The sequence below is a fragment of the Streptomyces angustmyceticus genome (genome assembly GCF_040701845.1).
Classification (GTDB): Bacteria; Actinomycetota; Actinomycetes; order Streptomycetales; family Streptomycetaceae; genus Streptomyces; species Streptomyces angustmyceticus_A.
In genome coordinates, this window is the sequence record NZ_JBFBHQ010000041.1 from 1 (window position 1) to 41026 (window position 41026).

Here is a 41026-nt window from a genome sequence, read left to right on the forward strand (position 1 = left end):
GGATGCCCAGAGACAGTGACGCAAGGGCGATGCGATACGCACACGCGCGAGGCAGAGCAGCAGCGAGGCAGCAGCACACAGCGTGGATACGGCAGCAGATGGCAGCGCACAGCCAGCAGCTACATCTACAGACACCCATGGTGCGTACTGTGCGGCAAGCCATCCAAGGTGCCTGACCACTTCCCCGTGTCACGCAAGGACCTGATCGCCCAAGGCGAGACAGACCCTGACGCTGACCGACACCTACGTCCGCTCTGCGTGCCATGCCACAACAGCGAGACGGCCAAGCATCAACCAGGAGGATGGAACCAGTGACCGCGTTCACCCCGCGTCAACTGCGAGTCATCGCCGACCAGATCGAACGGCTCACCAAGGCCCGCAGGGTCAACGAGCAGTCCGGCGTAGCCACCACACCCGACGTGATGGCCCTGGAGCTCCCCGGGCACGTCCTGGGCGTCCTCCGATGGACCGAGATCACCATGCCGGAGCACATCAGCCAGCGCCGGCTACGCCAGTACGGCTCATCCGAGGCATGGCGCTACGAGCTCCACCTCAACGTCCAGAGCCCCACCGGGGCCTCAACGGGCCCTGACTCCGAGCCGACCCCACCCACGCCTGGGGGGTGCCTCCCCTCCCCCCTCCGAGGCTGACCGCCGGGGAGGGCGAGCCGCACGATGGCCGATTGGGCCGTTCCTGTGGGTGATCGGCAACTGCGAAGCGTGACCGAGGGTGGTGGTCGTCATGGCGGTACGCGGTGCGAAGCCGAAGCCGCATCTTCAGGCCGTGCGCGAGGGCACCTTCAGGGAGGACCGGCAGAGCGCCGGCGTCCGCTTCGCCCCGGCCGACCCGGTCGAACCTGACTGGGAGCTCCACCTGCCCGGGGAGCGGGAGGAAGACGCCCTCGCCAGGGAGACCGCCGCGGGGGCCTGGGCGCGCACCGTGCCCGCGCTGGTCGTGGCGGCCGGCCTGTCCAACACGCAGCGGGACACGGCCATCGAGTACTGCGTCACCTGGGCGCGCCTGGTCCAGGCGGAGCGTCACCTGTCCTCCGAGGGTCTGGTGGTGCCCACCGAGCGGGGCAACGTGAAGAACCCCTGGACCACGATTGCCCACCAGTACCGGGCGCACTTCCGGTCCCTGGTCGGGGAGCTGGGCCTGTCGCCGGCGGCGGCCACACGTCTTACTCCGCCGGAGAGCGGGGGCGACGATGACGGTGACGTCTTCGACTGAGCATCTGTCCATCGCGGACATGGGGGACGACCTGCCCGTGCCGCGCCTGGCGCTGCTGGAGATCGGCCTGACGGAGGAGCAGATCGCCGAGGCGCTGGCCTCGCGGCCGCTGGTGCACGCCTTCCACGCGGACCGGCAAGAGGGCGCGTGGTTCTCCGTCGAGGCGGCGTTGCGGGCCAAGCGGGCGATCGAGTCGTTCAAGCACACCCGGTCGAGGTGGGGCGGTACGCCGCTGCTGCTGGCCCCGTGGCAGCTGGTCTGGGTCATCCTGCCGGTCTTCGGCTGGCTGTACTACGACGAGGAAGCCGAGCGGGACGTCCGGGTGATCCGCTCGGCCTGGATTGAGGTCCCCCGCAAGAACGGCAAGTCGACGCTGTCCTCGGGCATCGCGCTGACGCTGCTGCTCGCCGACCGCGAGGTGGGCCCCGAGGTGTACGCCGCGGCCACCGACCGGCTCCAGGCGGGCCGTGTCTTCGAGGACGCCAAGCGCATGGCGATGACGTCGCCGGCCGGACGGCGGGCCGTCGAGGCCAGGGCCGCGGTGCTGGTGGCCAAGCGCAACGGCGGCATCCTGCGGGCCCTGTCGAAGATCGCCGAGGCGGCGCACGGCCTGAACGTGTCGGGCGCAGTGGTCGACGAGGTGCACGTCCACAAGCGGCGTGACCTGATCGAGGCGATCGAGACCGGCACGGGCGCGCGGGACCAGCCGCTGATCGTCTACATCACCACGGCCGACGAAGGCTCCGAGTTCACGATCTACGACGAGAAGCACACGTTCACCGTGCGGGCCGCTCAGCACGTCATCGAGCCTCCGTCCCACTACGGCGTGATCTGGGCGGCGTCCGAAGAAGACGACCCGTTCGATGAGGCGACGTGGCACAAGGCCAACCCGGGCATGCGCTACGGCTTCCCGAAGGTGTCCGCCATCAGGGACGCCGCGGAGAAGGCCAAGACGACCCCCTCGGCGTTCCCGGGGTTCTGCCGGCTGTACCTGAACCGGCGGATGAGCATGCAGTCGAAATGGCTGCCGCTGCCCCTGTGGGACGCCAACGAAGGCGAGATGTCCACGGAGAAGGCGCTGAAGTTCCAGCCGGCGTGGGGCGGCCTGGACCTGTCGGCCGTCTCTGACCTTTCGTCGTGGGTGCTGATCGTGAAGTCCCGTCTGCCGGGCGTTGAGCTGGAGATCCTGCCGCGGTTCTGGCTGCCCGAGGAGCGGGTCGACGACCTGGCGCACCAGCTCCAGGTGCCGCTTCGAGACTGGGTGAATGAGGGGCTGCTCCACCTGACCGAGGGCGACGCCATCGACTACGCCACGATCGAGAACCAGATCCTCGAGGACTCACGCCGCTACCGCATCCAGCGCATCAGCTACGACCGGATGTTCACGGGCGGTTCGCTCCAGCGCATCGAGGCCAACCCGCGCATCGGCGAAGTGGTGCCGGTCAACCAGACGTACATGGGCCTGTCCCCGGCCGCCAAGGAGACCGAGCGGCTGTTGCTGGAGAAGGCCGCACGGCACGACGGCAACAAGCTGCTGCGCTGGAACGCCGAGTGCGTCGAGGTGATCCGCGACGGCAACGACAACATCCGCCCGGTGAAGCCGGACCGCGGCAAGTCCAGTTCCCGCATCGACGGTGTCGCCGCCCTGGTGAACGCCGTGGATGGCTACCTGCGGCGTAAGCAGCGCCGCGACGAAGCGCTCAGCGCGTGAGAGGGGGTGCCCGTGCGTACCGACATTGAGCAGCCGCTGTCGGATGACGACTCCCCCGAGGACATGATCCGCAAGCTCCGGTCCCGGGCGGACCAGCGGAAGTCCCAGACCCAGAAGTACGACGACCTCTACAACGGCGAAGAAGGGCGGATGTTCTACGCCACGCCGGAGTTCGAGCAGCAGTCCGGCGGCATCTTCGAGGACTTCTCGGACAACTGGTGCCGGACGGTCCCGGACACGCTGCGGGAGCGGCTGGCGGTGACCGGCTTCCAGGGCGAGGACGGGCAGATCGACCGGGACGCGTGGAAGTCCTGGCGCCGCAACCGCGCGGACGTCGAGGTGGGCCTGGCGCTGCTGGACGCCCTGGTCGTCGCGCGCTCACACGCGCTCGTGTGGAACCCGACCGGCGAAGCCTCGGACATCTCGTTCCTGCCGAACGGCCAGGCCGCCGTCGACTACGTCCCGGGCGCGCGGGGGCTCCGGCGCGCGGGCCTGAACACCTGGTCCGACGGAACGCACGACTTCGCCACGCTGTTCGTGCGGGCCTTCGACGGCCGGCCCTCGATGGTCTACCGCCGGCAGCGCACCGCGAACGGCGGCCAGTGGGAGCCGCGGACCGTGGGGCTCCGCACGTCCGAGCAGACCGACTTCACCAACCCCATGGGCGAGGTGCCCATCGTCGAGATCCCCAACCGGGCCCGGCTGCACGGCGACCCGGAGTCGGACATCAAGACGGTGGCGCCCCTTCAGCGGGCGGTCAACACCCAGTGGGCGCACCTGCTCACGGCCTCGGACTACCTGGCCCTGCCGCAGCGCGCGATCCTCGGCATGGACAAGCCAGTGCGGGACATCAAGGACGCCGAGGGCAACATCATCGGCGAGGAAGACGTCCCGCTGACCCGGTACGGCAAGGACCGCCTGCTGTGGCTGAACAAGAGCGGCGCGGCCATTGCCCAGTTCTCCGCCGCGGACCTGGGCAACTACCTGCGGGTGATCGAGGCGTGCGTCCGGCACATCGCCGCACAGACCAGGACGCCCCCTCACTACCTGCTCGGCGAGATGTCCAACATTGCCGCCGAGGCCCTGAGCGCCGCCGAGTCGGGCCTGGTGGCCAAGGCCGGGGACAAGCAGCTGCACTTCGGCGCGGACCTGCGGGAGATCATGCGGCTGGACGCCATCGCGGCCGGCGACACCGCGCGGGCCGAGTCCATCGCCATGGGCAAGGTCCTGTGGCGTGACCCGCAGTACCGCAGCGAAGCCCAGTACGCGGACGCCCTGACGAAGTACAAGGCCCTGGGCGTACCGGATGAGGCCCTGTGGGGCATGATCCCGGGCGTTGAGCGGGAGCAGATCGAGGAGTGGAAGCGCATCCGCGATGAGCAGGCGAAGGCCCAGGCCGCCGCCGCTGCTGCCGCGTTCTCCAGCTTCGGCCCGAAGGACGACGGGAGCGAGGAAGCCCCGGCCGCCGCCGAGGAGCCCGCGGCATGAGCGACGCCGCCGACGCCCGCTACACGCAGATACAGACGCTGTCGCAAGCCGTTGTGGCGCGCGTGCAGTCCATCTGGTCAGGGCTGGACCCCGGCAACATCCTCGCTTCGCTCCAGGGCGACCAGGGCCGCGCCATCCTCGACGCGGTTATCGCCGGCCAGCTGACGGCCGCCCAGGGAGCGCAGACGTTCGTGGCCACCGCGATGGCGGCCCGCAACGCCTCGGCTCCTCTGGCCGCCGAGCTGGCCCCCGGCTCCCTGGCCGGCGTCGCCTCGGACGGACGGCCCCTGACCACGCTGCTGTTCAACCCGGCCATCACCACCTACACCGCCCTGGCGACCGGCGCGGACCCGCAGACCGCGCTGCTGAGCGGCATGACGCAGATGGCCAGGCTGGTGGCGACACAGATCAGCGACACCTCCCGCGCGGCCACTTCGGTGGCGATGGTGACGCACCGCAAGTGCATCGCCTACGTGCGGGTTGTGAAGCTCCCCGCGTGCGGGCGCTGCATCATCCTGGCTGGCAAGCAATACAGCTACTCCACCGGCTTCCAGCGGCACCCCAAGTGCGACTGCGGCATGGACCCCATCGACGTCGAGAAGTGGGGCGACGTGCCCAGCCCCGAGGACCTGGTCGCGCAGATGTCACCGGAGGACCAGCGAAAGCGCCTGGGCGCGGCCGCGGTCGACGCCCTCGCCAAGGGAGCCGACCTGGCCCAGGTGGTCAACGCCCGCCGCGGCATGCAGACGATGACGGCCTACGGCAAGAAGGTGCAGGCCACCACCGAGGGCACCAGCGTCCGGGGTGTCGCCGGCAAGCGCATGGCTGCCGACGCCGGCGCGGACAAGGTGCGCGGCGAGCGGTACCGCATCGCGCGGACCCCGCGGCTGATGCCCGAGGAGATCCTGCGCCTGGCCGACAGCCGCGACCACCAGCTCACGCTGCTCAGGAAGCACGGCTACATCTATTGATCTTCTCCTGGATCGATTCTCCGGGAGGGCGGCCACGGCGCGACGCCGCGGGCCGACGGCACAACGAAGGAGGGGGCACGATGCCCCAGCACACCCGCAAGCGCACCCTGGCCGCCGCGACCGGCGCCGGGTGGACCCACCCCTACGGCTCCAGCCCGTTCTCCCCGGTCCTCTACGCCGACGGCGGCGAGGGCGATGAGGGGGAGGCGGCGCCGAAGGGCGAAGCCAAGCCGGACAAGCCCGAGGTGGAGCCGCAGGACGATCCTGCCGGCGACGACGAAGGCGACGATCCCAAGCTGGGCGAGGCCGGCGAGAAGGCCCTGAAGGCGGAGCGCGCGGCACGCAAGGCCGCCGACAAGAAGGCCGCCGAGCTGGAGGCCGAGGTGTCCCGCCTGCGCCGCTCCAACGCGGCCAACAAGGGCACGGACGTCGATGCCATCAAGGCCGAGATCCGCGCGGATATCGAGGGCGCCTCGGCGGCGCGCATCATCCGCGCCGAGGTCAAGGCCGCGGCCGCAAAGCGTCTCGCCGACCCGGGCGACGCGGTGAAGCTGCTGGATCTGTCCGCCTTCGAGCTGAACGCCGACGGCGACGTGGACACCAAGGCCGTCACCAAGGCCCTGGATGACCTGCTCAAGGAGAAGCCCTACCTGGCCGCAGGCAAGCAGCCGTGGGGCGACGTGGGCGGCGGTCACCGCGACCCCGCGGCCGCGGATGTGGAGCCCGGCATGGCGCGGCTCCGGCACGCCTACGCAACCGAAACCAAGCGCAAGTAACGCGGCCCGCGCGGCGGGCCCGAACCGTGAAGGAGGCCCGCCGTGGCCGTAACCCTCGTCGAGGCAGCCAAGCTGTCCACGACCAATCTCCAGCGCGGCGTCATCGAGACGTTCGTCCAGGAGTCGTCCATCCTCGACCGCATCCCGCTGATGCAGATCGAGGGCAACGCCTACGCGTACAACGAGGAAGGCACCCTGCCGGGCGTCGCCTTCCGTTCGGTCAACGAGGCGTACACCGAGTCCACCGGCGCCTTCAACCAGAAGAGCGAGTCCCTGGTGATCCTCGGTGGCGACGCCGACGTCGACAAGTTCATCCAGCAGACCCGGGGCAACCTCAACGACCAGCGGGCCGTGCAGACCCGGATGAAGGTCAAGGCCGCGGCCTACAAGTTCCAGGACACCTTCTTCAACGGCGACGTCACCGTGGACACCAAGTCGTTCGACGGCCTCAAGAAGCGGCTGACCGGCGCGCAGGTTCTCGACGCTGCCACCAACGGCCTGGGCCCGGTCGCCGCCGGCCACGACTTCTTCGACGCGCTGGACGCCCTGGTCGCGTCCGTGCCGGGGCTCAACGCCTCCAACGGCGCCCTGTACGCCAACGCAAGCGTCATCGCGAAGATCAAGTCCAGCGCGCGGCGCCTGGGCGGCTACGAGATGGTCCGCGAGGCCATGACCCAGAAGATGGTCGCCACGTACAACGGCATCCCGCTGCTGGACCCGGGCATGACTGCGGCCGGCGCGGACATCCTGCCCCGGACCGAGACCCAGGGCAGCAGCTCGGTGGCGTCGTCTGTCTACGCCGTGCGCTTCGGCCAGGACGAAGGGGACCGCGCGGTCACCGGCCTGACCAACGGCGGCGTCATGGTCGACGACCTGGGCCAGCTCCAGGAGAAGCCCGCCTACCGCACCCGCATTGAGTTCTACTGCGGCCTGGCCGTGTTCGGCGGCAAAGCCGCAGCCCGACTCCGCGGCGTGCTGGCCGCCTGATCTGAAAGGACGCTCCCATGGCGACCAAGAGCAGCAACCCCACAGAGACCCGCCTCGACGACCACCTCGACGCGCCGTCGACCACGGCGCCCGGGGACGGCCCGGCGGACACCACCGACCCCGACGAGCGGGCCAGCTCGGCGACTCCCGACAAGGGCGCCGCCGCCAAGGCCGGCCACGGCACCGTGAACGCGGTGGTCCCGGTCCCCGGCAAGAAGGCCGCCGCGCGCTCCGGCAAGGACCGCATGGAGAAGTACACGGCCCTGCGGCCGGACGGCTCCGAGGTGACCGTCCAGCGGAACGTCGAGACCGGCGACTCCTCCCTTTCGGAGAGCTGACCGGTGGCCGGCCCGCCCCCGCCCCTGGCGACCGTCGAGGAGCTGGAGGATTGGCTACAGGTGCCGCGCGGCACCGCCCCGGTCAACACTGTCTCCCTGGCGCTGGACATCGCCTCGGGGCTGGTGCGGGCCGAGGCCCGATGCATGTTCACGGCGCGGACGGACACCATCGATCTGCGCATCGTGGACGGCACCATCAAGGTCCCCGGCCCGGTCCAGGCCGTGCTGCTGGTGACCGTCCGGGGACAGGACCTGACGAGCTCTCAATGGGAGCTCGACGGAGAGACGCTGCACCTGGCGTGGGAGGTCCTGCGGGACTGCCCGCGGCGGGCCGGCGTCACCTGGGCCCACGGGTACGACACGGTCCCCCTGGACGTCAAAGGCGTGGTGCTGGACGTTGCGGCCCGCGGGTGCGTCAACCCCAGCAGCCTTCGGCAGGAGTCCACGGGGCAGCGTTCGGTGACGTTCGCGGCCGAGACCATCGGCACATCGCTGGCGGACATCGAGAAGGACAAGCTGGCCCGGTACCGCAGCAACGCGCGTGACCCCCTGGTGAAGGTCGGGAGGTAGCCGTGTTCGGCAGAACCGCCCTGATGGACCAGACCGTTCAGCACGTCTCGCGCTACATGGCACCGGACGACCGGGGCAACGACTCGTGGCAGGAAGACCCGCCGGTCGACGTTGAGCACTGCTCGGTCCAGCCGCTGGACTCCGTCGAGTACCTGTCCAGCGCATCCGATCAGGTTGTCTCGCGCTGGCAGTTCTTCGGCCCGCCGGGACTGGACCTCAAGGCCACGGACCTGATCAGGGCCGACGGCAAGGAGTACGAGATCGACGGCCAGCCCGGCATCAACCGGGCCGTCTCGCCGCTGCTGGCGCACACGTCCGCAGTGCTGAAGGAGGTGACCGGCTGATGGCACGCAAGGTCCGTATCCGCTTCGACGAGCGGGGCCTGACCGAGGTGATGCAGCTGCCCGCGGTCCGGGAAGCGCTGCACAGACGGGCCGAGCAGATCGCCGCCGTGGCCCAAGGCATCGCCCGCTCGGAGATTGACGACGGCTTCGCCAACGAGATTCACGTCTCCGACGAGATCCGGCCCTCGGGCCGGCCGGTCGCCAAGGTCGAGGCGACCCGCGAGGACGCCGCGGCCCAGGAGTGGGGAAGCTCCAACACCGACCGGCGGCGCGTCCTGGGCCGGGCCGGCGGCGTCACCCCGCAGACCATCTTCAAGGACCGCCGGGAGAGTCGATGACGGCCGGCCAGATGTGGGGCGACGTCGAGAACGCCGTCGCCATGTGGCTACGTAGCCAGCTCGGCGACGGCGTGCGCGTCGTCAACGAGCTGCCCACCACCCTCGAGAAGTCGTTGCCGCTGGTCCAGGTGCAGCTTCTGCCAGGCGGCGGAGACGACGACCGCGACGACCAGGCCGTGGTCGACGTCGACACCTTCGCCGCGACCCGCACCGCAATGTGGACCGTCGCCGAGCGGGTCCGCACCGCGATGCTCGCCGCACCGGGGAACGTCTCGGGCGGCGTCCGGATAGACCGGGTCACCACCGACGTGCGGCCCGGCTGTGTCCCCTACGGCAACCCGGCCCTGCGCCGGGCGGTCGCCACCTACCGGCTCACCAGCCGCGCACAGGCGCCCGCCTGACGCGCACCACCACACCGCAGCCCCGCCACCGCGCGGGGCTTTGTCATGGAAGGAGTGGCTGCCGTGGTTGCCGCCAACTTCGACACGATCAACGAGCTCAAGCGGTCCCTCATCCGCAAGGCTCTGTCCTACGCAGTGTTCGCCGCCGACGTGGACGCCGCCGCTGTCACCGCGCCGTTCGACGTCTCGGGCATCCTCCAGGCCCTGCCCGCCGGCTATGTGCCGATCGGCTACACGACCGATGACGGGGTGACCTTCTCCGGGGACTACTCGGTGTCCGAGGTGACCTCGGGGCAGTCCGCCAAGCCGACCCGCTCGGACGTCGAGACCGACACGATGACGGCCCAGTGGACGCCGCAGGAGACCAACGCCGCGACGGTCGCGCTGTTCGAGAACCTGCCCCTGGACCAGCTCGGCGCCGTGGGCACCGGTTGGTCCTGGTCCCGGCCGATGGCGCCGGCGACCATCTACCGCCGGCTGCTGTTCATCGCGCGGGACACCGGCGAGAACGGCACCGACCCCATCTACATCGTGCGGCACATGCCGCTCTCCCTGCGGACCGACCGCGGAGACGAGCAGTGGTCCCGCACCGAAGCCATCACGCGTGAGGTCACCTTCACCGCGTACCACGACGACGTCGTTGGCACCGACGCCAAGACGTGGATCGATGGCCCCGGCTGGCGCGCACTGGCCCCGGAGGAAGAGGGCTAAGCGTGACCGCCCCCAAGACGGGTGCGAGGCGGCGGACACGGGTGAGCCCTGCCGCCTCGCACCCTTCGCCCGCTCACCCGCAGGCCACCCAGGAAGAAGCACCGATCATGAGCAAGCCCAACCGCAAGCGATACAAGCTGACCGAGGTCAAGGCCCAGTACGCCGAGGCCGTCGGCGGCGAAGACGTCGAGTTCGAGGCGGACAACGGGGAGCTCTTCACCTTCCCGCACCCGCTGTTCGCGGACGACGACTGGTCCAAGGGCGTCGACGAAGCCGAGACCGCCAAGGACAAGGCCCGCGCGATGCTCGGCGACGAGCAGTACGAGAAGTACGCCGCGGCCGGCAACTCCGACAATGACGTCTTCCTGCTGTTCATGGCCGTTCAGCAGGACGCGCAGGGGCAGCTGAAGAAGGGCCGCCCTACACGGTCCTAGACGTCCTTGGGGAGCACCCCGAGGCCGTCGAGGCTGACCTCGCCCACCACTACCCGCGCGACGCCGACCAGCTCGCCGCCTACTTCCGGGGCGACATGACGCTGCGTCGCCTGCGGGTGCTGGTGGAACACCTGCCGCCCACCTCGGCTACGGCCCGTGCGGCGGCCGGCCATCACTGGCAACACGGCGACTGGATGCTGGCGGACCTGGTCGACCTGATGGCCCGGCACTTCACCGCGTTCCTCAACGCCAACCGTGCCGAGAAAGCCAGCCCGGTGCCGTACCCGGACGCCGTCTGGCGACCCGGAGACCCGACGCCCGAGCAGAAGGCCAAGGCCGACCGCAAGCGCCACCGGGCAGCCCGGACCGCCTACCAGGAGATCGTCGCGCAGGCGACGCCGCAGTACGCAGAGAAGGGGTGATCCCATGCCCCGCGCTGCATCCGTGTGGCTGGACGTCCTGCCGTCGATGGCGGAGTTTCGTCGTGAGCTCCGCCGTGAGCTGGAAGACCCTGTTCGCCAGTCCGCTACCCGGGCCGGCGAACAGGGCGGCGAAGGGCTGATGGCCGGCCTGGGCGGCAAGATGAAGGCCGGGGCACTGGGCCTGGGCGTCGCTGTCGGTGCGTTGATGGTGCAGGGCCTCGAGCAGTCGATGGCCAAGCAGAAGGCCACCGGCCAGCTGAAGGCATCCCTGGGCCTGACGGCGAAGGACGCCCAGAAGGCGGGCCAGGCGGCCGGCGCCCTGTACTCCAACGCGGTCACCGAGTCCGTCGAGGAAGGCGCCGCGGCGGTCAAGGCCATCATGTCCGCCGGCATCGCCCCGCCGAAGGCCACCACGCAGCAGCTGGCCAGCATCGCCACCAAGGTCCAGGACGTCTCCACCCTCTTTGAGACGGACCTGGGCCAGACCGCCAACGCCGTCGGCCAGATCATGAAGACCGGCCTGGCGAAGAACTCCAAGGAAGCCCTCGACACCATCACCCGCGGCTTCCAGGTCATGGGCCCCCGCGCCGATGACCTGATGGACACCTTCAACGAATACTCCACGATCTTCCGGTCCCTGAATCTGCCGGTGAAGACCGTGACGGGGCTGCTGTCCCAGGGCATGAAGGCAGGCGCGCGGGACACGGACGTCGTCGCGGACGCCCTGAAGGAGTTCCAGATCCGGGCCACCGACGGCTCGAAGGCTTCCGCCGCCGGCTTCGACGCCCTGGGACTGTCGGCGAAGGGCATGACCGCCCAGATAGCCAAGGGCGGCAAGGGCGCGTCAGACGGACTCCAGACCGTCCTGGACAGACTCCGCGGGATGAAGAACCCGGTGGACCGCAACGCGGCCGCCGTGGCGCTGTTCGGCACCAAGGCCGAGGACATGGGCAAGGCCCTCTACGCCCTCGACCCGTCCAAGGCCGTCAAGGACCTGGGCAAGGTGGGCGGCGCGGCCAAGCAGGCCGGGGACGACCTGCGCAACAACGCCGGCGCCAAGATCGAGCAGTTCAAGCGGCGGGCCCTGATGGCCATCGGGGACACCGTCGCCAAGTACGTCATCCCGGGCCTGACGAAGTTCGGGTCGTTCCTGAACAGCGATGTCCTGCCGGTGGTCAAGTCGTTCGCCGGCGTCATGGCGCGCACCTTGGGCCCGGCCCTGCGGGGTGTCGGTGCGGCGTTCTCCGCGACGGTGGGCTGGCTCAAGGAGTACGGCGTTTGGCTGGTGCCGCTCGGCATCGCTGTCGCCGGCGTGGCCGTGGCCATGAACACCCAGGCCATCGCCACGGGCGCGGTTTCTGCGGTGTTCGGCATCTACCGCGCGGTGATCCTGACCAGCACGGCCGTCACCCAGGGATTCGCCGGTGCCCAGGCGTTCCTGTCCGCGGTGATGCGGGCCAACCCGATCGTGCTGGTCATCACCGCGATCATCGCCCTGGGCGCCGCCCTGGTCATCGCCTACAAGAAGTCCGAGACGTTCCGCGCGATCGTGCAGGGCGCCTGGGAGGGCATCAAGACCGCCGCGCTGTGGGTGTGGAACAACGCGTTGAAGCCGGCGTTCGCGGGGCTGGTCGCGGCGTTCAAGGCCATCGGTGCGGCTGCGTCCTGGCTCTGGTCGACCGTGCTCCAGCCGGTGTTCAGCTTCATCGGAACGGCGGCCAAGATCCTCGCCACCGTGATCGGCGTCATCGTCGTGGGCCCCTTCATCCTCGGCTTCAAGCTGATCGCCGCCGCGGCGACGTGGCTGTGGGGTGCCGTGCTCAAGCCCGTGTTCGGGTGGATCGGCGGAATCTTCCGCTCGCTCGGTGCGGTGGCCGTGTGGCTGTGGACCAACGCCATCAGCCCCGTGATCGGCTGGATCGTCGCTGGCTTCCGCCTCTTCTGGGCCGGCGTGAAGGTCGTGTTCGGGTGGGTGAAGGCCGGCCTGCGGGCCGTCGGAGCAGCGGCGACGTGGCTGTGGACCAACGCCATCAGCCCCGTGATCGATTGGATCGTGGCCGGCTTCCAGTTCTGGTGGTCCGGCATCAAGGTCGTTTTCGGGTACGCCAAGGCCGGAATCCGCGCCGTCGGAGACGTCTTCAAGTGGCTCTGGAACAACGGCGTGAAGCCCGTCCTGGGCTGGATCGGCGACAAGGCCGGGTGGCTGTGGCGGGTCGCGCTCAAGCCAGCGTTCGACGCCATGAAAAAGGGCGTCAAGGCCGTGGGCCGGTCCTTCGAGGATGCCAAGGACTTCATCGGCCGGGCCTGGAGCAAGGTGCAGGACCTGGCGAAGATCCCCGTTAAGTTCCTGGTCAACACGATCTACAACAAGGCGATCGTCCCGACCTGGAACACCGTGGCCGGCGCGTTCGGCGCCCCCGAGATCAAGCGGATGGTCCTGCCCAAGGGCTTTGCCACGGGCGGTGCCATCCGCGGCGCGGGGACGGCGACGTCCGACTCCATCCCTGCGTGGCTCTCCAACGGTGAGCACGTCTGGACGGCCAAGGAGGTACGCAACGCGGGCGGCCACGGCGCGGTCATGGCCATGCGCCGGGCCGCAGCGAACGGTCGTATGGGCATGCCCGGCTTCAAGGACGGCGGCGGCATCTTCGGGTGGGTGAAGTCCGCCGGCACCGCGCTGAAGGGCGTGGGCTCGGCAGCCTGGGACGCGGTGAAGAAGGGCGCGTCCTGGCTCGGCGACACCATCGAGGCATCGGCGCGGGCGGGCGTGAAGCACGTGGTAAACCCGCTCCTGGCCAAGCTCCCGGGCGCCGACACCGGCTTCGGGAAGATGGTCCGGAACATCCCCGACAAGATCCTGGACGCCATCTTCGGCTACGCCAAGTCCGCGGACAGCAAGGTGGAGGACGCCTATTCGTCCGCCGCGGTGGGCGGGTCTGGCGTCAAGCGCTGGTCGAAGGTCGTCCTCCAGGCGCTGAAGATGGTCGGACAGCCGGCGTCGCTGCTCAACACGGTGCTGCGCCGGATGAACCAGGAGAGCGGCGGCAACCCCAGGGCCATCAACAACTGGGACTCCAACGCGAAGGCCGGCATGGCGTCGCGGGGCCTGATGCAGACGATCCCGGGGACGTTCGCCGCCTACGCGGGGAAGCTCAAGGGCCGCGGTATCTACGACCCGCTCGCCAACGTGTACGCCTCGATGCGGTACGCGCTCAGCCGGTACGGCTCTCTGTCGAAGGCGTACAACCGCGCCGGCGGATACGCCACGGGCGGCCGCCCGAAGGCCGGGGAACTGGCCTGGGTGGGCGAGGCCGGCCCCGAGCTGGTCCGCTTCAAGGGCGGGGAAACGGTCTACAACAACCGCGACTCCATGAGCATGGCGGCCGGCCTGGGCGTCCGCGGCTTCGCCAAGGGCACCGCCTCGGCCAAGGCCCGCAAGGAGATCCCCGGGGACCTGACGAACTTCACCAAGTCCCTCAAGGGCTCCGCCGCGGACATCGCCAAGGCCGCCAAGGCCCTGACCGACGACCTGAAGGCCGCAGGGGGCGCGGGCAAGTCGCTCGCCGCCTCGACGGCGAAGGTGTCCGCACGGCTCCAGACGATGGCCAAGCAGCGCGATGCGGCCGCTGCCAAGGTCAGTGCCGCCAAGGCCGGGGCTGCCGACCAGAAGAAGAGCGCGGCCGACTACCTGGGCCTGTCCAACCTGTCCGACGCAACCAGCATCGGCGACGTTCTGGCGGGCCTGAAGAACCGGCAGTCCACCCTGAAGGGCTTCCAGGGGCAGATCGCCGGCCTGTCGAAGAAGGGCCTGTCCCAGGACCTCATCTCGCAGCTGGTGGCCCTGGGCCCGGACAGTGCCCTCGGGCAGATGGTCTCCCGTGCCAACGCGGGCCAGATCAAGCAGCTCAACGCCCTCGCCAAGTCCGGCGCGAAGCTGTCGACCAGCTACGGCAACACCATGGCCGATGCCATGTACGACGCGGGCAAGTCCGCCTCGAAGGGCTTCCTTACGGGTCTTCTCGCCGACGAGAAGGCCATCCAGGCGGCCATGGCCAAGGTCGGCGCGGGAGCGGTGAAGGCGATCCGCTCCAAGAAGGGCATCGACGCCCACTCCCCGTCCCGCAAGGCCGCCCAGGCAGGCAAGGACCTTGGTGCCGGTCTGGTGGCCGGCATGGCGGCGTCCGGCCCTTCGGTGGCGACCGCCGCCGAGCGGCTTGGCGCAACGTCCATCCCGTCGGCCGGCGGCGTCGTCCCGGTCACCTCGGGCGGTGCCTCTACGGGGACCGCGCTGGCTGACCGTCCAGTGTTCCTGGTCGTCGAGGACGGCACGGTCCTGCGGGCCTATGTCGATGACCGGGTCGATGCGGGCCTGACGGACGTTCGCCGCACCTCGCGTGCCGGATCAAAGAGGAACTAGGAGGCACGCCATGCCGATGATCGTCAGCCTGTCCGCACCGCAAGTCACCCCGCCCGAGCAGATCGTGAGCCCGGAGGGGTGGCTGACAGCCACCGTGGACGCCCCGTGGGCGGGGGTGTACCTGGCGGTCGACTACACCGCGGGGGACACCCCCCTCGCCGAGGCCGGCGACATCCGCAAGGTGCTCATCGAGCGGGCCGACCCGGGCGCCACGGCGCGCGTGCCGGTCCGCTCGGGCAACCTGGCCTGGGCGGTAGAAGGCGTGGGTCAGGCGTACGACCATGAGGCGCCGCTCGGCGTCGGCGTGGCCTACACCGCCACGCCCCTCTACGTGGACGGCACATGGGGCCCGCCAACGTCCCTCGCGCTGACCGTTCCCGCGCCGCCGGCCGGGCAGAACAAGGACCTGTGGCTGAAGTCCCTGGATGTGCCCGGCCTGTCCATGCGCGTCATGCTGGGCCCGGCCGCCGGCACCAGCAGCGCCGCCCGCCAGGACACCGCCTCACGCTCCGGGTCTCCGTTCACCGCCGTGGCCTTCGACACCGCGGCGGCCCCGGCGGAGTCCGTCACCGTGGACGTGCCCACCGAGGACGTCGACCAGATGCGGGAGCTGATCCGCGCCGGCGTCCTGCTCGCCCAGGTGCGGCCCGGCTACATGACCCCAGACCGCTACTTCGTCCCGGCCGACGTGGCAGAGAAGGCCACCGGCAAGCTCGGCGCCACGGGCGGCTTCCAGTACACCTTCGACATCGTGCCCATCGAGCGGCCCGACACCGAGGGGCAGCCGATGGCGTCGCCCGGCTGGTCCTACGACACCCTCGCCGCGCAGTTCTCCTCCTACGACGCGGTCATCGCGTCCTACGACTCCTACGCGTCGCTCGCCACGAACGGGGCGGTGTAGTGCTGCCCATCTCCGCCGCCGCGCTGGCCGCCCTGCCGCAGGCCACCCGCCGGCCGGTACGGGCGGAATGGTCCAACGACGGCGGCCTGACGTGGACCCCGGCCCGCTTCGGGTCCGGCGGCGTCACGCCCGACCGGACCGCGGAAGTGCGCTACTCGGCGTCCGTGGAACTCCTCGACGCGCCCCTGGGACGCGACGGCATCAACAACGTGGCCACCCAGGTACGGCTGTTCCAGGGCCTGGGCGTGCCGCGGCGGGACATCGAGTGGATACCCGCCGGCTGGTACGTCATCGACCGCCTCAAGCGCACCCGCCTGGGCGTGTCCCTCGACCTGCTCGGCCGGGAGGACATCATCCGCACCGCGGCCCTGCCGCAGGCCCGCACCGTCGGCCCGGACTCGGCGGAAGCGTGCGCGGCCGCGCTCGTCGGCGAGGCCCTGCCCGGCGCCCCGATCGCCTGGCGCTCCGGCATCAAGTCCACCACCCGCGTGCCGTCGTTCGTGGTCGATGAGGACCGCTGGTCGGCCCTGTCCGGCGGCACGGACACCGCCGGCGCGGCTACCGGCATCGCGGCCGCCCTGGGCGGAGAGGTGTGGTGCGACGCCCGCGGAACGGTCACCTTCGGGCCCGTGCCGACGCTCAACGACCCGGTCCGCTGGACCGTGCCGCTCGGCCTGGCCACCGCCCAGCCCAGCCGCGAGGAGAGCAGCGAGGGCCTGACGAACCTGTGGGTGGTCAGCGGTGACTCCGGCTCAGGCGGCGCGCCCGTGGGGCCGGCCTACGCCTGGGACGACGACCCGGCCAGCCTGACCTACGCGGGCCCGGACCCCGTTCAGGACCCGTTGGCGCCGCAGCGCCTGGGCCTGCCCTACGTGCGGGTGCGCACCGGCCGCTACTCGTCGTCGCTGATCGGCAATCTCATCCAGGCCCGGGAAGTCGCCCAGGCCCGCCTGGCCGACAGCCTCGGCCTTCAGGCCAGTCTCTCCTTCTCGTCCGTGTGCAACCCGGCGGCGGAGCCCGGTGACGTGTTCTCCGTCGAGGTGGAGCCCGGTGTGTGGGAGCGCCACATCATCGACTCCTGCCCCTACACCCTGGGCGGGATCTCGATGTCATGCCAGACCCGCACCAGCGCAAGGAGGCTGTGATGGGCATCCGCGACCAGGTCGGCAAGGACCTCGCCGAGGTGAAGGCCGCGGCCGCGGGCGGACTCCAGACCGTCTCCGCCGAGGTCATCGACGTGACCGATGAGGGCACGGTGAACCTGCGGATGGACGGCGGAGAGCTCTACGACGTCGCGTGCACCGACGCCTACCGCAACCGGGCGGCCGGCGACACCGTGGCCGTGCGCCGCGGGTCCGTGCCCGTGGTGCTGTGGCGCCTGGGCGACGACCCGGCGGAAGCTGACGCCGCGCGCATCGCCACGCTCGCCCAGGACGCCGCCCAGGACCTGGTGGCCATCTCCGCGTTCACGTGGGGCACCCCGGCCCCGCCGGGGACAGGCTGGCAGCAGGTCAGCACGCTGTGGACGAAGAAGGACACCAACGGCAAGGGCGTGCTCTACGCCCAGCTCGGCACCGCTTCGGACACCTCCCCGGACGCTCTGGCGACCCGGGCCCCCAAGTCCGTGACGATCAGCCCGAACGATTCGGGGTCCTGGCGCAACGGCCGGCCCGACTCCTACGCCACCAGCCCCACGCAGGGCGACTGGACCGGCGGCGGCGACCGGCGCGGCGGATGGTTCTACGGCTCCGCCATCGCCTCGGCCTGCTCCGGCAAGACCGTCGCCTCGATGCGGGTCGCCTTCACCCGCAAGCGCGGAAGCGGCATCAACGGCAAGGTCCGCATGCGGCTGTACCTGCACAACTACACGTCCGCCCCCGGCGGCCAGCTAAGCCTCGGCGACGGGCCCGAAACGCTCCTGTCGCTGTCGGTGGGCGCCAAGGGAACCGCGACGCTGCCCGCGGCCTGGCGCACTGCCCTCGCTTCCGGATCGGCCCGCGGCCTGGCCATCGCCGGCCACGGCCGCGGCGAATACGCCGCCTTCACCGGCGGCTCCATCACCATCTCGTTCTCTGCCTAGGAGGTGCCCGGTGGCCACCATCGGATACGCCCAGCTGCCCGTGCCCGCAGGCGGCCAGTCCCCCACTGTCCCGGCCGATATCGCCGCGTTCGCCGAAGCCGTGGACCCGCACCTGCGGCACACCGCCACGGACCTGGCCGACCGGGTCAACAAGTACGCCTCGGCGCCCGCTCACACGCTCGTGACCGCCAACGACGGCACGATGTGGGTGAAGACCAGCTCGGTGACGGACACGTGGGTGACCATCTGGGAGCCGCTGGACCCGTGGGACCGCACGATGACGCTCAGCTCGGGCCTGCAACAGGGCGACGTGGCCATCGGCCTGATGATCCTGGGCAAGCAGGTCCACCTCAAGGGCCGCATCGAGCGCACCGACGCCACCAACCTGAACGACGCCAACGCCATCAACCTGGGCGCCGTCCCCTCGGACTGCATCCCCGCGGGCCTGCGCACCTGGCCCGGTACCTGCTCGATGGCCGGCACCACTACCGACGCCGCGGGCCGCCTCGAGGTCCTGGGCTCTAACAGCGCCTCGGCCTACGGGGTGTCCGGAGACATCCTGTGGTGGTACCAGGGCACCGACGGAACGCCGTGGGTGGACATCTCCGGCTCCTACTGGCTGATCTGAGAAGGAGCCTTCCGTGACTCAGTACACCTTCGGCGGCGTGCCCGCCGACGTCCTGACGACTTCCGGCGGCACGGTCGTCGCCGACTACCCCATCACCGTGCGGGTCGCCGGCACCGGCGCCACCGTCACCGCGATGTACGAGAGCGACGGCACGACGCCCATAGCGCAGCTCCGCTCCAACCCGTCCGGCAGCGACACCCCCGGCGCCATCCGCACCTTCAAGGTCGACGGCGTCACCGCCATCGAGTACGAGTACAACGGGCCGTCCGGCTCCCCGGTGCGCTGGTACGAGGCGGCACGCGAGGCCGCGACGGGCGCCCTGGACCAGATCGAGGACAAGCTGGACCTGTCCGGCGGCACCCTGACCGGCGCCGTGCACGCGGCCCTGGGCGCCTCGACCGCCGAGGCGTTCAGCACCGCCGTCACGGGCGACAGCAACGAGCGGTGGCGCATCACCGCCGACGGCAAGCAGTCCTGGGGGCCCGGCAACGCCGCCCTGGACACCTTCCTCCAGCGGTCCGCCGCCGGCGTCCTCGAGACCCCCGGCACTCTCCTTGCAGGGCAGGTTTCCTTGGCCGGCGCGCAGATCTACAACCCGGTGCTGTACGGCGCGCCGAACAACGGCACGGGCAACGCCTCGACCGGCATCCAGGCCGCGCTGAACGCCGCGCGCGACGCCGGCGGCGGCTGGGTGATGGTCCAGCCCGGCACGTACCTGATCGGCGCCACCCTGCGGATCTACGCGAACACCCGCCTGACGCTGCTGCCGGGCGCCGAGTTCCGCCGCAACGTGGCCGCCACCATGCTGCTCAACGGCGACGCCGCCCAGAACCTCGCCGGCTACACCGGCAACGGCAACATCGTCCTCGAGGGCGGCGTGTGGAACATGCGCGGCACCACGGCGGGGCTGACGGCCTCGGCGATGTGCATCAGCATCGGCCACGCCCGCGGCATCACCATCCGGGACATCGAGATCCGTGACCTGCCCGGCTATCACGGCATCGAGCTGAACAGCACCAAGGACGGCAAGGTCCTGGACTGCTCGTTCCGCGGCTACGTCGACCCCGGCGGCCGCACCTTCAGCGAGGCCATCCAGCTGGACCTGGCCAAGGGCAGCGCGTATTTCGGGGGCTTCGGCCCCTACGACCACACGCCGTGTGAGGACATCGAGATCCGCGGCTGCTACGTCGGGGCGTCGGGCACGGCCGGCACGGTGGCCTGGCCCCGCGGCATCGGCTCGCACTCGGCGACGATCGGCCGGTGGCACAAGCGCATCCGCATCGCCGACAACACCTTCGAGGGCCTGGCCCAGTACGGCGTCAGCATCTACTCCTGGTCCGACGTCACCGTCACCGGCAACACGATGTCCGGGTGCGGTGCCGGCGTGCGGGCCCAGGTCGTCGACTCGACCGACACCAACGACACCAAGAACACGTCCGGTACGCAGACCTCGGCGTCCCAGGACCTGCGCAACGTGACGATCGTCGGGAACACCATCACCGGCGGCATCGGCTACGACGACGCGATCCTCCTGTCCGGCGAGGCCACCGGCAAGGTCCTGAACGTCTCCATCGGCGACAACGTCATCGAGACGACCACGAACAGCGAGAACGGTGTCCGCTGCTCCTACGCCGAGCAGTACACGGTGACCGGCAACACCATCCGTGGCGTGTCCGGCACCGGCATCAGCCAGCAGAACATCGCGGGCGGCAACGTCACCGGCAACCGGATCTATCAGCCCGGCTCCAGCGGCATCTCCTGCGACACCGGCACGGGCGTCACCATCGCGTCCAACAGCGTCCGGGAGGCCGGCGTCAACGGCCTGCACGTCCTGGGCGGCGCGGACATCCAGGCCACCGGCAACTACCTCAAGGGCAGCAGCCGCGCGGCGTCCGGGTCCTACGGCATCCGCGTCTCGTCGTCCACGGACGGCCTGCTCATCGCCGGCAACCGGGTCCGCAAGTACGGGTCCGGCAACGAAGCCGCTTACGGCCTGTCCATCACCTCGACGTGCACCAACGTCCGCCGCTACGGCAACGACCTGACCGACTCGGGCACGTCGGGGATGCTCGACGACCAGACCACGGGCGCCGAGACCACGGCGTTCGACGTGACGGGCAACCTCGAGGACCTGATGCGCCCGGCGGGCCGGTACGAGACGGCGTCCAGGCTCCGGGCCGGCGCCACCTCGACGGCCGCGGTGTCCGGGACGCTGTACCTGGTGCCGATCTGGCTGCCCAAGGGCTTCACCGTCTCGAACATCTCGTTCATGAACGGCGCCACCGCGGCCGGCACGCCGACCAACTGGTGGTTCTCCCTGCACAACTCGGCGCGCGTGGCCCTGGCCCGCACCGCCGACCAGACGACCGCGGCGTGGGCGGCGAACACCGTCAAGACGCTCGCCGTCGCCCAGGCCACGGCCGGCAGCGCCTCGACCTACGTCACGACCTACGCGGGCCTGCATTACCTGGGCTTCATGATGAAGGCCACCACGCTGCCCAACCTCGTCGGGGAGGGCTCGATGGCCACGGGCGCGGCCGCATCTCCCGGCTTCGGCGACACGAATACCGGCATGACGACGCCGCCCACGGTCACGGGCGGAGCGTTCACCGCCAACGCCTTCGGCGGCAACGTGGGCCTCCTGGCTTACGGGTATGTCGCCTGACCATTCATCGGCGCCGGCGCGGGGAGCGCATGCCATAGGAGGCACCCGTGCCAGATGAACCCACCACCCTCGGGGAAGTGGTCCGCCGTTTCGATGACCGGTTCCTGGCTGTCCGCGAGGACATACAGCAGCTGGTGGTCATGCTCGACAAGAAGGTCTCCCAGGAGGTCTACGACCTGCGCCATGAGGTCCTGGCCGAGCGGGTCCGGGCGTTGGAGGTGCAGCGGGAGAAGGACGCCGCGCTGCGGGAGAAGGACGCCGAGAAGATCGTGGCAACCCGGCGCTGGCTGATCGGTGCGGTTGTGGTGCCGCTGGTCGGCGTCGTGGTGCCGCTGATCGTCATCCTGCTTCAAGGGGGCCGGTCGTGAGCTACCACCACATGCGCGCCCAGGAAAGACGCTGGCGTCGCGGGGACGCCATGGTGTTCTTCGGCGCCATCGTCCTGGGCTGCGTCCTGGCCTGGGTCGTCTTCAACGTCCGCCAGGTCAGCGAGGACTTGCAAGCCTCGAACGCCGCGCGGGATGCCCTGGCCGCCCAGGTGCAGCGCCTCGGCGGTACGCCGGTCGCCGGGCCCCCGGGGAGCCGCGGAGAGGCCGGGAAGGGCCTGCGCGGGCCGCGGGGCTACCCCGGGAAGGACGGGGCCGACGGCAAGGACGGGAAGGACGGCGCCAACGCCACCGGGAAGCCGGGCAGCCCGGGGAAGAACGGCGCCACCGGCGAGGCCGGGGAGCCAGGCACCAACGGCACGGACGGAAAGGCCGGCAGCAACGGGCAGAACAGCACCGTCCCGGGCCCCGCAGGGCCGGCCGGTCCCGCAGGCTCCGACGGGAAGAACGGCACGGACGGCAAGGACGGCCGTGACGGGGCCGACGGACGGGACGGGCAGACGTGCCCGGACGGCTACAGCCTTCAGCCCTCGACGAGCGATCCGGATGCGCTGGTGTGCCGCCGCGACGGTGCCCCCGACCCGGCACCGCAGGACCAGCCGACCACGGCGCCGAGTACCGCGGCCCTGCTCCCGGAGCGCAAGCGCCGGTGACGGTTCCGATCGGAACCATTCCGTTCGAATGCGTTCGAGCATCGCGAAGGCCCCCGCCCCTTCCCCGGGCGGGGGCCTTTCGTCGTTGCGATCAGGCGCTGGTCGTCGACCTGCCGAACCCGCGGTTGCGGTTGACCACGTTCATCGACGTGTTGTTGGTGGTGTTGTACGTGGTCTTGTTGGTGACCTTCTTGCCGAAGGCCGGCAGCTTCCAGGCGGCCACCATGATGGCGAGCCACATGAAGGAGCCGGTGTTGATGCCGGCGAGCGGGGTGAGGGCCTGCCCGATGCCCCAGCCGAGGCCCGCCGAGAGCGCACCCCCGCCGATGCCGGCGCCGATGAGGCGCTGGGCGGCCGGGTCAAGGAGCGGCAGGGGGGCCAGGTCGCGGGGCGGGGTCGGGGCGGTGGGCTGCACCTGGCTCCGACGGACGGCCACCATGCCCTCGCCGTACGCGTCCGGGACGTAGACCACCGGGTCGTCGTCCTCGCGCACCGCCGGGACGTTCAGGGGGGTCTGCTGCGGCCAGCCGGGCATCGACTGGGCGGTGGTGACGGGGCTACTGCTGTAGGGCTTGAGGGGGGCGTCCATGGCGTTCTCCTAGCGGGGTGAGCGAACCGGTGGGTGTCAGGCGATGTCGAAGGTGTCGGCCCTGCGCGTCTCGCGGAGCCGGCCGGAGTCGATGAGGTCGGTGATGTGGGCGGCAATCCAGGTGCGGGAGCGGCCGATGCGCGGCGCCGCCTCGACCAGATCGGCGGCGGTGACGCGGATCTGACCGGCCGCCACCAGCTCCACCAGCAGCGCCTCGACAACCGCGGCCGCACGTTCCGGGGTGGAGTAGCCGGGCCGGTTCTCGATGAGGTCGTCACGCAGGAAGGCCAGGACCCGCTTGTACTGCCGGTCGGAGATGTCGACGGTGGCGGCGTACCCCCAGGCCGGCGGCTGGCGGACCTCGAGGCGCGCGACGGTGGGCGCGGGGTCGGCGTCGACCGTGGCCCAGTTCCGCAGGGCGGCGGCCAGGACGCGGGCCTTGGTGCCGTTCTCTGATGCGGGTTTCATGGCGGTTTGTCTCCATTGACAGCGGTTGGGTGTCAGCGGGGGTGTCAGCGGGGTGTCAGCTAGCGCGCGCACGCGCATTGACCTAAGAAAACGGGCCCTCGGGCGGCTGACAGTGTCAGCGAGTGTCAGCCGCTGTCACCGCAGATCAGAAGCGGTGTCAGGCCCTTTCTGGCCTGCGATACCGGCTGCGGCCCCTGGTGTCAGCGGACCGTCAGCCGGTATCAGTGCAGGTCAGACGGGGTGTCAGGCCGTCGCCATCTCGGGGTAGAGCAGCTTGTAGACGCCCGGCTGCGGCGTCTCCTCCAGGTGGATGCCTTCATCGGCGAGGTCGCCGAGCTTCTCGGAGATCCAGGCGCGGGAGCGGCCGATCCGTCCGCCCTTGCCGTAGGGCTGGAAGTCCTTCGGGCCGACTTCCTCCCGCTCCTGGCCGCGGTATTCGGCGAGCATGGCCAGCAGCTCGGCGAACGCGACCTCGGGGGCGCGATCCTCCGCGACGGGGGCCGCTTGGCCAAACGTCCAGGTGACCGCGGCCGGCTTGATCTCCTGCTCCGGGTCGACGTCCGGGACGAAGCCGTCGTCGTCGGGGTCGGAGCCGACCAGGGCTTCTACCTCGCGGTCGGCCTGGCGCTCCAGCAGCTGCCTTTCGGCGGCCGCCGAGTCTTCCTTCGTCATGACGATGGACTCCTGTCCTTGGTCGGTGTCGTCGCTGTTCAACAGCTCGTCCTCGGCGTAACGAGCGCGGTTGGCGTACGCCTCACCAGCAGCGTTCGCGGTGACCGGGTCGGCCTGGGCGCGCGGGGCCTGGGAGAGGATCGCGACGATTTCCTCATCCGAGGGCGGCGTCCAGGTGCGGCACGGCATCGCGAACCGCTCCTCGTCGACCCCAGGGGCGACCAGGTAGAAGTAGCCGGGCCGCTGGTTCTTCCAGACCTCGGGCCGGGCGCCTTGGTCGATGACATCGTCATCAAGCGCCATGACCGTGGTGGTCTCGTTGTTGACGCCGAAGCAGAACATGCCGCCGAGCTGCTCGCGGACGTCGGTGTTCATGGCCGTTGAGCTGGGCCTTTGGATGCTGATGATGACGGAGATGCCGGCGGAACGGGCTTCTTGGACCAGGCCCTCGGCCTGGGCGCCCTCCCGGAACAGCTTCCCGGCTTCCTCCAGCCACACGATCATGTACGGCATGCCGAGCTTCTCGAACGCCTCGGGCGTCCAGTTCTTGAAGCCGGCCATCCCCAGGGCGTCGGCGCGGGCGGTGATGACCATCGACAGAGCGTCGATCATCGCTTCTCCGCCGGCGACAGACAGCTCGACCCAGTCGAGGAACGGCATGAAGGGGGCGAAGGTCTGCCGGCCCTTGGCCGGGTCGCAGGCCCAGACGATGACATCGCGCCTGGTCATAGCGTCCACCAGCCCCATACCGATACCGGCGGACTTGCCGGAACCGTTCATGCCGACCGCGCCGAAGTGCGTGGCGTTGCGGCCCTTCTTCTCGTCGCACGGGAACCAGAATTCGACTGGCGTACCGTCCTCGTACCGGCCGTTGCTGACCGCATCGACGATCGATCCGCCGAAGCGCGAGGGGCCAGGCCATGCCAGCTTCTCGACCAGCATGTCCTTGGGGATGACGACCAGTTCACCGAGGCTGGCGTCGTTGGTGTCGGGCCGGACCCGCACGCTGTTGGGGGAAACCCCCAGCTCAGTGGCGATGTTGTCGATGCGCTTGCCGATCTCCGCGTTGGTCAGCTCGCCGGGCGCGGTGATCTGGTACGGGACGGTGACCTTGTTCGGCTCGACCTTCGGCTCCCGACGCATCGCCATCTTGGCCTTGCCGATGGACTTGACCAGCAGGCCCGTCTCGCCGGCGGTGGCGGCGTCGGTCTTGGCCTCGGGGTTGACCCGCATCATCTTGCGGACGGTCCACAGACCTGCGGCGACTCCGCCCCCCATGGCCAGGCAGGAGAGCTGAGAGGCGCCGAGCGGGTCGGTGAAGGTGGCGATGGTGGTGTAACCCATCGCCGCCCCCATCGTGACCGTGGACTGGATGCGGCGCGGGGCGGTGGTGCCCTGCGCCGCCCACCAGGTGCCGGCGGTCAGGATGCCGCCGGCGACAGTCATGCCGATGGCGGCCACGGTGCTACCTCCCCACGCCTGGTTGGCGAGGAAGGTTGCGGGCACCTCGGCCAGGAGCGCCATGTACGGGCGTGCATGGTGGTGCTTCGCGATCTTCGCGAGCCCGCCCTTTGCGGCGGTGCTCTTGGTGGTGTCGGACATGGCTTCTCCTGATGTCAGCCGAGGTGTCAGCGAGGGGGTGTCAGGGGGTGTCAGCGCAGGTCAGGCGGGGTGTCAGCGCCAGTTGAAGGGCTGGCGGTGCTGCTGCTTGGGGCGACCGGGGCTGATGCTCCGCAGGTTCGCTTCGTATTCGCGCTCGAAGGTGCCGTAGGTCATGGCCGCGTACTTCTGGATGTTCTTCTCGGCGGCGGCGATCTTCTTGAGCCAGCGGGAGACGCGGCGGGCGCGGGCCCTGGCGCCGGATCGGCTACCCATGGAGTCGGGGATGGTCTTCAGGACCGCTTCGAGGTGGTCGGCGTCCATGGACCGCTCGGTTGCCCGGTTGCGGGAGTCCTTGCGGATGTATTCGCAGAAGGCGCGGATGTCGTCGTTGGACATGAAGTCGGCGCCGGGGACTCCTCGGCGACCGCCGGCCGCCGCGCCGCCGCCCTGGCCGCTGTCGTCGCCTCGGCCTCCGCCACCCTTCGGGCTGGGGGCGGGGACGGTGAGGCTGAAGCCGACGGAGGGGTTGAAGCCGCCGCCGTTCTTGGTGACGTTCTTCGTCAGGTTCTTGGTGGTGGCGCTCGACGGGGTGCTGGGGCGGCGAGGGGGAGTGGTCATGGTGTTCTCCAATCGGGTCGTGTTGCTGGGGTGAGGCCCGCCCGCCAGGAAGTGGCGGGCGGCGTGACGGTCGTCAGTCGAGGGCGGGCAGTTCGGCCCGGTCGAGAATTTCGGTGCGAATGTTCTTGGCGGTCGAGTCGGAGACGTTGCCGAGGCCGGCCGCCTTGATGGCGTTGGCGAACTCGGAAGCGGTGGGGTTCCGACGGAGCCGCGCGAACTCGGAACGGAAGATCGGGGTAGCCAGCTCCACCCACTCGTCGGCGCTTCGGCGCTTCGGAGTTGCCGCCTTCTTGGCGCCAGCTGCGGGCCTCTTGGCGGGGGCCTTCCTGGTGCCAGTTGTCGCCAGCTCGGTGGACTTCTTGGCGGCCTTGTTGTCGCCAGTTGTCGCCTTCCTGGCGGGGGCTTCCTGTCGCCAGGAAGGGGCGCCCGTTGTCGCCAGTTCGCGGCTGTTGCTGTCGCCAGTTGTCGGCGCTTCCTGGCGGTTGTTGTCGCTCGTTTCTGGCGCCAGCTCCGGGGTGGAGTTGTCGACAGGAGCGGCGTCCTGGCGGTCGATGCTGGCGGTCGTGCTGTCGACAGCTACGGGCGTCTGCGGCTTCGCCGAGCGGCGCCAGCGTTGGGGCTTGTCGGGCTTGGGAGTGGTGATCCGGTGCAGGCGGAACATCACCCAGGGGGCGATGGCTGCTACGCCGACGATCAGTTGCCACGTCGCCTTCGGGTCGCCGTTCTTGCCGATAACCGGCTCGCCGGTCGGCCCGAGGATGACGCCGAACAGTCCGGCGGCGGCGACGTGGAACACGGCATTCGCGGCGACCATCAGCAGCAGGGCGATGACGACGTCGCGGTGGCGGCGCATCGCCTGCACCACGTAGACGTCGATGCCGAGCGGCAGCAGCCACGCGAGGGCCGGCGGCCAGCCCGCCAGAACGGCGAGGGAGAACTCACCCGAGGCGGTCAGGCCGATGACAGCAGCAAGGGCGATCCGCGGGGACCACGCGTCGATCTGCTGGTCCCGGCGCTCCTTCTTGGCGAGCCGGTCCTCAGTCTGCTGGCGCGCTGCCTCGAGGATCTGCTCGGCCTCGCTACGGATGGCGCGGGCGTCGTTGTCGGCGCCGGCCAGGGTGCGGGCCCGCAGCCCCTTCGTCTCCTCGGCCGTCCATTCGGCCTGGGCCTTGGCGTCGACCGCCAGGCGGCGGGCGTCGTCCTGGGCCTTCGTCAGGATCTGGGCGGCCTTGGCCTTGGCGGCGGCGACCAGCTGCTCGGCGTCCTCGCCCTGCTGGGGGGTCTTCTCCCAGACGGTGGCATTGTCGTCCTGCTGGACGGGCCGCCACTCATACGTCGGCGGGGTGGTGGGGGACGGCACCCCCGCCAGGGGGGTCTTGCCGTCGGGGCCATACAGGACGCTGTCCTGACGGTCGACCGGGGCGGTTGTCACGGGGGATCTCCTAGCGTTCGATCACCGGGGGAGAGGCGCCCCGGTGGGGGCGGGGCGCCGGTCAAGCAGCGGGGTCAGTTGGCGGGGGCGGCGGGGAAGGCCCGGCACTTCTCGGCGTGGGCGTTGGCTTCGTCCCGGGCTTCCTGCTGCCGCCGGTAGTTCGGGTCGTGGTAGGTGTCGCCCTCGCGGCCGTAGGCACCGCAGCCGGCGCACGTCCACTGAAAGCCAGAGATCTCGTAGGGCTTGTCGGCGGCGAAGGGCGGGCAGCTGCTCCAGCGGGTGACGAACCGCGTGCTCTCCACGGCGACGGTGGCGCCGCCGAGGGTGAGGAAGCGCATCAGGTACGTGTCGCCCTGGGTCTTGGTGGGGCTATCGCCACGCGGCCGCAGGAACTCGGCGGGGATCTCGTAGTCGGCCGGCAGCTCGATGGCCTCCCAGGGGATGTCGCCGGGGCCCGGCTTCCCCAGGTGGAAGATGCGGAGCTTCCGAACCCAGCTCGTCGGGTAGTTGGCGACGTCGTCGTCGAAGGGGCCGTCGTTGAAGAACTCCAGGGCCCAGTCGTCGCCGGCGGCGCGGTCGTCGGCGAGGATGCGCAGGCCGAGGGTGAGGGCTTCGGCGGTGGGGCGGGCGGGGACGGGCTTCGGGGTGCGGTTGCGGCGGAACATGGCGGGTCCTTTCGGCTGGTGGTGCGCGGTGGGTGGGTGGTCAGCCGAGCTCGGCGGGCAGGACGCCGGCCCGCAAGGCGCGGTCCTCGGCCTTGTCCGCGTCGGCGGCCAGGACGGCGAGGTACGGCGGGATGTGCGAGGCCCCCATGTCGACGGCGGCCTGGGCCTTGGCGTGGCGTTCGCGGGCGTCCTTCGCGGCGTCGATGAGCAGGCCGCGGTGGGCCTCGACGAGCCGGTCCCGGAGGCCACCGAAGAGCAGGTCGCAGATGCTCCCCGCGCCGTAGGAAGCCATGACGGCGACCAGCCCGGAGAAGAAGGCCCGGCCCTGCACCCCGGCTGTGACAAAGCCTTCGTGGGTGTTGTCAAAGGCGACCACGGCGAACGATCCGGCGGCGGCCATCATCAGGAAGGCAGAGAAGACGTCGAGGCTGATACGAGCGGCCTGGTATCCGGCGATGGACCGGCGGCTGGTGGCGGGGGTCGCGGGGACCATTGGTTCTCCTAGCGGGGTTGTGGCCTGCGGCGGGACTGCCCGGCTCTCGGCCCAGCTCGGCGGTGGAAGCCCGAGCAGGACCGGGCGCCGGAAGGCACCAGGGGAGGGTCAGAGCTCGTTGCGTTCGAGGGAGAAGAAGAGGACGTTGGCGCCCTTCAACTCGGGGCTGTCGTGGCCGACGGCCGCGAGGAGGTCGCCGTAGACCTCGGCCCGCGTCTGGCCCGGCTGGGGGGTGCAGCTGTTGGCGAAGGTCGCGACGACGATTCCTCCGCTGCTGGCCTGCTGCTGGAGGGTGAGAACGAAGTGGTGGGTGCCTTGCTGCATGGATCTCTCCTTGATCGGGTGGTGCCGGTTGGGAAGGGTCAGTTGGTCTTGTTGCGGGCGGCGTTGAGGTCCCGCCGCTCCCCCGGGATGAGGCCCGCCTGGATGCCGTGCTGCCGGTCACCGCCCAGCAGGGCGACGTCGAGGCACGGCTCACGGAACGGGCAGCCCTCGCACAGGGCCTTGGCCTGCTCGAGGCGGTCCTGGTTCATCTGCTGGTCGCTCACGCCGAAGAACAGGTCGGCCAGACCGGAGCAGGCCGGCTTCTCGGCGGCGGCCGCGCAGTCCGACGGGTTGCCCTTCAGCGCGTGCAGCGCGTGGGCGGTCAGTACGTCGGACAGGGAGTAGAGGAAGACCGTCCGCTCCTTGAGCGGGTCCGGCCACCGCGGCAGGTCGTACGTCTTGACGATCCGGCTGACCGTCGAGGCCGACACCGGGTAGCCCGAGGTCTTGAAGAACTGGACCAGGCGCGGGATGTCCATCACGTCACGGGGCGGCTTCACCGACCGGCGGATGCCCTTCGGCTGGACCGGGCGAGCCATCATCAGGTCGACCAGGGTCCAAGACCGTTGGCGGCCGGCGGCGGCACAGTGCCGGTTGACGCACACCGCGCGGCCCTGGTGGAGGAGCAGCCCGTACGTCCCGCAGTAGGGGCAGGTGACCGAGCGGACCGAATTCGTCTCGCCCATCAGGGCCTGGGTCTTGATGGCCTGCGCCTTGCGGAGCGCCTCGGCCTTCCGCAGCGCCAGGGACGTCCCCTGGGCGGCCAGCCGGTCGGCGGCGGCGAGGGTCTTGGTGCCCTTCGCGATGTGATCGAGGACGGTGACGTTCACCGGGGCCTTCCCTTCCGTGCGCCGAGCGGTGGGGCCTTCCGGCCGGACCGAGGTGGAGCCCGCGGCTTTCCAGTGCGGGGCTTCGAGCAGTGCGAGGAGTTGTTCCGGAGATGCGGGCATAGCGGTCCCCCTGGGCCGGCGTGCTGGAGCTGGTGATGCGGGGCCCGGCAGGGAGTGGGGGTGCGTCTGCCGGGCCGACCGGTGCGAGACCGCTAGGGGCGGTGCGTGATCTCCTGGGCCTTGATGTAGGCCGAGGTGAAGTGAACGGAGACCGTGCCGGTGATGCTCAGGCGCTTGCCGAGGGTCAGCAGGCCGGCGTTCTCCCGGTAGATGTGGGGAGAGACGTGGACCAGGCCGGTGTCGCCGATGTCCGAGGTGAGGACGATGACCGCGGAGATTTTGGTGGCGGACTGGTAGTGCTGATTGATGTGGGTGACGATGCCGGTCGCCGTGACCTGGGTGCCGTGCTCGATCTCGTCCAGGCGCTTGGCGGTGGGGGTGTCGAGGATCAGACGGGCGGCGAACTCAAAGCGGGGGAAGCAGCGGATCTGAGGGATGGGGCTGTTGCCGTTCGCGGCGGTGGCTCCGGTACCGTTCTGCATGCGAGTTGCTCCTACCTAGCGGGGTAGCGATTCGCCGGGCCCAGACGGGCCCCCGAAGGTCCAGGTGTGCTACCACCTGGGCCTTTCGGCGTTCATGGGCCCTTCTGCGCCTTCCGGGGCGGGTAGCTCCGGTGGCGACAGGAGAAGCTTCACACGCTCGCTTGGCGATGTCAACTGCTCGCCAGGCATTGCGAGTGTCACGCTTGGCAAAGCGAGCTGAACGCCTGTATGGTCTTGGCCATGACCAGTAACCGTCCGGCATATCGCGCCGTTGCAGACCAGATCCGTACCGCCATCGAGGCAGGCACGTACGCGCCCGGCGCCCAGCTGCCGGGCGACATGACGCTGGCCAAGCAGTTCGACACCAGCAGGGCAACCGTCGGTAGCGCCATCAGGCTGCTGCAAGCCGAGGGCTACCTCATCAAGAAGGGGCGCAACTACGCCGTGTCTCCACTCCTGAAGAAGATCCTCCGAGACGCCAACGTCCGGTACCGCAAGAAGAACCGGGAGGCCGGCCCCGACGGTCAGCCCTCGGGTGGCGCCTTCGCTTCGGAGGTCAAGGCGCTTGGCATGCGCGCCGGCAGCGACGTCACGGTCGACCGCGTTGTCCCGCCGGCCAAGGTCGCCGAACTTCTCGACGTCCCGGCAACCGAGGCTTCCGTCCTGTCACGGGCCCGGCGGATGACCGCTGACGACATTCCCGTACAGCTCGCTACGTCGTACATCCCCGGCGACATTGCCTTCGACAGTCCGCTGGAGAACGTCGACACCGGCGCTGGCGGCATGATCAGCCGACTCGCCGAGATGGGCTTCCCGCAGGCCGAGGTCACCGAGGAGATCAACGTTCGGACCCCGTCGCCGGAGGAGGTGGAGGAGCTTGCCCTTACCGAGGACGCCCGCGTGTACGAGCTGCTACACATCGCCCGGACCGCCGAGGGCCGCTCCGTCGAGGTGGCCGTCCACATCATGCCGACGTCCGTCTGGACGCTCCGGTACGGCTGGGAGATCGACGCCAGCTGACAGCAGTACAGGGAGCGGGCCCCCGCTGACCGGGGCCCGCTTTAGTGGGCGTGGTGGCGTCACGGGGAGTCGCCAACCACTAACCCGCAGGTCAGGGGAGCGCCGGGGAAGACCCTGGGAACGACCGGCGGTTTTTGGTCTAGCGTCTGATTTCACGCCACCGCCAACTGCGGGCGTTCCATGAGGGATCGGAGCAGAGATGCCCTACAAGACCAACCTGGTCTTCACGCCGGACTGGATGAAGATCTCCGAGCTGGCCGGTCGCCTGGGGTGCCACCCGAAGACGGTCCGGAACCAGATTCGGCGAGGGGTTATCCCTGTTCGCTGGATCATGATCAACGGCATCATCCACGTGAACCGTGCGCAGTACCTCGCCTGGCTTGAGGGCGAGGACACGAAGGCGAAAGCCGCCTAGACGTGCCGAAGCCCCTGGCTGCGAACCAGGGGCCTCGAATGCGTCTCGCTCCGCCGTAAGGATCTGGGAAGGTCCGGCGGAGCTCCCTTCCAAAGGAAGTCCAGAGCGTTCACGCTCCGGTGCCTACGGTACCCAACGTCTTCGGGTGCTGTAACCCCGGCACTGGTGTGTGACCCGCCACGGACTCCCCATACCCCCATCGGGAGCACAAATGGCGACCCGCGCCACAGCACAGCCCAGGCCCTCCGTCCCCGCGATTTGCGGGAGGTCCTGGTGAGCGAAGAGCAGTTCGAAGAGGGCTCAGCAGTCATCGGGCGCGCACAGTCTCTTCGCCCGTCTGTCCCTCTCTACCGCCACATGATCTATGGGTCGGGCCTTTCCCATTCCCTGGACTTCGTCGTGCTGATGCACATCCACTTCATGTGTGAGGACGGCAAGGACTTCACCGTCCAGGACCTCATCGACTCCCTGCGCGCCGAGGGCATCCGTAACGCCAACGGGAAGGGCGACGGCCTGGTGGGCAGTAAGGCCGTCTACGAGTCCGTTGCGCGGCTCCGCGCGGCCGGCTTCCTTCATCGGGCGCAGGGCAACGGCGGCAGCTTCGGGAAGGTCTCCTACACCTTCCACGAGTTCCCCGCCACGGACCCCAACTGGACCCCTCCGGGGATGTCCGGTTCGACCGGGGACCTCCCGTTTCCCCTCACAGGAGAAGCGCAACCGACCAGTAACGAGATCTCCGCAGGTCAGACCGCTTCTCCTCACAAGGGAAGCGCTGACAAGGGAAGCGCTGACAGGCGAAGCGGAAAATCCCCCATTCTCGCAGGTCAGACCGGTTCTCCTCTGAGGGGAAGCGGAAAGGGTTCCCCCCCACACCCCCCGGAGGGAGGAGGTAACTCCTCCCCCCAACCCCCCAAGACGGGCAACAAGGGCAGGGCGCCCAAGGCCGACCGGCTTGCTGTCGCTTGCGCCCTCACGGATGAGGACTACCAGCCGACCAAGGAACAGATCGCCGCTGCTGACACCTGGCTCCAGGACCTTCGTGGCAAGTGGCAGCAGAGCATTCCCGAGGCGCGCACCATCGCGCCGCTGCTGGCTTCCTACGTCCACGCCCTCGACCACGAGCTGGACGACTACCTCGAACTGCTCCTGACCCAGGAAGACCCGAAGGACAAGGTGATCGTTGCGTCCCGGGTGCTGCCTCACCGCATCAAGCACCTGAAGCGGCGGCGTCGCGATGAGCGGGAGCCCCTGCCCCAGCAGCAGGGCGCCTCATCCGGCGGCGGCATCGGGTGGTGTGGGGAGTGCAACGGCGGCGAAATGCCGCTCATGCCGTACCAGCGGACGGTCGAACTGCCCGACGGCACCGACGTCCCGTGCGAGGCGTGCCACCCGAAGTACGCCCGCAGCAACGCCTGACCCGCACAACGCCGCAGCGGCCGGTATCTCCCTCGCCAGGGCCGGCCGCTGCTCGAAGGCTCGAAAGGAGCCACACCATGAGTATCCCCCAGCAGACCCAGGACGCCTCCCCGGCCGCCGACGCCAACCTCTGGGAGGCCGAGGAAGCCCCCCGCGGCAACGAGGTACCAGACACCTTCCGCAGCGGCGGCCGGAAGGCGGACACCTTCGAGCGCGTCCCGCCGCAGGACCTGGACGCCGAGCAGTCCGTCCTCGGCGGCATGCTGCTGTCCAAGGACGCCATCGAGGACTGCCTCCAGGTCGTCAAGGCGGAGGACTTTTACCGCCCGGCCCATGAGCTGGTCTTCCGGTCGATCCTCGACAAGTACGCCGCAGGCGACCCGGCCGACCCCATCACCATCGCCGACGCGCTGACCAAGCGCGGGGAGATCGCCCGGGTAGGCGGTGCCTCGTACCTGCACACCCTTGTCCAGTGCGTGCCGACGGCCGCCAACGCCGAGTACTACGCCGAGATCGTTCACGAGCGCGGGGTGCTCCGCCGCCTGGTCGAGGCCGGTACCCGCATCACGCAGATGGGATACGCCGCCGAGGGCGACGTAGACGAGATCGTCAACCAGGCGCAGGCCGAGCTGTACGCGGTCAACGACCAGCGCACCAGCGAGGACTACGCCCCCATCGGCGACGGCATGGAGCAGGACCTGGACGACCTGGACGCGCTGTGCAACGGCGACGGCGGCCTGGCCGGCCTCGCTACCGGCATCACGGACCTGGACGCCCTGCTGTCCGGGTTGCAGCCCGACCAGTTCGTCATCATCGCCGCCCGGCCGGCCATGGGTAAAAGCACCCTCGCCCTGGACTTCTGCCGTGAGTCGTCCATCAAGCGTGATCTTGCTACCGCGTTCTTCTCCCTGGAGATGGGCCGGAAGGAGATCAACCACCGTCTGTGGTCGGCGGACGCAAAGGTCCCGCTGCACCACATCCGCGGCGGGGCGATGACCGATGAGGACTGGACAAGGCTGGCCCGCCGGATGCCGACCATCTCGGCGGCGCCGCTCTACGTGGACGCCTCGCCGAACCTGACCATGATGGACATCCGAGCAAAGGCCCGCCGTCTGGTCCAGCGCCACGACGTCAAGATGATCGTCGTCGACTACATCCAACTGATGCAGACTGGCGCCCGGTCGAAGGAGACCCGGCAACAGGATGTCTCGGACATCTCCCGCGGCCTCAAGCTCCTCGCCAAGGAACTGCACGTGCCCGTGATCGGCCTGTCGCAGCTGAACCGCGGCCCGGAGAGCCGAACCGACAAGAAGCCGATGGTGTCCGACCTTCGAGAGTCCGGATCGCTTGAGCAGGACGCCGACATCGTGATCCTGCTGCACCGCGAGGACATGTACGAGAAGGAGTCCCCGCGGGCCGGCGAAGCCGACCTGATCGTGGCCAAGCACAGGAACGGGGCTACCTCGACCGTCACGGTGGCCTTCCAGGGGCACTATTCGCGGTTCGTGGACATGGCGCAGACCTGACCCGGCCCGGTGTTCCCCCTGCTCACAGCCCTCCGGGGGAAGTAGGGGGAACACTTCGCCAGAAAGTCGCTACCTTCGAAGTAGGCGCGGGGCCTGACGAATTGGAAGAGCTATGGACACCATGCTCAGCCCCGCCGCCCGGCAGGTAGCGCGCTTCTGGGCCCAGGGCCACGATCGATCGGCCTGCGTCGTCCGCGGGTACGCCCGCCAGGTCCAGGACCACCTCGACCACGGCGCCGACCCCGACTATCTCCGCCGCGTCGCCGGATGGATGAGCCTGGAACGGCCCGAGTGCCTCGACATCGACATGGCACTCCGGTTCGCGGCCGCGCCCCGCCCGGACGTCACCACCCGCACCCTCCATGCCTGCGTGTGCCGCGGCGGTTCGGCCCGATCCGGCGGCGCACCCGCCCCGGCCACGCTCCGCCAGCTCATCCGGCGCCCCGCTTCCCGGGCCGCCTGACCTTCCGCATGCTTCCCGAACTTCCCGCGGGCCGGCCGAGTGCGGGCGGCCGGCCCCTCACCACTGGAGCACCGTTGAGCGACTGCACCGCCTGCCAGGCCCCGATCGGGGCCCGCTTCACCTTCACCACCTGCCAGTCGTGCGAGGACTGGATGCGCGACCGGCTCAACGAGATCGAGCACCTGTGGCTGGAGCTCCCCGACTTCCTGGAGCGCGGCACCACCGGCGCCGGCCCCCGCGTCTCCGGCGGCAACGTCGAGGCGCCGCTACCGCTGAACGGCGACGTCCTGGACCTCGCCGTCAGCGTCTACCTTCGCCTCGGCCCGCACGAGGCAGCGATCCGCGCCGCCCGCCACGAACCCGCCCAGGCCCCGCGCCCGGTCGCCGCCGACGAATCCGGCACGGACCTGATGGTGTCCCGCGTCCTGCGCTCCCTGCGCCGGAACCTTCCCTGGGCCGCCGAGCATGTCGACCTCGCCGAGCTGGCGCTGACGCTGCGGGAACTGGCGGGGGAGATGCGGCACGCCACCGGCAACCGCCCGGACACCAAGACCCTCAACACGCCGTGCCCGGCCTGCTCCGGCACGCTGCTGCTGCACCACACCACCCGCAGCGTCCATTGCTCCGAGTGCGGCCGCCCGGTCGACCCCGCCGCGTTCACCGCCCGCGCGGCCTGACCCCGGAACACAGAAAGGCCCCCGCCCGACCGTCTCGCCCCAGACGGTCAAGCGGGGGCCTTCTGCTGCATTCCGCAATGGCGGCGCATATCGGGAAGCATGGGACCCTCCCACACCCAGGATGACACCGAGCGCCGGGCGCCATTCCCCCGGCCACACGCCGAGCGGCCAGGCCCTGCGACGGGCGCCAGGCTGGCCATGAAAGGCTATGGCGGTCCGAGTACCCGCACCCCGGGGAAGTCACGGAACCCCATGGAGAACCATGTCATCAACCCTTAACAGCGCCATCGACGTTGTTGCCCGCGTGGTCAGTGGCGACGGCCCCACGGTCGTCGTCGTGATCCAGCAGAAGGGCGGCAGCGGCAAGTCCACGATCACGGTTAACCTCGCCGCCGTCGCTGGCAACTCCAGTGTCATGCACAACGACGTTGAGGCAGCCGCCGTTGTCGCCGCCGGCATCGACCCCCAGGGCAGCCTGGAACGCTGGGCCGACCGCGTCGCCGAGGAACACCTGCCCTTCGACTACCTGGTCACCCGCGGAGAGCTGGGCATCCTGCCGAAGCTGGCCAAGGACCCCAACCGCAAGCGCATCTACGTCGACACCCCCGGCTTCATGGAGATCGACGAAGACGCCGAGTGGGGCGCGGACCCGCTCGGCGACGGCAAGGTGGCCGACGCAATGCGGGAAGTCCTCGACCTGGCACACTTCGCCATCGTCCCCATCACCCCCGAGTGGCTGTCCTGGGAGCCCGCCGAGTTCACCATCGAGCGCATCCTCAAGCCGCGCGGCATCCCGTTCCTGGTCGTCATCAACCTGCACGACCCTCGCGACGGCGAGGCCGCTCTCGACAAGGTCAAGGAGTGGATCGACGAGCGGGGTTATCCCCGCATGGCCGACCCCATCCGCCGCTACGTCATTCACTCGCGCGCCGCCGAGAAGGGGCTGGTTGTGACCCAGTACGACCCCAGCGGGACCGCGCTGCGGGCCAAGGAAGACTTTTCCGCCCTCGCCCTGACCGTTGAGCAGGTGCTCTGATGGGGCGCCGCATGAACCCGGGCGGGGCCGCCAAGACGGCTGGCGGGCCGACGACCATTGCTCAGCTGGCCCGCGAACTGCCTGTCGTCAAAGGCCCCGAAGGTGACGCCCCTGCGCTTATGCAGCGGGAGCAGGACATGCTGGCCCGGTGCGAAGCCGGCGTCGGCATGCTGCAACTCGCGTTCTGGCTCGCAGGCAAGGCGCTTCAGGTCATCCGGGACGCCAAGCTGTACCGCGCCACTCACGACACGTTCGAGGCGTATTGCCTCGAGCGGTGGGACATCGGCAAGAGCTACGCCACGCGCCTCATCCGCACCTGGCAGATCGCCGAGGCGCTGAACGAACTGGAATCGAACGGAACGGTTCCGATCGGAACCATGAAGAAGGTCGCCCAGACCCAGCTCTGGGAGCTGGTGCCGGCCGCCGACGCGTGGGACGCTCCCTCGGCCGCGTTCGTGTACCGCTTCGTCCTCGAGGTCTACGGCCCCAAGCTGACGGCCGAGGTCCTGGCCGGTGCGGTCGAAGCGCTCAACCTCGAGCGGGCCTTCAACAAGAAGGCGGTCAGTGAGCAGATCGCCGCCCACTTCGCCGAGCAGGCCGACAAGAAGAGCGACGAACCGGACCCCATCGCGGTACGCGTGGCCAAGGCCGTACCGGACCGCTGGATTCGGAAGCTGGCGAAGACGGACCGCGACCAGGCCGCCGCCTTCCTCGACCGTGTCCAGCAGCAGGTCGACGCCTACCGCGCCGAGCTGCTGGCGCCGGCCGAACTGCCGGAGCAGAAGAACGCGTCGGCGGACAGGACCGAAACGGGGGCAACGCCTGTCAGTGCTGCCCCCTAGGCTGGAAGCACGCTGATTCGCAGACGCCCGCCGGGACTTGTGGAGAGATCGGCACCAGGTGCAGCGTGACGAAAGGCCCCTCGGCCCATCGGTCGGGGGGCCTTCGTCATGCCCGAACCCTGTCCTATGTTTTTGGGCAAAAATACGGCGCGGAGTCTTCCCCCACGCGGACCGGCCCGGTATCACGCGCGCACGCGCACACGCGCAGAGATAGGGGAGCGGGTCAGAACAGCGCGGCCTGGTCGACGACGAGCTGGCCCGGATCGTCCGGGTGGGCCGGGAACAGCGGCGGCATGTACGCCAGCATGGCCGGCTGGTCCTTCTTCGGGTGCACCACCTTCAGCGACCCCGGGCACGACTTGAGGTCCCGGTCCCGCACCGGCGGATCGTGGCGGCACAACCGGCCGCGGTTCGTGACCGCGATGTCGCGGCCGCACGCATGGCACTCGTGACGGTGGTAGCTCATCCCCGCGCCTTCCTTCGCTGTCCCCGGCGGCCAGTGTCCTATAGCCCTGGGCACAAAAACATCCGGAGGGGGGCGTTCCCTGAAATGCCCCCGCATGGGTGTTCGCCTGCGAGTGATCGACCGTCACCAGGCAGGGCCGCCACGGAAGTACCCAATAATTACTGTTATTGGGTACTCTCGCATTGGAGGGGTCACCGCGGCCCCGGAGAGGCGACCGTGACCGATCTCGTACTGCGCCCCGCCGGCCAGCTCGCCACCGCGCGACGCACGGCCGCCGATGACTGGCCCGCCGAAGCAATCGACCTCGCCAACGAACTCGGCGAGCACTACCCGCAAGGCGACCCGTTCCCCGCCCTCGCCGGCGCATGGATCGCCCGGCAGAAGCGGGCCAACACCCGCGGCACCTACTCCCGACAGTTCAAGACCTGGGAGCAGTACGCCCGAGAGACCGGCGCCCACCCGCTCGAAGCGCGCTTCACCCTCGCCGAGGCGTTCTCTCGCTACCTGGAGAAGGCGCCCACCCTGCGCCCGGTCAAGGGCGGCCGCCGCGGCGAACGCGCCCCGACCGGGCGGCCGCTCGCCGACGCTTCCCGCGCGAATCTGCTGTCGGCTTGCTCCTCGTTCCACACCTACGCCGTCCGGGCCCGCAACGAAGGCATCGACCCGTTCGCGCTCGTCGTCCGCCCCGACGTCGACCCGGACTACTCCGCCACCAAGGGCAGCACCGAGGACGAGTCCGCGCGGCTCCTCGATGCCGCCTACGACGACGGCCCCCGCGCCTACGCCCTGGTGTCCGTCATCTACACCATGGCCATGCGCCTGGACATGACGCTGAGCGCCCGTGCCGAGAAGCTGGGGCACAACGAAGGGCACCGCGTCCTGGACGTCATCACCAAGGGCGGCCGGACCGTCCAGAAGGTCGTCCCGCCCAGCACCGCCCACGCCATCGACGTCTACCTGGCCGGCCGTACTGATGGCGTCATCTTCCAGACCCGCACGGGCAAGCCCCTCGATGCGAAGTACGTGTGGAAGCTGCTGCGGCGCCTCGCCGCCGAGGCCGGCCTCAAGAACGCGGCCACCTTCCACCCGCACGTGCTCAAGCACGACGCCGTCACCCACGCGCTCAAGGCCCCGGGTGCCAAGCTCCACCACGTCCAGGACTTCGCCGACCACAAGGACCCTCGAACCACCCGCCGATACGACCGCCGCCGCGGCGCCCTCGCCAGCAGCCCCGCCTACGGCATCGCCGCTCGTCTCGCCGAGGCCCGCGGCCGCACCGAGCGGCAGGCCGGCGCCGCCGAAGGGGCCTGATCGAGCAGGGGCAACAGATGGGGCGATTGTGGTGACAATCGAGCGCATGGCCTACTACCCGCCACTTCCCGCACCCCTGGCGGCCGCCCTGGTCGGCGTCCAGCCCGACACCATCCGGCAATGGCGCCGCCGGGGACTGATACGTCCCGTCGGTGGCACCCCCCGAAAGCCCCTCTACCTCGCCGCGGACGTCCTCGCCGCCCGCGACTCACTCCGACCGAAAGCCCGCCCTATGGCAGCTGCTTGACGCTTCAACAGACATATGTCACGATCTCCGCAAGCACCACTGTGCCCATACAAATGAATAGACGACGAAAGCCCCGCAGGCCCCCGCCGCCGCGGGGCTTCGTCGTTCCCCCAGACAGGCCCGCCAGCGCTATCCCCGCGCCTCTGGCGGGCCGTTGCTGTCCGCGGAGCCCCGTGCGTGCAAGGGAAGGCGCGCACGTGCGGCCCCGCGGACACGGCTCCCCTCCGTCGCAGCGGCCACGCCGACAAGGAACCGCTCCGGACGGGGAGCCCCAGACCACCAAGGAGCCGCGGTGCCCAGACCCTGCTCGCCGTACCGCACATGGGCCGACGCAGCAGCGCTCCGCATGCTCGCCGACGCCCTGGACGCCGCTTCCGCAGACCTCGCCACCAGCCCAGCAACGCCCCGCGTCCTGTACGCCGGCGCCCTGACGCTGCACCTGGACACCGTCGACAACGGCCAAGGACAGCAGGTCTACGCCATCGACCTACGTCGACCCTGCAAGCGACCTTCCCCGCCCACCCAAGGAGACAAGACGTCATGGCTCGCACCGTCGAGGACAAAGCCCGAGGCAAGGCGCTCACCTTCGCCGAGCTCGAAGCCTTCGTAGAGCACGCACGCAACGCAGGCGTTCAGCCCGAAGCCGTCATCTCCGGAACCGTCACCTTCGGAGCCAAGATCAAGGCGCTGAAGGTCACCGTGGACACCACGCCCCCTCTCACCCCCTGACATGCCCTCCCGCCCCCGTAAGCCCTGCCCCATCCCTGGATGCCCAGAGACAGTGACGCAAGGGCGATGCGATACGCACACGCGCGAGGCAGAGCAGCAGCGAGGCAGCAGCACACAGCGTGGATACGGCAG

At 69.9% G+C, this 41026-nt stretch carries 44 protein-coding genes and 1 pseudogene; 33 read left to right on the forward strand and 12 right to left on the reverse strand.

Annotated features, from left to right (window positions below):
* Positions 1-311 precede the first annotated feature (311 nt).
* The 14 genes from AB0411_RS36780 (at position 312) to AB0411_RS36845 (ending at position 10299) form a co-directional block, all read left to right on the forward strand.
* Positions 312-650 carry a hypothetical protein gene (locus AB0411_RS36780; protein WP_366421587.1) on the forward strand — a complete coding sequence of 113 codons (339 nt, stop codon included), beginning with the start codon at positions 312-314 and terminating at the stop codon, positions 648-650.
* Positions 651-741: 91 nt separating this feature from the next.
* On the forward strand, positions 742-1230 hold the full coding sequence (locus AB0411_RS36785) for a P27 family phage terminase small subunit (RefSeq protein ID WP_366421588.1): 489 nt from the start codon (positions 742-744) through the stop codon (positions 1228-1230).
* A complete protein-coding gene (locus tag AB0411_RS36790) occupies positions 1208-2941 on the forward strand; it encodes a terminase large subunit (RefSeq protein WP_366421589.1) in 1734 nt (577 codons plus the stop codon). Before AB0411_RS36785 ends, AB0411_RS36790 begins: the two co-directional genes overlap by 23 nt.
* 12 nt (positions 2942-2953) lie before the next feature.
* On the forward strand, positions 2954-4429 hold the full coding sequence (locus tag AB0411_RS36795) for a phage portal protein (RefSeq protein WP_366421590.1): 1476 nt from the start codon (positions 2954-2956) through the stop codon (positions 4427-4429).
* On the forward strand, positions 4426-5400 hold the full coding sequence (locus AB0411_RS36800) for a hypothetical protein (protein WP_366421591.1): 975 nt from the start codon (positions 4426-4428) through the stop codon (positions 5398-5400). Before AB0411_RS36795 ends, AB0411_RS36800 begins: the two co-directional genes overlap by 4 nt.
* 80 nt (positions 5401-5480) lie before the next feature.
* Positions 5481-6176 carry a hypothetical protein gene (locus AB0411_RS36805; RefSeq protein WP_366421592.1) on the forward strand — a complete coding sequence of 232 codons (696 nt, stop codon included), beginning with the start codon at positions 5481-5483 and terminating at the stop codon, positions 6174-6176.
* Positions 6177-6218: 42 nt separating this feature from the next.
* Complete coding sequence (locus AB0411_RS36810) at positions 6219-7163, forward strand: major capsid protein (RefSeq protein WP_366421593.1); 945 nt, start codon at positions 6219-6221, stop codon at positions 7161-7163.
* A gap of 17 nt (positions 7164-7180) precedes the next feature.
* Entirely contained in the window at positions 7181-7501 is a 321-nt protein-coding gene (locus AB0411_RS36815; protein WP_366421594.1) for a hypothetical protein, read from the forward strand.
* Positions 7502-7504: 3 nt separating this feature from the next.
* A complete protein-coding gene (locus AB0411_RS36820; protein WP_366421595.1) occupies positions 7505-8071 on the forward strand; it encodes a hypothetical protein in 567 nt (188 codons plus the stop codon).
* Positions 8072-8073: 2 nt separating this feature from the next.
* On the forward strand, positions 8074-8415 hold the full coding sequence (locus AB0411_RS36825) for a hypothetical protein (RefSeq protein ID WP_366421596.1): 342 nt from the start codon (positions 8074-8076) through the stop codon (positions 8413-8415).
* Positions 8415-8753, forward strand: a complete 339-nt coding sequence (locus tag AB0411_RS36830) for a hypothetical protein (RefSeq protein WP_366421597.1) — start codon at positions 8415-8417, stop codon at positions 8751-8753. Before AB0411_RS36825 ends, AB0411_RS36830 begins: the two co-directional genes overlap by 1 nt.
* A gap of 11 nt (positions 8754-8764) precedes the next feature.
* Positions 8765-9154: a hypothetical protein gene (locus AB0411_RS36835; RefSeq protein ID WP_437044468.1), complete on the forward strand. Its 390-nt coding sequence runs from the start codon at positions 8765-8767 to the stop codon at positions 9152-9154.
* A gap of 63 nt (positions 9155-9217) precedes the next feature.
* Complete coding sequence (locus AB0411_RS36840; protein ID WP_366421599.1) at positions 9218-9865, forward strand: phage tail protein; 648 nt, start codon at positions 9218-9220, stop codon at positions 9863-9865.
* Positions 9866-9972: 107 nt separating this feature from the next.
* Positions 9973-10299 carry a hypothetical protein gene (locus AB0411_RS36845; protein ID WP_366421600.1) on the forward strand — a complete coding sequence of 109 codons (327 nt, stop codon included), beginning with the start codon at positions 9973-9975 and terminating at the stop codon, positions 10297-10299.
* On the opposite strand, the gene AB0411_RS36850 is transcribed toward AB0411_RS36845, so the two are convergent.
* Positions 10296-10430: a hypothetical protein gene (locus AB0411_RS36850; protein WP_366421601.1), complete on the reverse strand. Its 135-nt coding sequence runs from the start codon at positions 10428-10430 to the stop codon at positions 10296-10298. The two genes, AB0411_RS36845 and AB0411_RS36850, sit on opposite strands and share 4 nt — an antisense overlap.
* Here AB0411_RS36850 and AB0411_RS36855 point away from each other — a divergent pair.
* From AB0411_RS36855 to AB0411_RS36895, 9 genes are read left to right on the forward strand one after another with little or no spacing between them, the layout of a single operon-like run.
* On the forward strand, positions 10422-10721 hold the full coding sequence (locus AB0411_RS36855) for a hypothetical protein (protein ID WP_366421602.1): 300 nt from the start codon (positions 10422-10424) through the stop codon (positions 10719-10721). The genes AB0411_RS36850 and AB0411_RS36855 overlap by 9 nt on opposite strands.
* A gap of 4 nt (positions 10722-10725) precedes the next feature.
* Complete coding sequence (locus AB0411_RS36860) at positions 10726-15138, forward strand: phage tail tape measure protein (protein ID WP_366421603.1); 4413 nt, start codon at positions 10726-10728, stop codon at positions 15136-15138.
* A gap of 10 nt (positions 15139-15148) precedes the next feature.
* The gene (locus AB0411_RS36865) at positions 15149-16039 is read left to right on the forward strand and encodes a hypothetical protein (protein WP_366421604.1); all 891 of its coding nucleotides are present in this window, start codon (positions 15149-15151) and stop codon (positions 16037-16039) included.
* Positions 16039-17184, forward strand: coding sequence for a phage tail protein (locus tag AB0411_RS36870; protein ID WP_366421605.1), 1146 nt, complete (start codon positions 16039-16041; stop codon positions 17182-17184). The genes AB0411_RS36865 and AB0411_RS36870 overlap by 1 nt, the downstream gene beginning before the upstream one ends.
* Positions 17184-18119 carry a hypothetical protein gene (locus tag AB0411_RS36875; protein WP_366421606.1) on the forward strand — a complete coding sequence of 312 codons (936 nt, stop codon included), beginning with the start codon at positions 17184-17186 and terminating at the stop codon, positions 18117-18119. Before AB0411_RS36870 ends, AB0411_RS36875 begins: the two co-directional genes overlap by 1 nt.
* Positions 18120-18129: 10 nt before the next feature.
* Positions 18130-18747, forward strand: coding sequence for a hypothetical protein (locus AB0411_RS36880; protein WP_366421607.1), 618 nt, complete (start codon positions 18130-18132; stop codon positions 18745-18747).
* A gap of 13 nt (positions 18748-18760) precedes the next feature.
* Positions 18761-21412: a right-handed parallel beta-helix repeat-containing protein gene (locus AB0411_RS36885; protein ID WP_366421608.1), complete on the forward strand. Its 2652-nt coding sequence runs from the start codon at positions 18761-18763 to the stop codon at positions 21410-21412.
* A gap of 47 nt (positions 21413-21459) precedes the next feature.
* Positions 21460-21780 (forward strand): hypothetical protein, encoded by a 321-nt coding sequence (locus tag AB0411_RS36890; protein ID WP_366421609.1) that lies wholly within the window; start codon positions 21460-21462, stop codon positions 21778-21780.
* The gene (locus tag AB0411_RS36895; RefSeq protein WP_366421610.1) at positions 21777-22451 is read left to right on the forward strand and encodes a collagen-like protein; all 675 of its coding nucleotides are present in this window, start codon (positions 21777-21779) and stop codon (positions 22449-22451) included. Before AB0411_RS36890 ends, AB0411_RS36895 begins: the two co-directional genes overlap by 4 nt.
* A 91-nt stretch (positions 22452-22542) precedes the next feature.
* On the opposite strand, the gene AB0411_RS36900 is transcribed toward AB0411_RS36895, so the two are convergent.
* The 10 genes from AB0411_RS36900 to AB0411_RS36945 all read right to left on the reverse strand — a co-directional run bounded on the left by AB0411_RS36900 (position 22543) and on the right by AB0411_RS36945 (position 30746).
* Positions 22543-23040 (reverse strand): hypothetical protein, encoded by a 498-nt coding sequence (locus AB0411_RS36900; protein ID WP_366421611.1) that lies wholly within the window; start codon positions 23038-23040, stop codon positions 22543-22545.
* Positions 23041-23076: 36 nt separating this feature from the next.
* Positions 23077-23508: a hypothetical protein gene (locus AB0411_RS36905; protein WP_366421612.1), complete on the reverse strand. Its 432-nt coding sequence runs from the start codon at positions 23506-23508 to the stop codon at positions 23077-23079.
* Between the two features lie 243 nt (positions 23509-23751).
* Complete coding sequence (locus tag AB0411_RS36910; protein ID WP_366421613.1) at positions 23752-25782, reverse strand: conjugal transfer protein TraB; 2031 nt, start codon at positions 25780-25782, stop codon at positions 23752-23754.
* Between the two features lie 72 nt (positions 25783-25854).
* On the reverse strand, positions 25855-26400 hold the full coding sequence (gene traA, locus AB0411_RS36915) for a plasmid transfer protein TraA (protein WP_366421614.1): 546 nt from the start codon (positions 26398-26400) through the stop codon (positions 25855-25857).
* A 73-nt stretch (positions 26401-26473) separates the two neighbouring features.
* The gene (locus AB0411_RS36920) at positions 26474-27832 is read right to left on the reverse strand and encodes a hypothetical protein (protein WP_366421615.1); all 1359 of its coding nucleotides are present in this window, start codon (positions 27830-27832) and stop codon (positions 26474-26476) included.
* 74 nt (positions 27833-27906) lie between these two features.
* Positions 27907-28497 carry a hypothetical protein gene (locus tag AB0411_RS36925; RefSeq protein WP_366421616.1) on the reverse strand — a complete coding sequence of 197 codons (591 nt, stop codon included), beginning with the start codon at positions 28495-28497 and terminating at the stop codon, positions 27907-27909.
* A gap of 40 nt (positions 28498-28537) precedes the next feature.
* Entirely contained in the window at positions 28538-28990 is a 453-nt protein-coding gene (locus tag AB0411_RS36930) for a hypothetical protein (protein ID WP_366421617.1), read from the reverse strand.
* 108 nt (positions 28991-29098) lie between these two features.
* Positions 29099-29314, reverse strand: coding sequence for a hypothetical protein (locus AB0411_RS36935; RefSeq protein WP_366421618.1), 216 nt, complete (start codon positions 29312-29314; stop codon positions 29099-29101).
* Positions 29315-29352: 38 nt separating this feature from the next.
* Positions 29353-30264, reverse strand: a complete 912-nt coding sequence (locus AB0411_RS36940; protein WP_366421619.1) for a WhiB family transcriptional regulator — start codon at positions 30262-30264, stop codon at positions 29353-29355.
* Positions 30265-30356: 92 nt separating this feature from the next.
* Positions 30357-30746, reverse strand: a complete 390-nt coding sequence (locus AB0411_RS36945; protein ID WP_366421620.1) for a hypothetical protein — start codon at positions 30744-30746, stop codon at positions 30357-30359.
* 240 nt (positions 30747-30986) lie between these two features.
* Between AB0411_RS36945 and AB0411_RS36950 the strand changes: the two genes are divergently transcribed.
* From AB0411_RS36950 to AB0411_RS36985, 8 genes and pseudogenes are all read left to right on the forward strand, one after another.
* Positions 30987-31766 carry a GntR family transcriptional regulator gene (locus AB0411_RS36950; protein WP_366421621.1) on the forward strand — a complete coding sequence of 260 codons (780 nt, stop codon included), beginning with the start codon at positions 30987-30989 and terminating at the stop codon, positions 31764-31766.
* Positions 31767-31965: 199 nt separating this feature from the next.
* A complete protein-coding gene (locus AB0411_RS36955) occupies positions 31966-32181 on the forward strand; it encodes a helix-turn-helix domain-containing protein (RefSeq protein ID WP_366421622.1) in 216 nt (71 codons plus the stop codon).
* Between the two features lie 273 nt (positions 32182-32454).
* Complete coding sequence (locus AB0411_RS36960) at positions 32455-33597, forward strand: hypothetical protein (RefSeq protein ID WP_366421623.1); 1143 nt, start codon at positions 32455-32457, stop codon at positions 33595-33597.
* Positions 33598-33622: 25 nt separating this feature from the next.
* Positions 33623-35123: pseudogene (dnaB, locus tag AB0411_RS36965) on the forward strand (replicative DNA helicase).
* Positions 35124-35235: 112 nt separating this feature from the next.
* A complete protein-coding gene (locus tag AB0411_RS36970; RefSeq protein ID WP_366421624.1) occupies positions 35236-35586 on the forward strand; it encodes a hypothetical protein in 351 nt (116 codons plus the stop codon).
* A gap of 74 nt (positions 35587-35660) precedes the next feature.
* The gene (locus tag AB0411_RS36975; protein ID WP_366421625.1) at positions 35661-36263 is read left to right on the forward strand and encodes a hypothetical protein; all 603 of its coding nucleotides are present in this window, start codon (positions 35661-35663) and stop codon (positions 36261-36263) included.
* A gap of 262 nt (positions 36264-36525) precedes the next feature.
* Positions 36526-37299, forward strand: coding sequence for a ParA family protein (locus AB0411_RS36980; protein WP_366421626.1), 774 nt, complete (start codon positions 36526-36528; stop codon positions 37297-37299).
* On the forward strand, positions 37299-38141 hold the full coding sequence (locus tag AB0411_RS36985) for a hypothetical protein (RefSeq protein WP_366421627.1): 843 nt from the start codon (positions 37299-37301) through the stop codon (positions 38139-38141). The genes AB0411_RS36980 and AB0411_RS36985 overlap by 1 nt, the downstream gene beginning before the upstream one ends.
* Before the next feature lie 223 nt (positions 38142-38364).
* Here AB0411_RS36985 and AB0411_RS36990 read toward each other — a convergent pair whose 3' ends face one another.
* The gene (locus AB0411_RS36990) at positions 38365-38607 is read right to left on the reverse strand and encodes a hypothetical protein (protein ID WP_366421628.1); all 243 of its coding nucleotides are present in this window, start codon (positions 38605-38607) and stop codon (positions 38365-38367) included.
* Between the two features lie 216 nt (positions 38608-38823).
* Here AB0411_RS36990 and AB0411_RS36995 point away from each other — a divergent pair, with 216 nt between their 5' ends.
* The gene (locus AB0411_RS36995; protein WP_366421629.1) at positions 38824-39918 is read left to right on the forward strand and encodes a tyrosine-type recombinase/integrase; all 1095 of its coding nucleotides are present in this window, start codon (positions 38824-38826) and stop codon (positions 39916-39918) included.
* A 787-nt stretch (positions 39919-40705) separates the two neighbouring features.
* Entirely contained in the window at positions 40706-40894 is a 189-nt protein-coding gene (locus tag AB0411_RS37000) for a hypothetical protein (protein WP_366421630.1), read from the forward strand.
* Positions 40895-41026 lie beyond the last annotated feature (132 nt).

Bases quoted from the DNA above. Each gene is read 5' to 3' on its own strand.
- AB0411_RS36900 (WP_366421611.1), bottom strand. From the start codon at position 23,040: ATGGACGCCCCCCTCAAGCCCTACAGCAGTAGCCCCGTCACCACCGCC.
- AB0411_RS36875 (WP_366421606.1), top strand. From the start codon at position 17,184: ATGGGCATCCGCGACCAGGTCGGCAAGGACCTCGCCGAGGTGAAGGCC.
- AB0411_RS36860 (WP_366421603.1), top strand. From the start codon at position 10,726: ATGCCCCGCGCTGCATCCGTGTGGCTGGACGTCCTGCCGTCGATGGCG.
- AB0411_RS36950 (WP_366421621.1), top strand. From the start codon at position 30,987: ATGACCAGTAACCGTCCGGCATATCGCGCCGTTGCAGACCAGATCCGT.
- AB0411_RS36785 (WP_366421588.1), top strand. From the start codon at position 742: ATGGCGGTACGCGGTGCGAAGCCGAAGCCGCATCTTCAGGCCGTGCGC.
- AB0411_RS36935 (WP_366421618.1), bottom strand. From the start codon at position 29,314: ATGCAGCAAGGCACCCACCACTTCGTTCTCACCCTCCAGCAGCAGGCC.
- AB0411_RS36930 (WP_366421617.1), bottom strand. From the start codon at position 28,990: ATGGTCCCCGCGACCCCCGCCACCAGCCGCCGGTCCATCGCCGGATAC.
- AB0411_RS36970 (WP_366421624.1), top strand. From the start codon at position 35,236: ATGGACACCATGCTCAGCCCCGCCGCCCGGCAGGTAGCGCGCTTCTGG.
- AB0411_RS36955 (WP_366421622.1), top strand. From the start codon at position 31,966: ATGCCCTACAAGACCAACCTGGTCTTCACGCCGGACTGGATGAAGATC.
- AB0411_RS36815 (WP_366421594.1), top strand. From the start codon at position 7,181: ATGGCGACCAAGAGCAGCAACCCCACAGAGACCCGCCTCGACGACCAC.
- AB0411_RS36925 (WP_366421616.1), bottom strand. From the start codon at position 28,497: ATGTTCCGCCGCAACCGCACCCCGAAGCCCGTCCCCGCCCGCCCCACC.
- AB0411_RS36800 (WP_366421591.1), top strand. From the start codon at position 4,426: ATGAGCGACGCCGCCGACGCCCGCTACACGCAGATACAGACGCTGTCG.
- AB0411_RS36990 (WP_366421628.1), bottom strand. From the start codon at position 38,607: ATGAGCTACCACCGTCACGAGTGCCATGCGTGCGGCCGCGACATCGCG.
- AB0411_RS36830 (WP_366421597.1), top strand. From the start codon at position 8,415: ATGGCACGCAAGGTCCGTATCCGCTTCGACGAGCGGGGCCTGACCGAG.
- AB0411_RS36985 (WP_366421627.1), top strand. From the start codon at position 37,299: ATGGGGCGCCGCATGAACCCGGGCGGGGCCGCCAAGACGGCTGGCGGG.
- AB0411_RS36905 (WP_366421612.1), bottom strand. From the start codon at position 23,508: ATGAAACCCGCATCAGAGAACGGCACCAAGGCCCGCGTCCTGGCCGCC.
- AB0411_RS36845 (WP_366421600.1), top strand. From the start codon at position 9,973: ATGAGCAAGCCCAACCGCAAGCGATACAAGCTGACCGAGGTCAAGGCC.
- AB0411_RS36945 (WP_366421620.1), bottom strand. From the start codon at position 30,746: ATGCAGAACGGTACCGGAGCCACCGCCGCGAACGGCAACAGCCCCATC.
- AB0411_RS37000 (WP_366421630.1), top strand. From the start codon at position 40,706: ATGGCTCGCACCGTCGAGGACAAAGCCCGAGGCAAGGCGCTCACCTTC.
- AB0411_RS36790 (WP_366421589.1), top strand. From the start codon at position 1,208: ATGACGGTGACGTCTTCGACTGAGCATCTGTCCATCGCGGACATGGGG.
- AB0411_RS36835 (WP_437044468.1), top strand. From the start codon at position 8,765: ATGTGGGGCGACGTCGAGAACGCCGTCGCCATGTGGCTACGTAGCCAG.
- AB0411_RS36805 (WP_366421592.1), top strand. From the start codon at position 5,481: ATGCCCCAGCACACCCGCAAGCGCACCCTGGCCGCCGCGACCGGCGCC.
- AB0411_RS36980 (WP_366421626.1), top strand. From the start codon at position 36,526: ATGTCATCAACCCTTAACAGCGCCATCGACGTTGTTGCCCGCGTGGTC.
- AB0411_RS36940 (WP_366421619.1), bottom strand. From the start codon at position 30,264: ATGCCCGCATCTCCGGAACAACTCCTCGCACTGCTCGAAGCCCCGCAC.
- AB0411_RS36865 (WP_366421604.1), top strand. From the start codon at position 15,149: ATGCCGATGATCGTCAGCCTGTCCGCACCGCAAGTCACCCCGCCCGAG.
- AB0411_RS36910 (WP_366421613.1), bottom strand. From the start codon at position 25,782: ATGTCCGACACCACCAAGAGCACCGCCGCAAAGGGCGGGCTCGCGAAG.
- traA (WP_366421614.1), bottom strand. From the start codon at position 26,400: ATGACCACTCCCCCTCGCCGCCCCAGCACCCCGTCGAGCGCCACCACC.